This is a genomic window from Flavobacterium fragile (assembly GCF_023634865.1).
Classification (GTDB): domain Bacteria; phylum Bacteroidota; class Bacteroidia; order Flavobacteriales; family Flavobacteriaceae; genus Flavobacterium; species Flavobacterium fragile.
On sequence record NZ_JAMLJN010000004.1, the window covers coordinates 173014 to 230684 of the forward strand.

60 protein-coding genes (1 of these 60 running past the window's edge) are annotated in these 57671 nt (G+C 31.9%); 24 read left to right on the forward strand and 36 right to left on the reverse strand.

The features are described 5' to 3' along the window. Positions 1 to 234, forward strand: the end of a protein-coding gene (locus NAT47_RS06595; RefSeq protein ID WP_250581551.1) for a branched-chain amino acid aminotransferase. 834 nt of this gene lie to the left of the window's left edge; only the last 234 of its 1068 coding nucleotides appear in the window; its start codon lies off the left edge, out of view; its stop codon occupies positions 232 to 234. A 52-nt stretch (positions 235 to 286) separates the two neighbouring features. On the opposite strand, the gene NAT47_RS06600 is transcribed toward NAT47_RS06595, so the two are convergent. Continuing rightward, positions 287 to 670 (reverse strand): nucleoside triphosphate pyrophosphohydrolase family protein, encoded by a 384-nt coding sequence (locus NAT47_RS06600; RefSeq protein WP_250581552.1) that lies wholly within the window; start codon positions 668 to 670, stop codon positions 287 to 289. A 298-nt stretch (positions 671 to 968) separates the two neighbouring features. Here NAT47_RS06600 and NAT47_RS06610 point away from each other — a divergent pair, with 298 nt between their 5' ends. Next, positions 969 to 1985: a GyrI-like domain-containing protein gene (locus tag NAT47_RS06610; protein ID WP_250581554.1), complete on the forward strand. Its 1017-nt coding sequence runs from the start codon at positions 969 to 971 to the stop codon at positions 1983 to 1985. Between the two features lie 35 nt (positions 1986 to 2020). On the opposite strand, the gene NAT47_RS06615 is transcribed toward NAT47_RS06610, so the two are convergent. Genes NAT47_RS06615 through NAT47_RS06625 form a run of 3 tightly spaced genes read right to left on the reverse strand, consistent with a single transcriptional unit; the run spans position 2021 to position 3992 of the window. Beyond that, complete coding sequence (locus NAT47_RS06615) at positions 2021 to 2743, reverse strand: tRNA threonylcarbamoyladenosine dehydratase (RefSeq protein ID WP_250581555.1); 723 nt, start codon at positions 2741 to 2743, stop codon at positions 2021 to 2023. Positions 2744 to 2755: 12 nt separating this feature from the next. Next, positions 2756 to 3409: a TatD family hydrolase gene (locus NAT47_RS06620; protein ID WP_250581556.1), complete on the reverse strand. Its 654-nt coding sequence runs from the start codon at positions 3407 to 3409 to the stop codon at positions 2756 to 2758. Then, on the reverse strand, positions 3402 to 3992 hold the full coding sequence (locus NAT47_RS06625) for a DUF1684 domain-containing protein (RefSeq protein WP_250581557.1): 591 nt from the start codon (positions 3990 to 3992) through the stop codon (positions 3402 to 3404). Before NAT47_RS06625 ends, NAT47_RS06620 begins: the two co-directional genes overlap by 8 nt. An 84-nt stretch (positions 3993 to 4076) precedes the next feature. On the opposite strand from NAT47_RS06625, the gene NAT47_RS06630 reads away from it, so the two are divergent. The 4 genes from NAT47_RS06630 (at position 4077) to NAT47_RS06645 (ending at position 7976) form a co-directional block, all read left to right on the forward strand. Further along, the gene (locus NAT47_RS06630; protein WP_250581558.1) at positions 4077 to 5303 is read left to right on the forward strand and encodes an MDR family MFS transporter; all 1227 of its coding nucleotides are present in this window, start codon (positions 4077 to 4079) and stop codon (positions 5301 to 5303) included. A gap of 85 nt (positions 5304 to 5388) precedes the next feature. Further along, positions 5389 to 5748, forward strand: a complete 360-nt coding sequence (locus tag NAT47_RS06635; protein WP_250581559.1) for a BlaI/MecI/CopY family transcriptional regulator — start codon at positions 5389 to 5391, stop codon at positions 5746 to 5748. A gap of 1 nt (position 5749) precedes the next feature. Continuing rightward, entirely contained in the window at positions 5750 to 7774 is a 2025-nt protein-coding gene (locus NAT47_RS06640; RefSeq protein WP_250581560.1) for a M56 family metallopeptidase, read from the forward strand. Positions 7775 to 7835: 61 nt separating this feature from the next. Further along, positions 7836 to 7976, forward strand: a complete 141-nt coding sequence (locus NAT47_RS06645) for an SsrA-binding protein (protein WP_250581561.1) — start codon at positions 7836 to 7838, stop codon at positions 7974 to 7976. Positions 7977 to 8051: 75 nt separating this feature from the next. Here NAT47_RS06645 and NAT47_RS06650 read toward each other — a convergent pair whose 3' ends face one another. The 3 genes from NAT47_RS06650 to NAT47_RS06660 all read right to left on the reverse strand — a co-directional run bounded on the left by NAT47_RS06650 (position 8052) and on the right by NAT47_RS06660 (position 9590). Next, on the reverse strand, positions 8052 to 8462 hold the full coding sequence (locus NAT47_RS06650; RefSeq protein WP_250581562.1) for a hypothetical protein: 411 nt from the start codon (positions 8460 to 8462) through the stop codon (positions 8052 to 8054). Positions 8463 to 8480: 18 nt separating this feature from the next. After that, positions 8481 to 8756, reverse strand: coding sequence for a hypothetical protein (locus NAT47_RS06655; RefSeq protein WP_317236581.1), 276 nt, complete (start codon positions 8754 to 8756; stop codon positions 8481 to 8483). A 171-nt stretch (positions 8757 to 8927) separates the two neighbouring features. Then, a complete protein-coding gene (locus tag NAT47_RS06660) occupies positions 8928 to 9590 on the reverse strand; it encodes an OmpW/AlkL family protein (RefSeq protein ID WP_250581564.1) in 663 nt (220 codons plus the stop codon). Positions 9591 to 9728: 138 nt separating this feature from the next. On the opposite strand from NAT47_RS06660, the gene smpB reads away from it, so the two are divergent. Continuing rightward, positions 9729 to 10181 (forward strand): SsrA-binding protein SmpB, encoded by a 453-nt coding sequence (gene smpB, locus NAT47_RS06665; protein WP_250581565.1) that lies wholly within the window; start codon positions 9729 to 9731, stop codon positions 10179 to 10181. A gap of 10 nt (positions 10182 to 10191) precedes the next feature. Continuing rightward, positions 10192 to 10554, forward strand: coding sequence for a helix-turn-helix domain-containing protein (locus NAT47_RS06670; RefSeq protein ID WP_250581566.1), 363 nt, complete (start codon positions 10192 to 10194; stop codon positions 10552 to 10554). Here NAT47_RS06670 and NAT47_RS06675 read toward each other — a convergent pair whose 3' ends face one another. Beyond that, on the reverse strand, positions 10555 to 11196 hold the full coding sequence (locus NAT47_RS06675) for a protein-L-isoaspartate(D-aspartate) O-methyltransferase (RefSeq protein ID WP_250581567.1): 642 nt from the start codon (positions 11194 to 11196) through the stop codon (positions 10555 to 10557). It abuts the gene before it with no gap. Positions 11197 to 11339: 143 nt separating this feature from the next. Between NAT47_RS06675 and NAT47_RS06680 the strand changes: the two genes are divergently transcribed. The 11 genes from NAT47_RS06680 to NAT47_RS06730 all read left to right on the forward strand — a co-directional run bounded on the left by NAT47_RS06680 (position 11340) and on the right by NAT47_RS06730 (position 20946). Next, the gene (locus NAT47_RS06680; RefSeq protein WP_250581568.1) at positions 11340 to 12305 is read left to right on the forward strand and encodes a Gfo/Idh/MocA family protein; all 966 of its coding nucleotides are present in this window, start codon (positions 11340 to 11342) and stop codon (positions 12303 to 12305) included. A 48-nt stretch (positions 12306 to 12353) separates the two neighbouring features. Next, entirely contained in the window at positions 12354 to 13244 is an 891-nt protein-coding gene (locus tag NAT47_RS06685; RefSeq protein WP_250581569.1) for a 3-hydroxyacyl-CoA dehydrogenase family protein, read from the forward strand. Between the two features lie 63 nt (positions 13245 to 13307). Beyond that, entirely contained in the window at positions 13308 to 14528 is a 1221-nt protein-coding gene (locus NAT47_RS06690; protein WP_250581570.1) for a DUF1015 domain-containing protein, read from the forward strand. Between the two features lie 78 nt (positions 14529 to 14606). Beyond that, positions 14607 to 15071 (forward strand): hypothetical protein, encoded by a 465-nt coding sequence (locus NAT47_RS06695; RefSeq protein WP_250581571.1) that lies wholly within the window; start codon positions 14607 to 14609, stop codon positions 15069 to 15071. After that, the gene (locus tag NAT47_RS06700) at positions 15071 to 15757 is read left to right on the forward strand and encodes a YggS family pyridoxal phosphate-dependent enzyme (protein ID WP_250581572.1); all 687 of its coding nucleotides are present in this window, start codon (positions 15071 to 15073) and stop codon (positions 15755 to 15757) included. The genes NAT47_RS06695 and NAT47_RS06700 overlap by 1 nt, the downstream gene beginning before the upstream one ends. Before the next feature lie 54 nt (positions 15758 to 15811). After that, complete coding sequence (locus tag NAT47_RS06705; RefSeq protein ID WP_250581573.1) at positions 15812 to 17173, forward strand: exonuclease domain-containing protein; 1362 nt, start codon at positions 15812 to 15814, stop codon at positions 17171 to 17173. Between the two features lie 17 nt (positions 17174 to 17190). Beyond that, positions 17191 to 18018, forward strand: a complete 828-nt coding sequence (locus NAT47_RS06710) for an ion transporter (protein WP_250581574.1) — start codon at positions 17191 to 17193, stop codon at positions 18016 to 18018. Between the two features lies 1 nt (position 18019). Further along, entirely contained in the window at positions 18020 to 18943 is a 924-nt protein-coding gene (gene miaA, locus NAT47_RS06715) for a tRNA (adenosine(37)-N6)-dimethylallyltransferase MiaA (protein WP_250581575.1), read from the forward strand. 44 nt (positions 18944 to 18987) lie between these two features. Beyond that, on the forward strand, positions 18988 to 19623 hold the full coding sequence (locus NAT47_RS06720; protein ID WP_250581576.1) for a hypothetical protein: 636 nt from the start codon (positions 18988 to 18990) through the stop codon (positions 19621 to 19623). 1 nt (position 19624) lies between these two features. Then, a complete protein-coding gene (locus NAT47_RS06725; RefSeq protein ID WP_250581577.1) occupies positions 19625 to 20215 on the forward strand; it encodes a hypothetical protein in 591 nt (196 codons plus the stop codon). A 5-nt stretch (positions 20216 to 20220) separates the two neighbouring features. Then, positions 20221 to 20946, forward strand: a complete 726-nt coding sequence (locus tag NAT47_RS06730) for an acyl-[acyl-carrier-protein] thioesterase (protein ID WP_250581578.1) — start codon at positions 20221 to 20223, stop codon at positions 20944 to 20946. 88 nt (positions 20947 to 21034) lie between these two features. On the opposite strand, the gene NAT47_RS06735 is transcribed toward NAT47_RS06730, so the two are convergent. From NAT47_RS06735 to NAT47_RS06795, 13 genes are all read right to left on the reverse strand, one after another. Continuing rightward, positions 21035 to 21733, reverse strand: a complete 699-nt coding sequence (locus tag NAT47_RS06735) for a response regulator transcription factor (protein ID WP_250581579.1) — start codon at positions 21731 to 21733, stop codon at positions 21035 to 21037. 21 nt (positions 21734 to 21754) lie between these two features. Further along, positions 21755 to 23338 (reverse strand): sensor histidine kinase, encoded by a 1584-nt coding sequence (locus NAT47_RS06740; RefSeq protein ID WP_250581580.1) that lies wholly within the window; start codon positions 23336 to 23338, stop codon positions 21755 to 21757. A 71-nt stretch (positions 23339 to 23409) separates the two neighbouring features. Continuing rightward, positions 23410 to 23997 carry a dephospho-CoA kinase gene (coaE, locus tag NAT47_RS06745; protein ID WP_250581581.1) on the reverse strand — a complete coding sequence of 196 codons (588 nt, stop codon included), beginning with the start codon at positions 23995 to 23997 and terminating at the stop codon, positions 23410 to 23412. Between the two features lie 2 nt (positions 23998 to 23999). Continuing rightward, complete coding sequence (locus NAT47_RS06750; RefSeq protein WP_250581582.1) at positions 24000 to 24998, reverse strand: glycosyltransferase; 999 nt, start codon at positions 24996 to 24998, stop codon at positions 24000 to 24002. A gap of 163 nt (positions 24999 to 25161) precedes the next feature. Further along, entirely contained in the window at positions 25162 to 29274 is a 4113-nt protein-coding gene (locus tag NAT47_RS06755; protein WP_250581583.1) for a GEVED domain-containing protein, read from the reverse strand. Positions 29275 to 29415: 141 nt separating this feature from the next. Beyond that, complete coding sequence (fabV, locus tag NAT47_RS06760; RefSeq protein WP_250581584.1) at positions 29416 to 30606, reverse strand: enoyl-ACP reductase FabV; 1191 nt, start codon at positions 30604 to 30606, stop codon at positions 29416 to 29418. Positions 30607 to 30668: 62 nt separating this feature from the next. Further along, positions 30669 to 32321 (reverse strand): DNA repair protein RecN, encoded by a 1653-nt coding sequence (recN, locus tag NAT47_RS06765; protein ID WP_250581585.1) that lies wholly within the window; start codon positions 32319 to 32321, stop codon positions 30669 to 30671. Positions 32322 to 32342: 21 nt separating this feature from the next. After that, positions 32343 to 33233 (reverse strand): type IX secretion system protein PorD, encoded by an 891-nt coding sequence (gene porD / locus NAT47_RS06770; protein WP_250581586.1) that lies wholly within the window; start codon positions 33231 to 33233, stop codon positions 32343 to 32345. Then, positions 33226 to 34437, reverse strand: a complete 1212-nt coding sequence (gene coaBC, locus NAT47_RS06775; RefSeq protein ID WP_250581587.1) for a bifunctional phosphopantothenoylcysteine decarboxylase/phosphopantothenate--cysteine ligase CoaBC — start codon at positions 34435 to 34437, stop codon at positions 33226 to 33228. The genes porD and coaBC overlap by 8 nt, the downstream gene beginning before the upstream one ends. A 5-nt stretch (positions 34438 to 34442) precedes the next feature. After that, positions 34443 to 34757, reverse strand: coding sequence for a DNA-directed RNA polymerase subunit omega (locus NAT47_RS06780; RefSeq protein ID WP_111565628.1), 315 nt, complete (start codon positions 34755 to 34757; stop codon positions 34443 to 34445). 9 nt (positions 34758 to 34766) lie between these two features. Next, positions 34767 to 35561: an outer membrane protein assembly factor BamD gene (locus NAT47_RS06785; RefSeq protein WP_250581588.1), complete on the reverse strand. Its 795-nt coding sequence runs from the start codon at positions 35559 to 35561 to the stop codon at positions 34767 to 34769. 96 nt (positions 35562 to 35657) lie between these two features. Next, positions 35658 to 36536, reverse strand: a complete 879-nt coding sequence (dapA, locus tag NAT47_RS06790; protein WP_250581589.1) for a 4-hydroxy-tetrahydrodipicolinate synthase — start codon at positions 36534 to 36536, stop codon at positions 35658 to 35660. A 3-nt stretch (positions 36537 to 36539) separates the two neighbouring features. Beyond that, positions 36540 to 37058: a DUF6913 domain-containing protein gene (locus NAT47_RS06795; protein ID WP_250581590.1), complete on the reverse strand. Its 519-nt coding sequence runs from the start codon at positions 37056 to 37058 to the stop codon at positions 36540 to 36542. A 48-nt stretch (positions 37059 to 37106) separates the two neighbouring features. Here NAT47_RS06795 and NAT47_RS06800 point away from each other — a divergent pair, with 48 nt between their 5' ends. Both NAT47_RS06800 and NAT47_RS06805 read left to right on the forward strand, forming a co-directional pair. Continuing rightward, a complete protein-coding gene (locus tag NAT47_RS06800; RefSeq protein WP_250581591.1) occupies positions 37107 to 37892 on the forward strand; it encodes a 5'-nucleotidase C-terminal domain-containing protein in 786 nt (261 codons plus the stop codon). Positions 37893 to 37903: 11 nt separating this feature from the next. Then, a complete protein-coding gene (locus NAT47_RS06805; protein WP_250581592.1) occupies positions 37904 to 38818 on the forward strand; it encodes a metallophosphatase in 915 nt (304 codons plus the stop codon). Between the two features lie 53 nt (positions 38819 to 38871). On the opposite strand, the gene ligA is transcribed toward NAT47_RS06805, so the two are convergent. The 5 genes from ligA to rpsF all read right to left on the reverse strand — a co-directional run bounded on the left by ligA (position 38872) and on the right by rpsF (position 42549). Then, positions 38872 to 40863 (reverse strand): NAD-dependent DNA ligase LigA, encoded by a 1992-nt coding sequence (gene ligA, locus NAT47_RS06810; RefSeq protein ID WP_250581593.1) that lies wholly within the window; start codon positions 40861 to 40863, stop codon positions 38872 to 38874. A 3-nt stretch (positions 40864 to 40866) separates the two neighbouring features. Then, positions 40867 to 41340 carry a DUF6495 family protein gene (locus tag NAT47_RS06815; RefSeq protein WP_250581594.1) on the reverse strand — a complete coding sequence of 158 codons (474 nt, stop codon included), beginning with the start codon at positions 41338 to 41340 and terminating at the stop codon, positions 40867 to 40869. A gap of 60 nt (positions 41341 to 41400) precedes the next feature. After that, positions 41401 to 41844, reverse strand: a complete 444-nt coding sequence (gene rplI, locus NAT47_RS06820; protein WP_250581595.1) for a 50S ribosomal protein L9 — start codon at positions 41842 to 41844, stop codon at positions 41401 to 41403. A gap of 64 nt (positions 41845 to 41908) precedes the next feature. Next, positions 41909 to 42205 (reverse strand): 30S ribosomal protein S18, encoded by a 297-nt coding sequence (rpsR, locus tag NAT47_RS06825; RefSeq protein WP_250581596.1) that lies wholly within the window; start codon positions 42203 to 42205, stop codon positions 41909 to 41911. A gap of 2 nt (positions 42206 to 42207) precedes the next feature. Next, entirely contained in the window at positions 42208 to 42549 is a 342-nt protein-coding gene (rpsF, locus tag NAT47_RS06830) for a 30S ribosomal protein S6 (protein WP_250581597.1), read from the reverse strand. Positions 42550 to 42699: 150 nt separating this feature from the next. On the opposite strand from rpsF, the gene NAT47_RS06835 reads away from it, so the two are divergent. Further along, a complete protein-coding gene (locus NAT47_RS06835) occupies positions 42700 to 43395 on the forward strand; it encodes a LytR/AlgR family response regulator transcription factor (RefSeq protein ID WP_250581598.1) in 696 nt (231 codons plus the stop codon). Here the strand turns inward: NAT47_RS06835 and priA are convergent. From priA to sucC, 5 genes are all read right to left on the reverse strand, one after another. Further along, entirely contained in the window at positions 43392 to 45842 is a 2451-nt protein-coding gene (priA, locus tag NAT47_RS06840) for a replication restart helicase PriA (protein ID WP_250581599.1), read from the reverse strand. The genes NAT47_RS06835 and priA overlap by 4 nt on opposite strands. Before the next feature lie 117 nt (positions 45843 to 45959). Beyond that, positions 45960 to 46523 carry a chalcone isomerase family protein gene (locus tag NAT47_RS06845; protein ID WP_250581605.1) on the reverse strand — a complete coding sequence of 188 codons (564 nt, stop codon included), beginning with the start codon at positions 46521 to 46523 and terminating at the stop codon, positions 45960 to 45962. 21 nt (positions 46524 to 46544) lie between these two features. Then, positions 46545 to 47468, reverse strand: a complete 924-nt coding sequence (locus tag NAT47_RS06850; RefSeq protein ID WP_250581607.1) for a YihY/virulence factor BrkB family protein — start codon at positions 47466 to 47468, stop codon at positions 46545 to 46547. 3 nt (positions 47469 to 47471) lie between these two features. After that, the gene (gene nadC / locus NAT47_RS06855; protein WP_250581609.1) at positions 47472 to 48329 is read right to left on the reverse strand and encodes a carboxylating nicotinate-nucleotide diphosphorylase; all 858 of its coding nucleotides are present in this window, start codon (positions 48327 to 48329) and stop codon (positions 47472 to 47474) included. Positions 48330 to 48452: 123 nt separating this feature from the next. Next, positions 48453 to 49646 carry an ADP-forming succinate--CoA ligase subunit beta gene (gene sucC / locus NAT47_RS06860; protein ID WP_026726609.1) on the reverse strand — a complete coding sequence of 398 codons (1194 nt, stop codon included), beginning with the start codon at positions 49644 to 49646 and terminating at the stop codon, positions 48453 to 48455. A 234-nt stretch (positions 49647 to 49880) separates the two neighbouring features. Between sucC and lysA the strand changes: the two genes are divergently transcribed. After that, complete coding sequence (gene lysA, locus NAT47_RS06865; protein ID WP_250581612.1) at positions 49881 to 51086, forward strand: diaminopimelate decarboxylase; 1206 nt, start codon at positions 49881 to 49883, stop codon at positions 51084 to 51086. A gap of 58 nt (positions 51087 to 51144) precedes the next feature. Here the strand turns inward: lysA and pafA are convergent, their stop codons facing one another. The 5 genes from pafA to NAT47_RS06890 all read right to left on the reverse strand — a co-directional run bounded on the left by pafA (position 51145) and on the right by NAT47_RS06890 (position 56232). Further along, complete coding sequence (gene pafA, locus NAT47_RS06870) at positions 51145 to 52755, reverse strand: alkaline phosphatase PafA (RefSeq protein WP_250581614.1); 1611 nt, start codon at positions 52753 to 52755, stop codon at positions 51145 to 51147. A 100-nt stretch (positions 52756 to 52855) separates the two neighbouring features. Then, positions 52856 to 53281, reverse strand: coding sequence for a hypothetical protein (locus NAT47_RS06875; protein WP_250581616.1), 426 nt, complete (start codon positions 53279 to 53281; stop codon positions 52856 to 52858). Positions 53282 to 53291: 10 nt separating this feature from the next. Next, positions 53292 to 54236: an NAD(P)H-dependent flavin oxidoreductase gene (locus NAT47_RS06880; protein ID WP_250581619.1), complete on the reverse strand. Its 945-nt coding sequence runs from the start codon at positions 54234 to 54236 to the stop codon at positions 53292 to 53294. Between the two features lie 43 nt (positions 54237 to 54279). Continuing rightward, complete coding sequence (gene mnmA, locus NAT47_RS06885) at positions 54280 to 55467, reverse strand: tRNA 2-thiouridine(34) synthase MnmA (RefSeq protein ID WP_250581620.1); 1188 nt, start codon at positions 55465 to 55467, stop codon at positions 54280 to 54282. Continuing rightward, positions 55468 to 56232, reverse strand: coding sequence for a toxin-antitoxin system YwqK family antitoxin (locus NAT47_RS06890; RefSeq protein WP_250581622.1), 765 nt, complete (start codon positions 56230 to 56232; stop codon positions 55468 to 55470). It abuts the gene before it with no gap. Positions 56233 to 56419: 187 nt separating this feature from the next. Here NAT47_RS06890 and NAT47_RS06895 point away from each other — a divergent pair, with 187 nt between their 5' ends. Beyond that, complete coding sequence (locus NAT47_RS06895; RefSeq protein ID WP_250581624.1) at positions 56420 to 57367, forward strand: fasciclin domain-containing protein; 948 nt, start codon at positions 56420 to 56422, stop codon at positions 57365 to 57367. Positions 57368 to 57671: the final 304 nt, after the last annotated feature.

Below are 57671 nucleotides of genomic sequence, written 5' to 3' on the forward strand. Positions count from 1 at the left end.
AGACCAATTTTAGTGGATGAAATTGTAGAAGCTGCTAAAAACGGCACTCTAAAAGAAATTTTTGGAGCAGGAACTGCTGCTGTAATTAATCCAATTGTCGGATTTTCATTCCAAGACCACTATTACGAATTACCTAAATTAGAAAATTCAATGGCGCTTGAAATCAAAGAAAAATTAACTAATATTCAATATAAATTAGCAGAAGACACTTTCGGGTGGACTGTTAAAATATAAGAAGTTAGAAATATTTAAAAAAGGCGATTTCAAAATTGAAATCGCCTTTTTTTTATTTTAAAATATCCAAAAAATTAGGCTTGAAGTAATTGGGACCTTTCATAACTTTTCCGTCTTCACGGTAAATAGGTTTACCATCTTCGCCCAATTTACTCATATTAGAACGTTGAATTTCATCAAAAACTTCTTCAATTTTATGTTGTAAGCCGTGTTCTAAAATTGTTCCACATAAAATATACAACATATCACCTAAAGCATCGGCTACTTCAACAATATCATTATTTTGAACTGCTTCTAAATATTCCTCATTTTCCTCTTTCATTAAATTGAAACGAAGTTCGTTTTTTAAAGCTCCTAAATCGGCTATTATTTCTTCACTCACCCCTAAACCATAGGTTTCGTGAAATAACTTTACTGCTTTTAATTGTTTTTGCATAATTAGATGTGTAATTTTCAATAAAAATAGAAAAAATGATATTATATAATTCTTACTTTTGTGAAAATTTTCAATATGTTTTCAACAGGCCAAATGTACTTTGCTATTTTCTTTGTTATAACATTTATAACAACAATGATAATTGTATATCGAAAAGATTTAAAACAAATGAAACCGTTCTATAAAGGAACATATTGGGTATTTTTAGGTTTTTTAGGCTTCATTGGCTTACTATTTTTGATAAAAGTTTTGATGAAAGATTAAATTACTTACTTTTGAAAAAACACAACGCCCTAAAATGAGAATTTTAAAATACATATTACTTCTTTTACTTCTTTTTAGTGTAGCCTTTATGGTCTTTGTTGCTACTCAAAAAGGAGATTATAAAATCACACGTTCAAAAGAAATTAAAGTTTCCAAGGATATTGTTTTTTCCTTTGTTTCAGATTCTACCTCGTTCCAAGATTGGTCGCCATGGAAATCTAACGCAACTCTGAAAAATTTAACATTAACCTCTAATGACAGTTTATCGCAACTTATAAATATTTCAGGGATTGCAAATAAATCTTCAATGCGTTTTCAAAAAACTAAAGATGGAGTCTTGGTTACTTGGGAAATAAAAGGGAGTTTAAATTTTAAACTTAAATTCTTAAGCGTAGTACAAGGAGGGGTTGGAAGCGTTTTAGGTAAAGAATTAAATAATGGCCTTCAAAATATTGATAACTACTTGATTAAAGAGCTTACATCATATGAAATAAAAGTAAATGGTGCTGTAACAAAACACATGACCAATTATATCCAGCAAATAGATACTTGTAACACGGAAGACTTTCATAAAGTTTCTAAAAAAATGTTGCAAAACATGATGCAATTTGTAAAAAAGAATGAAATTGTCATTTTAGGATTACCATTTATAACATACGAAAACATAAATCTTAATAAAAAAGAAATTGTTTTTGCTATGTGTGTTCCTGTAGAAGAGGAAATTTTAACCACTCCTGGAAGTGAGATTTCTGGTGGACATTTTGATGAATTCTTAGCCGTTAAAACAACTTTAGTAGGTGATTATTCACATCGTAAAGAGGCTTGGAGTAAAGCACGTGCATTTGCTAAAAAAAATAAACTAAAAGAAGAACCTTCATTAGGAAAATTCATCGAAATCTATAAAGTTAGCTTACCGAATGAGCGTAAACCATCTAAGTGGGTCACAGAACTTTATCTTCCTGTAAGGAGAATAGAATACGCTCCCAAATCAAAAACAGACACATCAAATGAAGTTACATCAACTTCTACTGAAGTAACTTCAAAACAATAAAACAAAAAAATCCCGATTTTCATCGGGATTCTTTTTTATTTATTTTTTCCTATTAAATGCTTAACAACTGTTTCTGCAGCATGCAAACCAAATAAAGCGGGCATCCAACTATTCGTTCCATAAAACGACTTTTTAAAATTAGAACCATCTGTCATTTTTACACTATCATAATCGGGTCTTTCAAAAGAATAAACCACTTTAACCCCGCTAGAAATTCCTTCCATCTTTAAGCGCTTTCTTACTTGCTTTGCCAACGGACAATAATCGGTTTTGCTGATGTCTTTTACACGCACTTTTTCGGCTTCAAACTTACCTCCTGCTCCCATATTACTTATTACTTTGACTTTTTTGCGTTTACAAGCCACAATCAAATTGATTTTTGGTGTTAAGCTATCGATACAATCTAAAACATAATCAAAATCTGGTGTTACCAATTCAAAAGCGCGTTCTGGTGATAAAAACTCTTCAATACGAGTTAATCTTAAATCGGGATTAATATCCATCAATCGATCCCCTACAATTTTTACTTTTGGTTGCCCAACTGTACTATGCAAAGCAGGCAATTGACGATTAATATTGGTAATATCCACAACATCTCCATCTACAATTGTCATTTTCCCTACACCAGCACGAGCTAAAAATTCAGCAGCAAAACTCCCTACTCCACCTAATCCAACTACCAAAACATTGGCGTTTTCTAATCGTTGAATACCTTCTTCTTTAAATAATAACACTGCTCTTTCTTTCCACTTAGCCATTTTTTTTATTTATTATTTGTAGTTAAAAATTGTTGAGAAATTATTAAAAACAATTGATTTCATTTCTTCTAAAGAAATTTCTTTTATTGAAGCCGCTTTGTCATACACTTGATAAATGGATTCTTCAATCGTATCCGTTTCTAATAAAATTTGATTTTTGGGTGCAAAAGTAAACACTTTTTCTAAATCTGGATTACGAAGTAAGTATTTTCCAAACGAAAGATAAAATCCATTTTTCAGTAGTGTTTGCGCAACTTGTTCATTTTTTGAAAATCCGTGAATAATCATCGGGTTCTCAATTTTCATTTCTTTCTTGATAGCAATCACCTCGTCATAAGCCGCAACACAATGTAAAATAATTGGTTTATTAGTCTGCTTTACGATTTCCAATTGTTTCTTAAAAACTGAAATTTGTAAGTCTAATGGAATTTCAATTCGTTTATCTAATCCGCATTCTCCTAATGCTAAACATTCATCTAATTGAAGTTTTTGTTTAATAATTTTCAAATCAGCTTCCAAACGATTTTTATCGATATACCAAGGATGAATCCCAATAGAATAGTTTGGAATTGAAGTATCAAATTCCCACGGATATTGATTAACGATTTCCATCACGTCTGGAAGATTTGAAAATTTGTGCGTGTGTAGGTTAATGAATTTAGTCATGAAATTTCTTTACTCCTGCTAATATTTCGACATCCAAATCATTTTCTAAAGGCACAATCGGACACGAATATTCATAATTATAGGCACAATACGGATTGTAAGCTTTGTTGAAGTCAATAGTCCAAGTTTTCCCCTTTTGTACTTTCATATCTACGTATCTCCCACCAATGTAGCTTTCTTTTCCGCAAGTTAAATCGGAAAAAGGTAGAAACAAATAGTCTTCATAACCCAATTTTTTTGATAAATCTAGGTTCTTGTAAACATTTAATTTTAAGTTTTTACCTTCGATAGTAAAATGAAGTTCACCATATTTCACATACAATGGCGTTCTAGAAGTTGTGGTTTTCATTCTAAAAGCTTTCTCCTTTTTAGTTCGGATAAAAGTAGCTTCTACAATATATTTTTCATTCAAAGGAAAGAAATCTAAACCTTTAAAAGATTTGAAATCTTCTTTCATTAAAGGACTTTTCAATGAATCCGCAAAACTTTGATTCAGTTCCGCTTGAAATTTTTCAGCATAAGTCAAGTCTTTTTGTGCAAACGCAAAAGCCGAACAGAATAGGAAAATCAAAAGTTTTTTCATAGAATTCATTTTTTACAAAAATATATAATTTCTATAACATTTTATTGCGTATCGCTTTCGTAATTTTGCAACAGAAACAAAGTCATGTTAAAACGCGCTTTCCATAAATATATCGATAATTTCAGAGGCTTTTCTCGCGAAATTTGGATTCTTACCTTAATAACTTTCATCAATCGTGCCGGAACTATGGTGCTTCCTTTCTTGTCAAAATACTTGAAAGAAGATTTACATTTTTCGTACAGCCAAGTCGGATGGATTATGGTGAGTTTTGGTTGTGGTTCCATTTTAGGATCTTGGTTAGGCGGAAAATTATCAGATAAAATCGGGTTTTACAAAATCATGATTTTCAGTTTATTAACTAGTGGATTTGCTTTTTTTGGTTTACAATTTATAACGAGCTTCGAAGGTTTAATAATCGCCATGTTTTTAATCATGACCGTTGCCGACATGTTTCGTCCCGCCATGTTTGTATCTTTAGGAGCTTACGCCAAACCCGAAAATAGAACGCGCGCTTTAACGTTAGTGCGATTAGCCATTAATTTAGGTTTTGCAGCAGGTCCAGCACTTGGAGGCTTGTTAATTATGAGTGTTGGCTATAAAGGATTGTTCTGGGTAGATGGTGCCAGTTGTATTTTGGCGATATTAATTTTTTGGATTAAAGTCAAAGAAAAGAAAAAATCAAAATACACAGATAAGGAACATCCTGGCGAAGTGTTAACCCATTCGGTTTTTAAAGACACCCCTTTTTGGATTTTCTTAACGGGAACTTTAATTACAGGAATTTTATTTTTCCAATTGTTTACAACTATTCCTTTATATCACAAAGAACAATTCAACTTAAGTGAATTTCAAACTGGATTGTTATTGACATTAAATGGTGTTTTGGTCTTCTTACTAGAAATGCCAATCGTGAGTTATATCGAAAAACATAAAATCAACAAACTAAAAGTCATTACGTATGGTTGTTTGGCAATGGCGATAAGTATTTATTTGCTATTAGTAAACAATTGGGCTGGCATTTTAATTATCATGATGATTTTCATGACATTTGCTGAAATGTTCGCTTTTCCATTTTCGAATTCTTTTGCCATGAGTCGCGCTCCTAAAGGTCACGAAGGTCGTTACATGGCCATTTTTACGATGAGTTATAGTTTGGCTCATATTTTAAGTGCCAAAACAGGAATGGAAATTATTTCTTTATTCAGTTATCAAACCAACTGGTTTTTTATGGGAACTCTTGGTGTTATTGGTGTTTTACTTTTCATTTGGACCAAAAAAATAGTAGCAAAAGAACCTCCAAGAAATCTTTAAAACTAAAAATTTAGTTAAATAACTATAAAAACAGTTGTGAAACTAAAAATATAGTTATAGATTTGATTTATCAAAACGATAAGTCATGCAAAAACTAACCAACAAAGAAGAAGAAATCATGCATATTTTATGGAAGCTTAAAAAAGCTTTTGTAAAAGATATCATGGAAGAAATCACTGATGATAAACCTCATTACAACACGCTTTCTACTATTGTTCGTAATTTAGAGGAAAAAGGATATGTAAGTCATAATGCTTACGGAAAAACGCATCAGTACTTTCCTATCGTTAAATTGGAAGATTACCGAAAAACCTTCATGAATACCGCTATTGAAAATTATTTCAATAGTTCGTACAAAAATTTAGTTTCCTTTTTTGCTGAAGAAGAAAAGATTTCGGCAGATGAACTTCGTGAAATTTTAGCATTAATCGAAAAAAAGAAATAGCATGGAAAATCTACTGCTCTATTTTGTAAAAGCAAACGGACTCATCATTCTGTTTTATTTGATGTACGTTTTATTTCTCCGAAAAGAAACCTTTTTTACCACCAATCGTTGGTATTTGATTAGCGGTTTGGTATTGTCTTTGATTTTACCTTTGATTACGTTTACAAAAACGATTTGGATGGAACCAACACCAATTCCAGTGGTATATGAAGAGGTATTTTATGCTAATAACAATGCGTTTGAATCTCCTATTCAGGAAACAACTTTAGATTGGACTTTAATTTTAACTACAGTTTATACAGTAATTTCAATCTTACTATTGATGAAAATTACTTTTGAATTGGCATCCTTTTTTAATAGAATCCGTAAAAATGAAAAGCAAAAAGAAACCAATTATATCTTAATTCATTCTGATACAACGGAAAATCCATTTTCGTTTTTTCATTACATTGTGATTAATCCGAATCGATTCTCTAAAGAAGAATTCCAACATATTTTAACGCACGAAAGCATTCATGTGAAGCAAAAACATTCCATTGATGTATTGCTTTCAAAACTGTTTTGTGCTTTCTTTTGGGCAAACCCAATCGTTTGGTTGTATCGAAAAGCGATGTTACAAAACTTAGAATTTATTGCCGATAACGAAACTTTTCAGCAAATCGAAAACAAATACAAATATCAAAGAACCTTATTAAAAGTAGTGACTCATCAACACGACTTAAGTATTACAAATCAATTTTATCAATCATTAATCAAAAAACGAATCGTTATGTTACACACAAATCAATCCCACAAAAGAAATGCTTGGAAGTACGGAATTATTCTTCCGCTATTAGTAGGTTTCATCTTATTATTCCAAATTGAAACAGTGGCGCAAGTAAAAGAAAATTCAAAAGTAACAGCTTATGCTGTTGAAGTGGATTATTCTCATATTGTTACCTCTAAAACTTCAGATACTGAAATTAAAGAAATTGAAAATGCATTTAAAGGTGATGAGTTCACTTTAAAAATCAGCAATTTAAAACGTAATAAAGAAGGAGAAATCATCGAAATTAAATTAGAATTTTCCTCTAAAAAGAATTCTAAATCTAAAAATATAAAAATTGTAAAAGGTGACAAACCAATTCAACCAATTAAAATTTTCATAAAAGAGGACAAGAATGAAGAAAAAAGTGTTGGATTTGAAGAAGTTTCAAATTTAGTTACTGGAAAATATATTTCTTTAGATGAATCAATTGAAGCCGATTCAAATTCCGAAGGCTATACAATTGATAATATGGTTAAAAATGGAAAAAAAGTAAAAATGATTATCAACGGAAAACTACAATCAGAAAATGACAAAATTAAAATTCCATTAGATCAAGAATTAGATGTTTTAAAAGAACTAGATGAAAAAGAATTAAAATCAAAATACAACATTGATAAAAAAGAAGGCGAAATTTATTATGAATTATTGACTAAAAAAGAAGAAGACAAAATCGCTAATACTAGTTGGGGAATAAGTTATCAAGCAGGTCCACCAAGTACTGAAAAATTTATTGAAGATTTAGCTAAAGACCAAAATATAGATCTTTCAAAATCAAAAATAATATTTAATGGGGTTGAATATAAACAATCAGAATTAAACAATATTGATTATAAAGATTTAAAAAAAATAAACATAACCATTAATAAAAGTCAGAATAAAACTGAAAATGATATCATTATTTTAGAAACTAAGAATGAAAATTTAAAACCATTTGAATTCAAAAAGATTAGTAGCGATAAACCAAAACCAAGAGTTATAACCATAAAAAATGGTGATGATGTTGTTGTTTTTGATGGTGACAAAATTAAGTTCCCAGGCTATCCTACGCACTATTTAAAACAACTGAAATTAGAATTAAAAGGTAAAATTCTGGAAGACAATATTGATTTCTTTAAAAATTATGAGTTTGAAAAAATTAAAGACCTAATCATTATTGAAGATGAAATGTCACCAAAAGAAAAGAAAAGAATAAAAAAAATAATTATTGAAACCAAATAACAAAAAAATCCCAAGTCAATCGGGATTTTTTATTTTTATATCTTTGTCAAAAATTTAAAAGATGTTCAAACTATTAGCCAAGCTAAACAAAGCGCTTTTACCGAGTTTCACTAAACAAGGATTAGATCCTATTAAAGCAAAAAAATGGCAAAAGGCAATTATTGCTTATCGCTACTGGGTTACGGTTAATTCTTTGAACTAAATAAATTCAAATTATATTTTCTTAATTCATAATTCAATCTTTGGTTTTGAAAATTTTTTTGAACACCATTAATTTCTAATCTTCTTTATCCTCGTTATAAGCTTTCTTAACTTTCTTTTCTGAAGTTTTCACTTTAGCTTCAGCTTTGTTGCTTTCAGATTTTGCTTTTCCTTCAGCAGATTTTACTTGTCCTCTTTCAGAAGCACTATTAGATTTCACTTCTTTTTTTGTTTTAGCTACTTTTTCGTCTGACTCTTTTTTTGCTTTTAAAACATCTTCTTTAGCTTCTTTATTTTTTTTCTTGTTTTCTTTTTTTTCAGATTCAGATTTTGCTTTTATCTCTTTTTTTCTATCTTCAAACTTTTTCTTGTTTTTTTCAAGTTGTTCTTCCTTAGCTTTTTTTGCTTCTTTAGTTTCCTTTGGTTCTTGAGCTAATGCTCCTAAACTTAACATTAACGATAATCCAAAAAGTGCGATTTTTTTCATTTTAATCTATATAAATTATTAAACAATTTTGTGAATTCTTTTAACTGGTATAACTACTCCTTGTTTTAAAATTACTCGTTCATCTGTTACGCCCCATATGGTTGTTTCTACCATCTTTTTTGAAGCATCATCTTCAAAATAAATTTTAATTTTAACGTGCTCTAAATTCCCCAATGAAAGAGCTCTATCTAAATCATTCTTACGACTCAAAATAGCATCTTTATCTTCTAGTACTTCAACTTTAGGAAAATTTAAATTGGGTATTAATTCTTTGTCTATTAATTCAAAATCCATATACATATTTCAATTAGTTAGGTTAATTCCATAAAATTATAAAAAAAACATCATAAAGTGTATTTTAGTAAGTTTATTTTAAGTTAAAATTCTTATAATTTTGAATCAAAATATATGCCAAAAAAAAGAGGCTTAATAGCCTCTTTTCTCTTAAAACCAACCAATAAACTGTTAAAACTTCATTCCAACACCTACTCCAAGTAACCAAGGATTGATATCTACATCAGCGGGAACAATTAAACCAGGCGCTAAATTAGAAGCATCAACTGTAACATCTGTATTTAAAAATAATCTTTTTGCATCTACGTTAATGAAAAATTTATCATCCAACATTAAGTCAAAACCTAATTGAGCAGCAAATCCGAAAGCATTATCATATTTAACATCTGCAACTGCACCTGATTTTACATTGTAGAAAAATGTATAATTTACACCAGCTCCTACATAAGGTTTAAAAACTTTACTATCTGATGTGTAAAAATGATACTGACCAGTTAATGTTGGAGGTAATAACCAAACACTTCCTAAGTCAACATTTCCAGCTACTGTATTAACAGCTTCTACATTATGTTTTGTAGTCCCAAGGATTAATTCAGCTGCAAAATTTTTGGTAAAGAAATAAGTGAAGTCTAACTCTGGAACAATGGTATTAGAAATATTAACATCACCTCCAATTACACCAATTGTAGCGCTTTCATCAGGAGCTACACCAAGTGCTCTAACACGAACTTGCCATTTTTTAAAATCATTTGATTTTTCTTCTTTATCTTGTGCATTTACAAAATTTACTGTCATCAAAGACATAGCCATTAAAGCAAAAACTATTTTTTTCATTTTGTTTAGTTTAAAATTATAAGTCAAAGATATAGGGAGTAAAAAACATAAAAACTGATATAAATCATTGTTTAAAAATTATTAATCGCTAATTATCATTTTAAAATGCTATAATTTTGATTTACATTTGTAGTCGCTATGCAAAAAACAGTTAACATACTTAACAAAAGAGCTAAATTCGATTACGAAATTTTAGACAGATATACCGCTGGAATCGTTTTAACCGGAACCGAAATCAAATCGATTCGTCTCGGAAAAGCTTCTATTGCTGAAAGTTTTTGCGAATTTCATGACGGTGAATTATTCGTAATTAACTCCCATATTGAAGAATATTTATATGGAACGCATTACAATCACAAAGCTAAAAGTGAACGTAAATTGCTATTGAACAAACGCGAACTTAAAAAGTTAAATAAAGATTCGGATAACAAAGGTTTGACGATTGTACCGCTTCGTTTGTTTACCAATGAAAAAGGATTGGCTAAATTAGACATTGCCTTATGCAGAGGTAAGAAAAACTATGACAAACGCGAATCATTAAAAGAACAAGATACTAAGCGCGATTTAGATCGAATTAAGAAAAGTTTCTAATCATTATTTCATGAAGGAAATTTTAAAGCAAGCCCGAATAGATAAAGAACTTTCAACTCGAAAATTAGCCGAAATCGCGAAAATCGATCAAGCCTTAATCAGTAAGTTTGAAAACGGATTTCGTATTCCAACCAAAAAACAAATTCAAGCCCTTGCCCAAATTTTAGAAATTGATTTGAAACCATTACTAGTCGCTTGGTATAAAGTAAAACTAGACCATAACTTCGATTTGAATCCTTTTGCCATTCAAGCTATTACCGAAATTCTTCAAGAAAAAGGCATTGAAGTCGGCAATTCCTCGAAAGAAAAAGAAATTACTTCCATTTTAGACGAATTGGAAATTTTAAAACAAAAATTAACGAATCTTCGCTAATTAGTTTTTATTTTCTAAAAGTGGTACAAAACGGAAATCTCCAAATTCATGTTTTTCAAATTGCGTTTCGTTTTTACGAATCAACAATGTCATGATTTGCTCTTTTTCGCCGACAGGAATCACTAACCTACCTCCTATTTTTAATTGCGCCATCAAAGGTTGTGGAATAAACGGAGCTCCGGCAGTCACAATAATTCCATCAAAAGGAGCAAAATTTGGAAGTCCTTTATACCCATCTCCAAAGGTTAAATGCTTGGGTCTAATATTTAGTTTTGGTAATAAAACAGTTGTAGATTTAAAGAGTTCATTCTGACGTTCTACCGAATACACTTTAGCACCCATAGCACACAAAACTGCAGTTTGATACCCACTTCCGGTACCAATTTCTAATATTTTATGATCTTTTTGTACTTCTAACAATTGTGATTGAAATGCAACTGTATAAGGTTGGGAAATGGTTTGCCCAGCTCCAATAGGAAATGCTTTGTCTTGATAAGCAAAATCTTCAAAACTAGAATTCAAAAAGAGATGACGCGGAACTTTACTAATAGCCGCCAACACATTTTTGTCGGTAATTCCTTTTTCTTCCAATTGCTTTACCAACTGATTTCGAAGTCCTTGATGTTTATTAGTATCTTTCAATTTGGGTACCATTTTAGTTGGGTAAAAATAGCTTTAAAATCTCAAAAAACAAATCGAAATACGAAGTAACTTTTTAATAAACTTTCGGAATTTAAACTTTTGCACTTTCAACTAAAATCGTACTTTTGATAAAATTATTTTTTATGCTAAAAGTTGGAGTTTTAGGTGCCGGTCACTTAGGAAAAATACATTTGCGATTATTAAATCAATCTGAAAAATACGAATTAGTAGGCTTTTATGACGCTTTTGAAGAAAACGCCAACAAAGTAGCAGCTGAATTTGGCTATAAAAAATTCGATTCTATTGCCGACTTAATCGCTGCAGTTGATGTAGTAGATATCGTAACACCTACGATGCAACATTTTGAATGTGCCAAACAAGTTATCGAAGCTGGAAAGCACATTTTCATCGAGAAACCAATTTCAAATACTGTTGCCGAAGCAGAAGAAATCATCACTTTAGCAAAAAAACACAACGTAAAAGGTCAAGTTGGACACGTGGAAAGATTCAATCCAGCATTTACTGCCGTGAAAGATAAAATCAACAATCCAATGTTTATTGAAACCCATCGTTTGGCGGAATTCAATCCTCGTGGAACTGATGTTCCAGTGGTTTTGGATTTGATGATTCACGATATTGATGCCATTTTGAGCGTTGTAAAATCGAAAGTAAAATCAGTTAATGCAAGTGGTGTTGCTGTAATTTCAGATTCACCGGATATTTCAAATGCACGAATTGAGTTCGAAAACGGTTGTGTAGCCAACATTACTTCGAGCAGAATTTCAATGAAAAACATGCGTAAATCGCGTTTCTTCCAAAAAGACGCTTACATTTCAGTAGATTATTTAGATAAAGTGTGCGAAGTGGTTCGCATGAAAGACGCACCCGAAGTTCCAGGTGATTTCGATATGATTTTACAAAATGCTGAAGGTGTTAAAAAACAAATCTATTTTGATAATCCGCAAGTGGATGCTAACAACGCGATTTTGGACGAATTAGAAACCTTCGCGGATGCTATCAACAATAATACCACTCCAATCGTAACTTTAGAAGATGGTACTGAGGCTTTAAGAGTAGCCCATATGATTATTCAATCAATGGAGAAATAAGCAACAAAAACTAACTTGAAACTTTAAACTTGAAACCAAAATAATATAATGAACACAATCGCAGTAATCGGAGCAGGAACTATGGGTAACGGAATTGCTCATACGTTCGCGCAAAGCGGATTCACCGTAAAATTAATCGATATTTCAGAAAAATCATTAGAAAAAGGAATGGCAACTATCGCTGCTAACCTTGACCGTATGGTAGCAAAAGGAAGTATCACCGAAGAAGACAAACACAAAACAATCGGAAATATTATCACGTATACTGACGTTAAAGACGGCGTTGTAGGTTGTGATTTAGTAGTGGAAGCCGCTACAGAAAACGTACAATTGAAATTCAATATTTTTAAACAATTAAGCGAAGTTTGTGATCATAACGTAATTTTAGCTACGAATACTTCTTCGATTTCAATTACACAAATCGCAGCTAACGTAGTGCATCCAGAACGTGTAATCGGAATGCACTTTATGAATCCGGTGCCGATTATGAAATTGGTTGAAATTATCCGTGGTTATAATACTTCAGATGAAGTAACTAAAATCATCATGGATTTATCAGTGAAATTAGGAAAAGTTCCAACAGAAGTTAACGATTATCCAGGTTTCGTAGCTAACCGAATTTTAATGCCTATGATTAACGAAGCTATCGAAACGTTATACAACGGTGTTGGTGGTGTTTACGAAATTGATACGGTAATGAAATTAGGAATGGCACACCCAATGGGACCATTACAATTAGCTGACTTCATCGGATTAGACGTTTGTTTATCTATCTTAAACGTAATGTACGACGGATTCAAAAATCCAAAATATGCTCCATGTCCTTTATTAGTAAACATGGTAATGGCAGGGAAATTAGGAGTAAAATCAGGAGAAGGTTTCTACGATTACTCAGAAAGCAAAAAAGCAGAGAAAGTTTCGAAACAATTTACAAAGTAATCAGTCGCAGTTTCCAGTCGCAGTTAATCTGAATACTGCGACTGAGACTGTAAACTAAACAAAATGGCCAAAATAAAACCTTTCAAAGCAGTACGACCAGCGCAAGATAAAGTGGCATTGGTAACCTGTAGAACGTATGACGATTATAGTTCGGCTGAGCTTGCTGCTTGGTTGGATTTCAATCCCTATTCGTTTTTGCATGTGATTCATCCTGCTTATGCTAATGCACAAAAAGTGTCATTAGAAAAGCGTTTTAAAGCCGTTGCCAATAAATATCAAGATTTTAAACACGACCAAATTCTGATTGAAGAAGAACATCCTGTTTTTTATTTGTACGAAATCCAGTCAAAAGGACAAACTTTTACGGGAATTATTGCGGGAACTTCGGTGAAAGATTACCAAAATAACGTTATCAAAAAGCACGAAGACACCTTGCAATACCGAGTGGAATTGTTCAAAGATTATTTGCATCAAACCAATTTTAATACGGAACCAGTTTTGATTACGTATCCCGATAGTGTGGAAATCAATACGTTTATTGCGTTAAGAAAAAAGAGTAAACCTGTTTACGAATATTCGACAACCAATAAAGAAAAACACACGCTTTGGAAAATTGATACGCAATCAGAAATCGATTGGTTGCAAGAACATTTCGAAAACATTCCAAATTTATACATAGCCGATGGACACCATCGTTCGGCTTCGGCGGAATTGTTGTTCAAGCAAGACAAACATTTGGGCAACGAAAATATAAATTATTTCATGAGTTTCTTAATTGCCGAAAGCAACGTAAAAATCTACGAATTCAACCGATTAATTCGCGATTTGAATGGATTATCGAAAGATACTTTCATTAAAAAATTATCAGAACATTTCGTTATCATAGCAAAAGACCAAGAAATTTGGAAACCTCAAAATAAGTTTGAATTTGGGATGTACTTAGACGGAAGTTTTTATGCGTTGTTCTACAAAAAAGAAAATCACCAACAAGCTTCTATTTTAGACAATTTAGACGCCCAAATTTTATACGACAAAGTCCTTTTCCCATTATTAGGAATCGAAGATTTAAGAAACGACGAACGTATCGATTACATTCCGGGAAAGCAATCGATATCCGTTATAAAAGATTTAATCGACGAAGGTGAATTTGAAGTGGGCTTCATGCTCTACCCTTCCGATATTAACGAAATCAAAGCATTAGCTGATAACAACTTAATCATGCCTCCTAAATCAACGTATATCGAACCGAAGTTTAGAAGTGGTTTGGTGGTGTATGAGTTGTAGGTTTTTTAGAAAAAAGAAGCAAGAGAAAAGAAAAAAGACACAACTTTGTCATTTCGACAGAGGAGAAATCACATAAAAATGAAAAAAATAATATTCTTTTTATTGTTTGTTAACTTTTGTTTTTCGCAAGAGAAAGAATTAACTATTCATAAAATTGACAGTATTGCTAAAACTTCAAAAAACAAAATTCAATCGAGTGGAGTTATAAAAAAAAACAAAAAAACAATTGGAGGTTTCAATAGTACAGAGATTTTTTCTAATGATAAATTAGTTTATTCAACATATGAAGAAAATTCTAGTGATAAAGAGACGAAATTAAATTATTTCTTCGAATTCTATTTTTCTAATGATAACCCAATCTTAATAAATATTTACATTGTAAAAACGGATATAAAAACTAAAATTGAAGAAAGATTTGAAACTAATTTGAATGAAAATAAAATTCATTCTTTCAAAGAAATTGAAAATCCATTTTCAATAAAACTTAGAAACAAACTAAATTCTTTATTAATTGATTATCTAAACAATAAAAAGACTGAATAATGTCAATCTCAAAAAACCTGAATAACATAAAATCGGAACTTCCCAAAAACGTTACCTTAGTTGCGGTTTCAAAAACCAAACCTGTAGCAGATTTAATGGAAGCGTATGATGCTGGCCAACGTATTTTTGGAGAAAACAAAATTCAAGAAATGACCGATAAATGGGAAGTCATGCCAAAAGACATCGAATGGCACATGATTGGTCACGTGCAAACCAATAAAGTCAAATACATGGCGCCTTATGTAAGTTTGATTCACGGTGTAGATAGTTTGAAATTATTGCAAGAAATCAACAAACAAGCTGCCAAGAACAATCGTGTGATTGATTGTTTGCTTCAGGTTTATATTGCGGAAGAAGAAAGTAAATTTGGTTTAGACGAACAAGAATTAGACGAGATGCTGAAACAAGTTCAGCATGACAAGGATAATTTTAAAAATATAAGAATCGTAGGTTTAATGGGAATGGCTACGTTTACCGAAAACCAAAACCAAATCGAAAAAGAATTCAAACATTTGAAGACGATTTTTGATAATCTTATTACACGTACAGACGCGATTAATCGCGTCTCTACAGAAAACATCGATATGAAAATATTATCCATGGGAATGTCGGGCGATTATCAACTTGCAATTTCATGCGGAAGTACGATGGTTCGAATTGGAAGTAGTATCTTTGGCAGCAGATAAGAGAAATTTGAATAAAAAAAACTAATCACTATTCACTAATTACTAATCACTTTTTTGTACGCAATCATCGACATAGAAACCACTGGAGGGCAATACAATGAAGAAGGTATTACCGAAATAGCCATTTATAAATTTGATGGCCACGAAGTAATCGATCAATTCATTAGCCTTGTAAATCCTGAAAAACCGATACAACCCTTTGTTGTTAAGTTAACTGGGATTAATAACGCTATGCTTAGAAGTGCTCCTAAATTCTATGAAGTAGCCAAAAGAATTATCGAAATTACAGAAGGTTGTGTTATTGTGGCTCACAATGCTTCTTTCGATTACCGTATTTTGAAAACCGAGTTTCGACGTTTAGGTTACGATTTCAAAAAACAAACCCTTTGTACGGTAGAATTGGCTAAAAAGTTAATTCCGGGACAAGAATCGTATAGTTTAGGGAAATTGGTGCGTTCGCTTGGAATTCCAATGGCAGATAGACATCGTGCAAGTGGTGATGCTTTGGCTACGGTAAAGTTATTCAAAATGTTATTGGTGAAAGACATTGAAAAAGAGATTGTAAAAAGTTTCATTAAAACCGAAATCAAATCGGGAATGTCGCCGAAATTGTTAGATATTGTGGAGAATTTACCTTCCAAAACAGGAATTTATTACATTCACAATGAAAAAGGCGATTTGATTTACATCGGAAAAAGTAAAAACATCAAAAAACGTGTCAACCAACATTTCACAGGTACTTCAAGCAAGAGTAAAAAAATACAACGCGATGTTTATACCGTAACTTTTGAAGAAACTGGAAGTGAATTAATTGCTCTTTTAAAAGAAAGCGAAGAAATAAAAATCAACAAACCGATTTATAACAGAGCCCAACGCAAAAGTATTTTCCAATATGCCTTATATCAACATAAAAACGAACAAGGTTACATTTCTTTAACCGTTGAAAAAGCTGATGGAAGAAAGAAAGAAATCACCTCTTTTACATCACTTCAGGAAGGAAAAAATGCGCTTTTCAAGATAACCGAGAAATACAATTTGTGTCAGAAAATCAATGGCTTGTATGATACTCAAAACGGATGTTTTCAATACAAAATCAAAGAATGTAATGGTGCTTGTGTGGGCGAAGAACTTCCAGAAAGTTACAACGAACGTGTGTTGGAATTCATAGAAGAAAATTCGTTTGAAAACAACAACATGGTAATTCTCGACCGAGGAAGAACTTATGACGAAAGAACCGCTGTGTTAATTGAAAATGGCATTTACAAAGGCTACTGTTTTTATGATTTGAATTACCAAGTGAATAACATTGAAATTTTGAAAAACATCATCATTCCGATGCAACACAATCGCGATACCAAAACAATTATTCAATCCTATTTGCGCAAACATAAGGTTCATAAAATAATTCAATTTTAATTGTTTAACTTTGTTTTATGAGTGAAGTAAAATCGAAATACGAGATTTTTAAACAAAAAGCACACATTGTCATCTACGGAACTAATACAGTTGCGGGAAGACTTTTCGACTTAATACTTCTGGGTTTGATTTTACTGAGTGTGGTTTTAGTGATGTTGGAAACCGTAAAAGAATTCGATGGAAAATACCATACCTTCATACTAATTTCGGAATGGGTTATAACCATTTTCTTTACTATCGAATATTTATTGCGAATAATAACGATTAAAAAACCCATCAATTACATTTTAAGTTTCTACGGAATTATTGATTTAGTAGCGATTTTACCTATGTATTTATCGTTTTTCTTTGTAGGAACAAGCGTATTCACTGTGATTAGAGCCTTACGATTATTGCGGTTATTCAAAATATTGAACCATCCGCAATTCTCTAGTCAATCGGTACATTTACGAGAATCAATTATTGCGAGTCGTGGTCGTATTTTAGTTTTTATGTACTTTATTTTAATCAGTTGTATTATTGTGGGTTCAGTTATGTATGTTGTAGAAGGTCCTGAAGCTGGCTTTACAAGTATTCCTGTTTCAATTTATTGGTGTATAGTAACTTTAACGACTGTTGGTTTTGGTGATATTACGCCCATAACGCCATTGGGTCAATTTATAGCTTCCTTTGTAATGATCATGGGTTACGGCATCATTGCAGTTCCCACTGGAATTATTACGGCTGAAATTGCGAAAAACATGCCAAAAACCAAAGAAAGCGACAAAAAAGTATGCCAAAACTGTGGTAATTCAGAACATTTACTACACGCAAAATATTGTCAAGACTGCGGAAGCGAATTATAAAATGAATTACTTAATTACGATTATTGGTCCAACAGCCATTGGAAAAACAGCATTAAGCATTTACTTAGCACAACACTTTGGTTGTGACATTATTTCCTGCGATAGTCGCCAGTTTTTCAGAGAAATGAAAATTGGAACCGCTGTTCCTAGTGATGAAGAATTAGCTGCAGCACCCCATCATTTTATCCAAAATAAATCTATTTTTGAAAGTTATTCTGTTGGTGATTTTGAACAAGAAGCTTTGGCTAAATTGGACGAATTATTTCAGAAAAACAACATTCAAATTATGGTAGGTGGTTCTGGATTATATGTCGATGCCGTTTTGAAAGGATTTGATGATTTTCCAGATATTGATGATTCGGTTCGAACTGAAATTAATGCTAAATATGATGATTTAGGAATCGAATTTTTGCAAGAGCAACTCCAAAATCTAGATTCGGAATATTACCAAAAATTACAAATTGAAAACCCACAAACCTTGCTAAATCCTCAACGTATGAAACGTTTTGTTGAAGTTTGCATCGGAAGTGGAAAACCGTATTCCAGTTTCATTGGAAAACGAAAAAATGAGAGAAACTTCACTCCTATCATCATTGGTTTAGAAGCGAATCGAGAAATCATTTACGACAGAATTAACCAACGTGTTGATATTATGCTAAAAGAAGGACTTTTAGAAGAGGCTCAATCTTTATATCCGAACAAACAGCTGAATGCTTTACAAACCGTTGGTTACAGAGAATTATTTGATTATTTTGATGGAAAAACTACATTAGATTTCGTCATCGAACAAATTAAAATGAATACCAGACGCTTTGCAAAACGCCAAATTACTTGGTTTAAACGAACAGAAAACGTGAGTTGGTTTGATTTTTTAGCAGATAGAAAAGAGATAATTCAAGTTATTGAAAAAATAATGAACCCTTAACGCAACCGTATAAGATTTTTCTCATCTTAGCTAAAAATAAACAAATGAAAAAAATAGTGTTATTTTTATTATTAACTTTTGTGTCATGTGAAATTCCATATGATGGAGAGACTATAATAAAACTAAAAATAAAAGTAGTTAATTCAAATAACGAACCACTTGCTAACGAAAAGGCTTACATTGAAACAAGCTATGCTGATGGTAGTTATGATTTTTCAACTTATAAAAAAACTTCTAACGCAGAAGGATTAATACAATTTAATATGTTTAAACCCACAAACTCTGCAACTCTTGTTTTAGATACATCTACAGAATATTTACCTGTTTCAATTCACGGTCTTGATGATAATAATTTTGAAGGAATAAATTGGAATTTAGAAACTTTAACGCTTTTCAAATTTGAAGAACTAGTTTCTTTTACTGTTAATATTAACCAAGTGTCAACTAATAAAGTTCTTAAATCAATTTCTATAAACGGAATTGAATACCGTGAACATATTTTTTTAAACAGTAACTACATTGATTTTTACTACGAATATCCAACAAATTTTATGTTAAAGAAAAATCAGAATTTTGAATTGCTATATAAAACTATAAATACAGACACTAATGAAATTGAAGAATTTGTAATTCCTTTACGAATTAATGAGACTGAAACAAATTATACAATCATCATTTAAAATGAAAAAACTTTTTTTTACTATATTTTTAGTTTATAATCTTTCGTTCGGCCAAAATAAAAAAGATACCAAAAATGTAGATTTAGAACCAAGTATGCGTATAGGTTTCTCAATGCCAATTCACTTTGGAAATAATTTACTATCAAAGGAGTTTGATAACAATTTTGGTTTAAGTAGTAATTTTAGTTTTATAAAAATTTATGATGTAAGATTATCAATTGGATTAGAATATCAAAGATATAATGGAAGTAATTCAAGTATTGGAAATATAAGTCACATAAATAAATTTAATTATTCTTTTCAGAGTGATTATACTATTAGCTTAAAAAATAAACTCGACTTGGTCCCATTTATAAATTATTCTTTTGCCAGATTAAACTATAAAAACTCATACAACACTGTTGCTAATCAGAGAGCCAATGAAATAAAAATAGGTACCCACATAGATTATCAACTTAATAAAACGTATTCGATTTATTATAGGCTTAGTTATAACAAATTGATTAACGATATGAAAGGAAGTCCTCAAGATAAAAAATACTACGGCAATACTAATGCAATACAATTAACACTAGGATTTGAATTTAATTAAATTTTATGCAAATTTCACCCAACTTTACCTCTATTTTAGAACAAGAACACGAAATCAATTTTCTGCAATGCTATCCAAATGGATTGTTGAAATATACTGAGTTATGTAATATTTTTCAAATCACAGCCGGAATTCATGCCGATTTAGGAGGAATTAGTTTTAGCGATATGCAAGAACATCATCAAGCTTGGGTAATGAGTAAAATGCACTTGGAAATCAAAAGCTTGCCGAAATGGAAAGATAAAGTTACCGTTAAAACTTGGATAAAATCGTTAGAAAATTCGCGTTCGACACGTTGTTTGGAATTGTATCGTGGTCATGAAAAATTAGCTGGGTGCGAAACGTATTGGGCCGTTTTAAATACGCAAATTAGAAGACCTGAAAATTTAACTTTGCCCCACGAACATTTTATAAAATATCCAGAACATAGTGCAACTGAAAAATCGGTTCAACGCATTAATTTAGATGTTCCGTTTGAGAAAGTGTTGGATTATAAAGTACAATTATCAGATTTGGATATTGTAAACCACGCTAATAACGTAAAATACTTGGAATGGTGTCTAGATACAATGGATAGAAAATTCGTTTTAAAACAACACATAAAAGGTTTTGAAATGAATTTTTTAAGAGAATTGAATTGGAAAGACGAAGTGGTGATATCAAAAAACGAAAACACGTATATTATAACCAAAGATGAAAAGATTTGTTATGCTTTGGAAATTATTGAATAAAAAAACTCTGTCTTCAATTTAGGACAGAGTTTTTTTGACAACATAATATTGAGATTCTGTAACAAGTTCAGAATGACAAAAATCTTCTTTATTTTTTGACTACTAATCTAAAACCTTCTCCATGAATGTTTAAGATTTCTACATTTTCATCTTGTTTTAAGAACTTTCTCAATTTAGCGATGTATACGTCCATACTTCTTGATGTGAAGTAGTTATCGTCTCTCCAAATTTTAGTTAAAGCTAATTCTCTTGGCATCAAATCATTTTCATGAAGTGCCAACATTTTTAATAATTCGCATTCTTTTGGCGATAACTTAATTGGCTCTTGACCTGGATAGGTTAAGAAACGTAATTTTGAATTTAAGTGGAATTTACCGATTTCAAACTCAAATTTAGTAGTATCTGGTTTTACTTCAGAAGCTTTTCTTTGAATAATCGCTTTGATTTTCATTAAAAGTACTTCAGAATCGAAAGGTTTATTTAAATAATCATCTGCTCCTACTTTATATCCTTTTAAAACATCTTCTTTCAATGTTTTAGCCGTTAAAAATATAATTGGCACTTCTTGATTTTTCTCGCGAATTTCTCTTGCTAAAGTATAACCATCTTTGTAAGGCATCATGACGTCTAAAATACACAAATCAAAGGTGTCTTTTTTGAACTTTTCAAAACCTTCCATTCCGTTTTTAGCTAAGGTAACCTCAAAATCATTTATCATTAAATAATCTTTCAAAACTGCCCCAAAATTTGGATCGTCTTCTACTAATAATATTTTCTTTGCTTCCATATTGATTGTGTGTCTATTTTTTTAATTAATTAATGGCATTTTTATAATAAAGGTACTTCCTTTACCTTTTTCACTTTCTACAAATATTTGACCATTGTGATCTTCTACTATTTGTTTAACATAGGCTAATCCTAATCCATGTCCTTTTACATTATGTAAATCTCCCGTGTGTTCTCGGTAGAATTTTTCAAAAACTCTTTTTTGTGCTACTTTACTCATTCCTGAACCTTGATCTTGAATTTTAATTAGAATAAAATCTTTTATATTCTCTGTAAAGACATCAATAATAGGTGCATTGGGTGAATACTTAATAGCGTTATCTAACATGTTAACTAATACATTCGTAAAATGTACTTCATTGAGTAAAATAGTACTTCGTTGCGCATTAAAATGCGAATGAATAACCCCTTCTCTATCTTCTACTATTAAACTTACGTGTTCAATGGCATCTTCAATAATTTCTGTAACATCTTTTGGCTCTTTTGAGATGTCGAGTTCATTTTTTTCTAATTTAGAAATACGTAGTACATTTTCCACTTGAGCATGCATTCGTTTATTTTCATCTTTAATCATTTGGAGATAACGCTGTACTTTTTCTTTGTCGTCAATGATTTTAGGGTTCTTAATAGCATCTAAAGCTAAGTTTATAGTAGCTATAGGTGTTTTGAACTCATGCGTCATATTATTAATGAAATCAGTTTTGATTTCAGAAATTTGTTTTTGCTTGATTAATTGGTTTAAAGCACTCGAATACGTTAAAACAATTACCAATGTAAATAATAATGATAAACTTGTAATTCCTATTAGCGATGAAAAAACGAACTTACTTTTTTGTGGAAAACTAACTAACAATTGATATTTAGTCATTCCTTCATTATCTTGAAAAATCGGAATACCATAAGTGTTTTTTTTGTCGTACTTAAAATCTTCAGAACGAACTTTTGTGGCAAGACCATTACTATATATTCCGAATTCAAAAGGAGTTTTAACTCCATATTTATGAAGTTCCTCTTTTAGATACTTACCAAGTTCTTCAGTAGAAACTCTTTGTTGAATGGGTTTTAAAGCTACCACATCTTTAAACGCAACCTCAAAATTAGCTTTGTCTAAACTTGAAACACTTCCTACTTTGTTAATTGAAATATCTGGAAACGATTTCATGTGTGGACTACCATCATTTATAGAGTTACCATTAAAAATTTCAGTTTTTCTTTTAGAAACTACATTACCAAAATTGATTGAATTTGCATTTTTATCAAAGAACGAACCGTTTATACCATAATTTTCCGCTACGAGTGTATTGGTGTAAATAATTGTCTCGTTTGTTTTTTTATCTCTTTCATAGAAATAGATTTCTTTCAATTCCTCTTCTTCAGGAATTTTACCAGTACTATCAATAATTTTATTGTAATGATTAAAGAAAGTTACTAACTCATTTTCTTTGATAGAGTTGGATACGTTTCCTAAAACTTGTTTAACATGGTATTTAAATTCTTCCTCATTTTTGTCCAAAGAAGTTGAGATCCAATACAATTGAACCAGAATTATACCAATTAATGATAAACTCATTAAGAAAACCAATAATCTAAATCTTGACTTATTCATCAAAACAAATTTAACATTTTAACACTTCTTGTTAAAATATATTAACCAAAGATTAACATAAAAACCTTTTTTTAAAGTTTTGCTAATTTTTTAAGAATTACATCAACTTCTTTAAATGTAGTTTGTAAGTCAATATTATGAACAACATAATCACTAAGGAATTCTTTTTCAGCCTCTGGAAGTTGATTTTTCATTCTACTTACAATAGTTGCTCTATCAACATTATCGCGCTTTGTTGCTCTTTGTATTCGAAGTTCTTCGGGTGCTGTAATCAAAATAATTTTATCACATTGTTTATTCCCACCGGTTTCAAAAAGGATAGCTACTTCTTTAATTATAAAGGGAAAATTTTTATGTTCTTTAATCCAATTTTGAAAATGAAGATGAACTTCAGGATGTACAATAGCGTTTAATTCTTTTAATTTTTGGGGGTTATTAAAAACCTGTTCAGCGATTCGCTTTCGATTAAGAGAATTATCGTCATTAAGAATTGACTCAGAGAATAGTTCTTGAATTTTTTGTTTAACATCGTCTCGTTCCATAATTTTTTTGGCTTCTTCATCGGCAATGTATACGGGAATTCCCTTTGAAGCAATATAATTTGCTACAGTAGATTTTCCACTTCCAATACCACCTGTTAAACCAACTATTTTTGTCATATTTATTTCTTAAAAAACAACTCAGGAAATGCTTCTTGAGGTTTTTGTTTCAAAATTGAGATTCTGTAATAAGAAAGTAAAAATCCTTTCCCATAACCATAAAACTGAATTACGGTTGCCCACAATGAAAATAACGCAATTTTTAAATTTTTATTGAATAATAGCGAACTTAAAAATAATAGAGAAAAATAAAATCCGTAAAAGGCAATAAAAATTGGAACTTTAAAAATTGCTAACAACACTGAAAACAAAAATCCAATTAAGAATAGACTTGGAAACCAAAAAGTAATTTTAGCATGTTCAGGATACCAAGAATTTAAAATGGGACGCGCTTTGCCAAATTTATTGACTTGAATTTGGAATTTTTCCCAACTGATCCTTCTTTTATGATATACAAAAGCATTCTTAATCAACTTAGTTTTAAAACCTAAATTCCACAATCGAATTGATAAATCGGGATCTTCTCCTGGATGAATATTTCCAAAACCATTGGATGCTTCAAAGGCTTTTTTGGATAATCCCATGTTAAAACTTCGAGGTTGAAATTTATCAACTTTTTCACTTCCTCCTCTAATTCCACCTGTAGTAAGGAATGAAGTCATAGCAAAATTGATTGCTTTTTGTATATCTGAAAAAGAGTCCAAAGCTGCATCGGGACCTCCAAAACAATCAACATATTCCTCTTCTAAACTCTTTTGAACTTGAGTCAAATAATCTTCGGGAATAATACAATCGGAATCTAAGATGATAAAATAATCACCTTTAGCCACTTTCATTCCATAATTACGTGAATCTCCAGGACCAGAATTGGATTTAAAATAATAAGCTATAGTTAATCTACTATTATATTTTTCAATAACATCTTCACATGGAATAGTTGAACCGTCTTCAACAACTACAACTTCAAAAGGAATTGAGGAAGAAAACTTAGTCATGCTTTCCAACAATTCATCAATTTCATCAGGACGATTGTAAACGGGAACAATAAAAGAAAAATACATCTTAATTTTTTTTACAAACCTACATAAATTTTAAAGATTTTAGAGAATTGTCCTCCTAATTTATGTAAGTTCTTTATTCTATTAACAAAATAAAATATAGAAAAAAGATTATAAAAAAAGTCCCGAATAAATCGGGACTTTAATCATTAACTAAATTTAATATTTATTGCTTAACAACTTTTAATGTTTTAACGTTGTCTCCAACTGTTACATTTACAATGTAAGTACCAGAACTTAATTGAGACATATCAACTTGCGTTGAAGTAGCATTAATATTTTTAGAAATTACTTCTTGACCAATCATATTGATTACTCTGATTGAAGAAATTTCAGTTGAATATGATACATTTAATACATCTTTAACTGGGTTAGGATAAGCTGAGAAATTAGCATTATCAAATGAACCAGATGATAAAGCCACGTCTACTAGAATGTTATCAACAATTAAATAAAATTGATCTGCATCAGAATAAGCATTAAATCCAAAATAATAAACTCCTGATGTTGATGGTGTAAAATCAACGAAAGTATTAATAGGAGTATCATTAACAACATTTGGATAATCTGCTAATAAATTTGTCATTGCTGCTGCATTTGCAGAACTACCATAAGAAACTTTTAATTTTTCAGGAAAAGTAGTACCTGTACCACCATAACTATAAGAAATTCTATAAGTAGTACCTGCTACTAAGTTTACACCATTTGTGTAGAACCAAACATTAGCATTATTAGAACTGTTCCATCTATAACGCAATGCTTTATTTGTGAAACCATAGCCTGGATTATTTTCAACTGTCCAAAGATTACCAGAACCAACATTTTGTTGACTTGTACAAGAAGGTAAATTTGGTACTGTTGCAGTCTCAAAGTCTTGAGAATAAGGTACATTTTCAGCTACACAAGCAGTAGTAAAACTAAATGGTCCAGACCATGTACTGAAGCCACCAGCACCACAATTAGCTCTTACATAAAAACTATAAGTTGTATTAGAGTTTAAGCCTGAAATAGACTGAGGATTTGTTGCTCCTGAAATAGTTGGAGTTCCTGTAGGGGTAAATCCTAAAGTTCCCCATTCAATATCCCATGAAGATGCAGTACCAGCTTCTGTCCATCCTAAACTAGCTGAAGAAGAAGTTACCGCAGTTGCATTTAAAGCTGTTGGAGGTAAACAAGATGGAGCTGGCAATATATTAACCAAGTAATCTTCTGTTTGACCAAAAGTACTTGAAGAAGCACCACATGCTTGTGTATTCAGAATCGCAGAATCATCACCACCTCTTATTCTCATTCTAGTAACTCCTAATGTTGCACCAGCTGGTACATTAACAATAATATTAGACGTACCTCCACCACCTACACTTGTTCCTAAGGAGAATGATTCTGAAGGTTCAAAAGTTAAGTTCTGATTAAAATCAATCCAAACTCTACTAAATTGAGTTCCATCTGTTCCCATGGTAACAGAAACTGTAGAATTTAATCCAGCAGTCATAGTTGGAATCGCGATCGGAGTAGGTTGTTGAGAAGTAAAATCTTCATAATAAGGTAAAACATTTCCAGTTGAAGCGTTTGACCAAGAACCTATTACTACATTAGTAATATTATCTCCACCACCACCATTTGAATAAGTTGGAACACAGTAACATCCGTTAGTATTTGTTGTAAAAGTTCGTTCTATACATCCAACAGCTGGCCCATTAGCATTATATGGTGTAACTGTATAATAGTATGTAGTATTTACTGTTCCAGCAAAAACATATGAAATTGAAGAACCTAAGTTTTGATTATTCAAAACATCATTCCCTCCTGAAGTCGTACCAATAGTCAAATTATAACCATCAGCTCCAGAAACAGCATCCCAAGAAATAGTATTATTGAAATTTCCACAAGTTGGATGGGGAGTTGCAACAACATTTGAAGCACATGCAGGTGGAGTCACTGGAGTTTCTTCAACAGTAACATCATCAATAAGAATATCATGATAAAAAGTTGAACCTCCATTAGCAACACCGGTAACTGTGAAACGAATTTGAATAGGACCTGTAATAGTTAAACTTGATAAATTAGTTGTAAATACAACCCAGTTTGGACCTAAATTATCAGAAACAGTATTAACTAAATTCCAAGCAGCTCCATCCCATACTTCAACTTGTAAAAGATTTCGTGCAGCATCATTTACGTTATTTCCAAAAACAGCATATTTTAATCTTGGTGTAGTTAATGGCGTAACATCAATAAAAGGAGTTAACAAACTACTAACTTCACCATCTGTATTGTCTGAACCATCCATTCCAATAAAAGTACCTCCAGCTGCATTGAAATCAGGTGCAAGATCCGCACCATAATCTGCAAAACCAGCAGGTGTAGAAACATTACTACCAAATTCCCAAGCTGTAGGACCTGTTTGAGACCAACAAGAAGGGAAAGTATTAGTCGCAAAAGGTTGGTTGAAAGGCGCAACAAACACTGCACATAATGTTCTAAAAGGAACAGGACCTACCCATGCACTATTACCATCAACTCCACAATTAGCTCTTACCCAAAATTCATAGTTAGTATTTGGGTTTAATGTATTAACTGTTAAAGGTAAAGTTGTAATATCAACAATATCTCCAGCAACTGTAGGAACACCACCTCCTGCTAATTGCACTACAAGTTCGTAGTCAAATTGAGTTCCTGTAGGATCTACCCATGATAAATCAGCACCATTAGAAGTAATATTCGTAGCAGTTAATGTAGTTGGCTCAACACATGGCGGAGTAAGTCTTACTTGAATATTATCAATTGAAAAATCAATTGCTGCAGCACCATTAGCCGCTCCTTCCACTGCTCTAAAAGCAAATCTAATATTTTGACCAGCATAAGCATCCAAATCAATAACATTTGGTGTACCCGTATTTAATGGAATATTTGCATTCGCTGCATTATATGTATATAAAACTGTCCAATTTGTCATTCCAGTTGAAACTAATACTTCCACGAAATCATCAGATTCCCATGGTGTAGTTGGAGCACCTGTTCCACCTGATTGAGTTGCAGCAGCATCAAATTTTAATTCATAACCTGTGGCAGGTATAGCATAAAGCGGAGAAATAATCCAATCATTATCAACAGCACCATCAATTAAAATTCTAGCGGCACCTGTAGTTCCTTGATTTCCAAAACCATCAACAACCCACGCACCAGACAAGAAAGTTGTAGGCCCTGCTGTTAAATCACCATTGTCAGCTTCTTGCCAACAAGTTGGTAAGAAAACATCTAATGTTTCTAGTGATGGTACAGTTAATGCACCACATGGATTAAGAGTCGCTGTTGTAGATACAGCGGTTTCTGCTGAAACTGTACAAGTAACTCTCAATCTGTACATAATCATAGAACCCCCAAAAACAGGTGGCGTATAAGATAATGTAGTTGCACCTGTACCACCAACGGCATTTACCCAGTTTGTTCCATCTGTGGATTGCTCCCATTGATAAGACAAACTAGAAACACCGGAAGTTTGACCCGTTACTGTTAAAACAGCTGACGCTTGACCTGATAACAAAGTTTGAGTTGCAGGAGCAACTGTACCTGCAACAGGTGTTCCTGAACAAGGTAGAGGAGGTGTAAATCTATAAAAAGTTCCAGATGGGATTGATGAAAGATTATCTGTAATAAATGTTGATGTATTATTTGTATTTGTTGTTACATTAACATTATTAAAGATTGCAGTGGCAGTTGCTAAACCTATGGAATATCCATTTGTAGCCGTTACTACACCAGTACCGTAATTAAAGGTGATAATGTTTGTTGTTTCTTCTAATACGCACTGAAATCTGCCATTTGCAGCTCCTGTGGTATTTCTTGGAATTGTTACAAACCATTCAATTACTAGTTTTCTGTTAGGAGCTGAACCAGTAACAACATAACTTACATTTCCACCACCTGCAGCAGAGCCTGTAGCTACATCATCCCAATATGGAAATATAGCAGGAGTGTTTGTATTTGCATTTGCTGCAGAGTTAGTAAAAGCAGTTGTTACAGCCGCAGCACCTAACCTAACCAACCCATTTGTATTGACTGAAAATTGGGTATAATCGGTTCCAGCATAGTTAAAAGTAAATCCTATACCTGTTACTGCTGAAGCAGTATCATCAGAGCCAGAGCCAATTAACTGAATCGAACCTGACATAGGTTCCATTGTACCAGTAGTCCCTGTTGAAAAGGAATAAGAATTTACTTGAGCATTTATTTGCCAGCACGTAAAGAGCGCAAATAAAAATAAAGTAATTTTTTTCATGAAATAATTAATTAATTGTTAAGCATTTGCTAAATTAAAAATAAAATTCAATGTGCCAAACAATTATTAGTAATTAAATAACAAAAAACAAGAAATCCTGAATAAATCAGGATTTCTTAACATATTTTATTAAAAATGTAATTATTTAATACTTGGTATCATAACCATTTCGTTTGTATCAGCTTGATAATCTACACCTGCAAATCCAAAACCGAATAAATTTAGAAAATCTTGTTTGTATCCGGCTAAATCACCTAATTCTACTAAAGTTTCAGTAGTAGATTCTCCCCATAATTTAGCAATTTTTTCTTGTACATCGGTTCTCATTTCCCAATCATCAATACGGATCCTTCCTTTATCATCTGTTGGGACAACATGACCAGCATACAATCTTTCTGAAAATAAACGTTGAATTTGCTCGATACAGCCTTCGTGAATACCTTCCGCTTTCATGATTTTATATAATAATGAAATATACAATGGAATTACCGGAATTGCCGAACTTGCTTGGGTTACTAAAGCTTTATTCACAGAAACATAGGCTTTACCTTTTATATCAGCTAATTTATCTGTAATTTCAAAAGCAGTAGCTTCTAAATGATCTTTCGCTCTACCAATGGTACCTTTTCTGTAAACTGCTTCTGTAACTTCTGGTCCAATGTAAGAATAGGCAACGGTTGTTGCTCCTTCTGCTAACACTCCTGCTCCTTTTAATGCATCCATCCACATAGACCAATCTTCTCCGCCCATTACCACAACTGTATTGGCAATATCTTCTTCGTTGGCTGGCTCTATCGAAACACTTGTTACGTTACCCGTGTGAAAATCAACTGTTTTATTAGTAAAAGTTGATCCAATAGGTTTTAAAGTAGAACGATGTAAAACTCCAGTTACAGGATGTTGACGTACTGGAGAAGCCAAACTGTAAACAACTAAATCTACCTGACCTAAATCTGCTTTAATCATGTCGATAGTTTGTTGTTTCACTTCATTTGAAAAGGCATCCCCGTTGATGCTTTTTGCATATAAACCTGCTTTATTAGCTTCTACTTCAAAAGCAGCTGAATTGTACCAACCAGGAGACGCTGTTTTTCCTTCTGCGGGTGCTTTTTCAAAAAACACACCAATAGTAGCTGCATCAGAACCAAAAGCACTTGTAATTCTTGAAGCCAAACCAAAACCTGTTGAAGCACCAATAACTAAAACGCGCTTAGGTCCATTGATTTTTCCTTTTGATTTTACGTATTCAATTTGATTTTTTACATTTTGCTCGCAACCTTTTGGATGAGCTGTCAAACAAATAAATCCTCGCATTCTTGGTTCAATAATCATCTTAATTTTATTTTAATTGGTTTGTTGTTTTTTTATCTAAAAAACAAATGTACTTTAAATTATTAATTCAACAAAGCTTTTGCATGTTGTAAAGCTGATTCCGTAATGTCTTTACCTGAAAGCATTTCAGCTATTTGTTGGATTCTTTCTTCTGTAGTTAAAAGATTTAATTCTGAAATTGTAGTTTCGCCCAGATTACGTTTCGAAACCTTGTAATGAGAATTTCCTTTGGCTGCAATTTGAGGTAAATGTGTAATGGCAAATACTTGCATAGTCTTACTCATTTCTTTCATGATCTCCCCCATTTTTATTGCAATTTCTCCTGAAACCCCAGTATCAATCTCATCAAAAATTATAGTAGGAAGTTTTGAATAATTTGCCAAAATTGCTTTTATAGCCAACATAATTCGAGACATTTCTCCACCCGATGCTACTTTCTTTAGCAAGCCAAAACTAGTTCCTTTATTAGCTGAGAATAATAATACTACTTCGTCTTTACCTTTAACACCATAAGAATCAGAGTGATTAATTTCAATTTGAAAATTAGCTTCTAGCATTCCCAGCTGAGCCAAAATTGTTCTGATTTTTTCTATCAGAATTGGAGCCGCTTTCTTTCTATTTTCAAAAATCGAATAGGCAATTTCATCAACCTTTTTTTGTTTCACCTTCAAGTCAGATGCTAATTTATTGATTGCTCCATCCAAGTCATCAACACGAATTACTTTAGCATCTAATTCATTTTGAATAACTAATAATTCAGCTATAGTTTGTACTTGGTGTTTCTTTTGTAGTGTGTAGATCGTCTGTAGTTTGGTGTTGACCAATTCTAAACGTTCTGGATCGGCTACAATTTTATCATTACTTTGCTCACATTCTGAAATTATATCTTCAATTTCGAGTAAACTGCTTGACATGCGCTCTAATAACTGTGCATTAGAAATCGAAAAATTAGCCACTTTTTGTAATGCTAATTTAATTTCTTTCAAGTTTACAATTGCTCCTACTTGTTCTTCATTGGCAATGGCTAAAACTCGTTCAAAATTTTCTTTTATGAATTCTACATTACTCAATTGTTCCAATTCTTGTTCTAAAGTTTCTTGCTCGCCTTCTACTAAATTAGCTGCTAAAAGTTCGTTCAATAAAAAAGAATTGTATTCATGCTCTTTAACCAAAGTCTCTTTTTCTTCAATTAATTGCTTCAATTCTTTTTGAATTGATTTGAAGTCAGATAGCGCAATTTTATAAGAAGTAAGGAGTTCAACATTATTAGCAACCGCATCTAAAATTTCAATTTGATAATTTTCTTCGGTAAGTTCTCTAGTTTGATGCTGGGAATGAATATCAAGTAACATTGCCCCTAATTCCTGTAATTCTTGAAGATTTACAGGACTATCATTTACAAAAGCGCGCGATTTCCCTGAAGGTAAAATTTCCCTCCTGATAATGGTTTTATCTTCATAATCCATATCGTTATCTTCAAAAAAAGATTGAAGATTGTAATTAGAAATCGCAAATTGTGCTTCAATAATGCATTTTTGTTCTTTGTCTTTTAAAGAAGTTAAATCAGCTCTATTACCTAAAACCAATCCCAAAGCACCTAGAAGAATCGATTTTCCGGCACCCGTTTCCCCTGTAATAACAGAAAACTGATTGGAAAAATCAGTTTCAAGCGATTCTATTAACGCATAATTTTTTATGGATAGTGAAAGTAACATCAATAATGGATTAAAATGTAATTATTTAATTCTACTCCACTTTTGAGAGTTTAATGGAGATATTCTATTTAATGTTTCTACTAATTCTACAGTTTCAACTCTTGGACCCCCACTAAAAATCGCTACAATTTCATCTGCTTTGGCATCAAAAAAAGTTCTAGTAAGCAATGCATTAGGTCGAGAACGTTGAATTTCTGAAAGTGTTTTTATCGCAGTAATAATTCCTTCTTTACCTTTTTTAACATCATCAGCCATCACATCTAAACCAAGTCGGTGGTACTGATAAAGAGCTTGTCTAAAAGGATTAAAAGTACTTGAAAGTAAATCGGAAATCAAAAAGTTACGATTATTATTATTCCCTTCCGATTGGCTCCATCCTTTATAACCACTTGTTTGAGCTACATTCACTATAGTTGAAGCAATTTGAAGATGTTCAGTTCCACCTAATTCTGAAAAAGAATCCTGATCTAAACCAATAATTAAGTTAGCATAAAAAGCCAAGACGGAAACTAAATTTGAATTAAACGTATTTTGATCATAAATTAAATTTTCAAATTCTATAAACCTAAAGGTAAAATTTTTATCATTTATGTTTACAATTGGACTCATTAAAGTTGAATTGAAAACAGGTCGCGATGATTGAATTTGTAAAGTTGCTTCAAAATTATTGGAAGCATAAGATGTAACATTAATAAAAAAATTACACTCTATTTTCTCTGTTGGTAAATACTCTTTAGTAGTCCATTTCGTTGCATTTAAAAATTCTTTAACTTGAGTTTCTAAATTTTTAAATAATTGCGGATTCCCGTTCGTAACTTGTTGAAAATTAACAGACACAGTAGCATTTAATTCTTGAGATATCAAATTTACTGTTGAAAAGAAGAAAACCACTAATAGAAATATTTTACGCATTATAAAATTGAATTATTTTATTAATAATATCTTGAGCTACCTCTTCCTTCGATTTTAACTCTTTAGGTTCAATTGTAAAATCCTTTGAAATGAAAGTTACTTTATTGGTAGGTTGTCCAAAACCAGCTCCTTTATCATTTAGCGAATTTAAAACAATCAAATCTAAGTTTTTTTTCTGAATTTTTTGCTTTGCATGTTCAATTTCGTTTTCTGTCTCTAATGCAAAACCTATCAAAAACTGTTTCTTTTTAATGGCTCCCAAAGAAGCTAAGATATCTTTTGTTTTCTCTAATTCAATTGTAAACGTAACTTCGTTCTTTTTTATTTTCTGATTAGCTACATTTTTAGGACGATAATCGGCTACTGCTGCTGCTGCAATCGCAACATCTACATTATCATAATATTTATGACAAGCATTATACATTTCTTCAGCCGAAGTTACACGAACCAATTGAATCGAACTATTTTTTACATTTAAATGTGTTGGACCAGAAACCAAAATAACTTCTGCTCCTTTATTTGCAGCTTCGTTAGCAATATCAAATCCCATTTTTCCGGAAGAATGATTTCCGATAAATCGAACAGGATCAATAGCTTCGTAAGTAGGACCTGCAGTAATTAAAACTTTTTTACCTCTTAATGGTAATTTAGAGGCCAAATCATCTTCTAAAAAAGCAACTATATTTTCAGGTTCTGCCATTCTCCCTTCTCCTACCAAACCACTTGCTAACTCACCGCTTTCAGCTGGAATCATTATGTTTCCAAACATTTTTAGCTTGTGAAAACTATCCAAAGTAGATTGGTGTTTATACATATCCAAATCCATTGCTGGAGCAAAGTATACGGGACATTTAGCAGAAAGATAAGTAGCTATTAATAAGTTATCACAGTTTCCGTTAGCCATTTTAGCAAGTGTATTGGCTGTAGCGGGAGCTATCAACATAAAATCAGCCCACAAACCTAACTCTACGTGATTGTTCCATTCTCCATTACCTTCTTCCTCGTCATAAAACGTGGAATAAACAGGATTTTTAGAAAGTGTGGCTAAAGTTAGTGGCGTAACAAAATGCAAAGAAGCAGGCGACATTACAACTTGTACTTGTGCACCTGCTTTTATAAGTAATCTAACCAAGTTGGCTGTTTTATAAGCAGCTATACCACCAGATATACCTAGCAAGATTTTTTTACCGCTTAAAACAGACATATTGATTATTTTGCGTCTCTGTAATAAATTTTACCTTCTTCCCACTCCTGAACTGCTAACGCATGTGGTTTTGGTAATTTTTCATAGAATTTTGAAACTTCTATTTGCTCTTTGTTTTCAAAAATTTCTTCTAAACTATCATTATAGGTAGCAAACTCTTCTAATTTTTCAATCAATTCTTTTTTAATCTCAGTATTGATTTGATTAGCGCGTTTTGCCATAATAGTAATCGCTTCATAAATGTTTCCGGTAGGCTCTTCTAATTTACTTTTGTTATAAGTAATAGTGTTTACAGGAGCATTTGTTTTCTTTAAATCCATGATTTACTTTTATTTAGTATATTTTTGTAATTCTAACTCTAATTCTGCTAACATGTCGTCAGCTTTCTCTTTAAACTCAGTTTGACTATTATGCTTAATCAAGTTTTGATAAGTTGACTTAGCATAAATTAAGCGTTCAAGCTTTTTAGATTCAACACTATTAACCGCCAATTTATAGGCTGAATCAAAACGATAATAGAGTGCTTGCTCTTTAAAAGGTGTACCAGGATAATCTGCTATAAAATTTTCAAGCGCTTTTAAGGCACCTTTGTAATCGGAAATTGTATTATATTGTTTCGCTATTTCAAATGCTTTTTTCTCTAATTTTTCCCTTAATTCTTTCACATAGGCATTAGCTTGTGGTAAAAATTGCGAATCAGGATACATATCAATAAAACGTTGCATTTTATCTAACGCTTTCTCAGTGTCGGTTTGATCTAAACTGTAAGAAGGAGATAGCTTATAAAAACTTTCAGCAGCATAAAAGGCAACTTCTTCTCTCTTCTCACTTTTTGGATATGTAGCCACAAAATTTTCTAACTGATAACCCGCCAAATAATATTGTTTAGTCTTGTACAAAGACATAGAATAAAAGTAAAACATACGTTCAGCACTAGGTTTTCCTTTATATGCCGGTACAATTTGCTCGTACAATCTTATTGCTTTCATGTACTTCCCAGCTTCATACATTTTATTTGCTGCCTCGTTTTTTACCGCAACATCCTCTGATTTTAATGCTTTTTGATATTCACTACAAGACATCAAAAAAAGGGCAATAAAAAGAAAACTAACTACTTTGTTCATTTATTTAAATTTATTCTTTTTTAAAACTCAATAAATTGTACTTCTAAAAAAGCAAATGCAAATTTAGACATAATTTATTTACTACAAAAATCTTTTTTAGCTCAGTTTTCTTGTGAAATTATGCAATCTACTTGCTAAATCTTCATTTACATTAACTAATGGTAGTCTTACCGTATTTTCTGATAAACCTAGCGCTTTAAAAACCTCCTTAATTCCGGCAGGATTTCCTTGCTCGAAAATCATATCAATACTATCTGCCAACAAATAATGCAATTTGTAAGCTTCGTCCACTTTTCTTTGCAAACCTAAACGTACCATTTGCGAGAATTCTTTTGGAAAACCTTCTCCAATTACAGAAATTACTCCTGCTCCACCTGCTAAAACCATAGGTAATGTAATCATATCATCACCAGAAATTACCAAAAATCCTTCAGGTTTGTTTTGAATTAACTTCATTGCTTGTACAATATCTCCTGCAGCTTCTTTAATTCCTATTACATTTTTAAAATCTTTTGCAATACGCATCACAGTTGACGGCAACATATTACTTGCAGTTCTTCCAGGAACATTGTAGAGAATAACCGGAATTGATGATGCTTCGGCTACCGCCTTAAAGTGCTGGTAAATCCCTTCTTGTGTAGGTTTGTTGTAATATGGCGACACCGATAAAATAGCTGAAAAATGTGAAAAATCTCTCGACTTCAACTCCTCAACTACTTCACTTGTATTATTTCCTCCTACCCCTAAAACCAATGGGAGTCTTCCTCCATTTGCCTTGATGATTGTACTGATTACTAATTCTTTTTCTGTTTTGTTTAGAGTTGCAGTTTCAGCTGTAGTTCCTAAAACTACTAAATACTCAACACCACCTTCAATTACATAATTAACAATTCGAGTTAAAGCTTCAACATCAACCGAAAAATCTTTTTTAAATGGAGTTACTAAAGCAACACCCGTACCAATAAATGATTGCATTTTTTATATTTTATTTAAAATTTTCAAATATTTAAACATCTCTAATACAAACTCATTGAAATTTTCAATTGTTGATTTTATAATTAGATGATTTAGTCTCTTATCTACTGTATCAAATCCTACTTTAAACTTTGCTTTAGAGACGGTCGTCAATAACATAGGACCACTTTTATTTACATCGTAATAATTAATCAATAAATCAAATGAAGTTGATAAAAAATTATTCACTTCTTTATTTTTTATTTCGCCTGAATAAGAAATGTCTTTTAAGGTTAAAAAAGGTTCTTGAACAACCTCTTTTTTACTAATTTTATCTTTGTAAACCAATACAAAAATATTATGATTATCAATACCTTGAGAAACAATTCGTTCAACTAATTGGCCAGTTTCAGAAAAATATGACTCGTCTACAATTATCCCAACTATAATAATTTGACCATTTGAACCATTAGAATCACAAAATGATAATCTTTTATTAACATTTTTTTTAAGAAAAAAATTCTTTAGGATATTATAAAACATAGTATTTTTACTTGCTAAACAAAATTAAAAAAATAAATTACTCTTGTGATGGTAAATTTAAAAAAGAAAATCTTATCATTTGGTTTTTTTGTTATATTATTAACATTAAACTTAACAATATCTTGCAAATCAAAACCTTACTATCAAACTATTAAAATAGAAGGTAAAAAAATTGCAATCACTAATGAAAAAGGAGAAAATGAGGCCGTTTCGAATTATGTTAAGCCTTATAACGAAAAAATCAATAACGATCTAAATAGCGTTTTAGCTTATTGTGAAGTTACTCAGGACAAAAGTAATGGAAAATGGCAAACTAACATTGGTAATTTATTAGCTCAAGTTACTTTCGAGATGGGAAATCCAATTTTTAATAAAAGGGAAAATAAAAATATAGATGTTTGCTTACTGAATCATGGAGGCATAAGAGCTATAATTCCTAAAGGAAACGTAACTACTAGAACAGCTTTTGAAGTGATGCCATTTGAAAATAGTTTAATTGTTGTAGGGTTAACTGGTAAAGAAATAAAAGATTTAGCAGAATTTGTTATCAAAGAAAAAAGACCTCATCCACTGTATGGCATTACAATTTTCATTAACAAAGAGAATAATGAAATTAAGAAAATAGCAATCAACAACTCACCTGTAGTTGAAGACAAAATTTATTATGTAGCAACTTCTGATTATCTGGCTAATGGCGGAGACAACATGTCTTTTTTCAAAGACAGTAAAATTAAATATGACTTAGACTATAAATTAAGAAATATCCTTATCGATTACTTTAAAAAAGTAGACACCATCCCTAATATCGAAACAGAAAGAATAATTCCTGAATAATACTTAAACTTATGAAAAGAAGAGATTTTATACAAAAAACAGCTGCAAGTTCGGCTTTATTAGGTTTAACAGGAGTAAGTCTAAGTAGTTTTTCAACCGTTACAACCAAAAAAATCACCATTTTACATACTAACGACGTTCATAGTCATATCGATCCATTTCCAGTAGATCATCCAAGAAATCCAAATATGGGTGGCGCTGCAAGAAGAGCTGCTATTATTGAAAATATTAGAAAAGAAGAAAAAAATGTGATTTTACTAGATGCAGGGGATATTTTTCAAGGCACTCCTTATTTTAATTATTATGGAGGTGAATTGGAGTTCAAATTAATGAGTATGATGCAATATGATGTTGCGACTATGGGAAATCATGACTTTGACAATGGAATTGATGGATTTTACGCCCAATTACCGCATGCAAAATTTGATTTCGTATCCGCTAATTATGACTTCAAGAATACAATCTTAAATGATATCGTGAAACCTTATAAAATCATTATTAAAGATGGAATAAAAATTGGGATATTTGGATTGGGAGTTGAACTTGAAGGATTAGTTGATAAAAGACTTTACAAAGAAACGGTATACAATAATCCTGTCGAAGTAGCGCAAGACATGTCTAGAATTTTGAAAGAAAACAAAAAATGTGATGTAGTTATTTGTTTGTCTCACTTGGGTTTTAAATATAAAAATGAACCAGACAAGCCAAGTGATATAGTAATAGCACAAAAAACTAAAAATATCGATTTAATCATTGGTGGTCACACTCATACTTTTTTAGATAAACCTGTCATTGAAAAAAACATCGAGGGAAAAGATGTTTTGATTAACCAAGTAGGTTGTTTTGGAATTAATTTAGGCCGAATCGACTTATATTTATCAGATGATAAAGTGTATCAGAATACCAGTCGAAATATAATTGTTTAAAACAGATATCATCTGTAGCTAATTCTAAATTTACTACAGATGACATATTTCTTTTATTCAGCAATCATTTCTTTAAAAATCAATTCTGTTAAAATAGGAATTTTTAATTGATTTGCTTTTTCTAGTTTTGATGGTCCCATATTATCACCAGCAATTACATAATCTGTTTTTGAAGAGATAGAACTTCCTACTTTTCCACCATTATCTTCAATAGCTTTTTTTAGTTCATCCCTCGAAAAAAGTTCAAAAACTCCTGATACTACAAAGGTTTTACCTTTTAACTTTTCAGAAACTAAAGCAGCTTCTTCTCCTGATTCTAATTGAACACCATATTGTTTAAGACGTTCGATAATTTTAATATTTTCTTGATTTTCAAAGAATTGAACGACGCTTTGTGCAATTTTATCTCCAATTTCATCTACCAAAATTAAATCCATGATACTTGCCTGAGCAATTGCATCTATTGATTTATAATGTTTGGCTAACTTCTTAGCGACAGTTTCCCCTACATATCGTATTCCTAAAGCATATAAAACTCGTTCAAAAGGGACAGATTTCGATTTTTCAATGCCTTTGATTAAATTCTCTGCTGATTTTTCCGCCATTCGCTCTAAAGGAATGATTTGTTCTTTTTTTAATTCATACAAATCCGCATAATTGGAAACTAAACCTGCATTGTACAATAATGTAACCGTTTCACCACCCAGACCATCAATATCCATAGCTTTTCTGGTAATAAAATGCTGAATTCTTCCAATAATCTGTGGTGGACAACCATAGAAGTTTGGACAAAAATGATTTGCTTCGCCTTCATTTCTTACTAATTCTGTTTCACATTCTGGACAATGCGTGATGTATTTTGTTGGTTCAGGTTGATTTCCTCTTTTAGCAACAGCAATAATCTTTGGAATAATTTCCCCTCCTTTTTCTACAAAAACTTCATCACCAATTCGGATATCTAATTTTTCAATTTGGTCAGCATTGTGTAACGAAGCTCGTTTTACTATCGTTCCAGCTAATTGAACCGGTTCTAAATTTGCAACAGGCGTAATCGCACCTGTTCGCCCTACTTGATACGAAATCGAATTTAATTTCGTAGTGACTTGTTCGGCTTTAAACTTATACGCCATTGCCCAACGTGGAGATTTTGCCGTAAACCCTAATTCCTCTTGATGTTGTAAATTATTGACTTTAATAACAACTCCATCGGTTTCATAAGGCAAATCGTGACGGTGTTTGTCCCAATAGTTAATGTACTCTAAAACTTCGTTTAGATTTTTTGCCAATTTAGATTGTGATGGCACTTTAAAACCCCAATCTCTTGCTTTTTGTAAGCCTTCAAATTGGGTTTTAAATGGTAAATTATTTCCAATTACAAAGTACAACAAACAATCTAAGGGACGTTTGGCAACTTCGGCACTGTCTTGTAATTTTAAACTTCCTGAGGCAGTATTTCTTGGATTAGAATAAGGCGTTTCACCAATTTCAATTAATTCTTGATTCATTTTTTCAAATCCAGCAAACGGTAGAATGATTTCTCCACGAATGTCAAATTTTTCAGGAAAATCGCCTTTTAAATGAATAGGAACTGCTTTAATCGTTTTGATATTATTGGTTACATCATCACCTTGAAATCCATCACCACGCGTTACTGCACGCACTAAACGACCCTTTTCATAGCTAATACTGATTGATGCACCATCGTATTTTAATTCACAAGTATATTCTAAAGAAACATCACCTAAAACCTTTTGAATTCGGGTTTCCCAATCTTGTAAATCTTCGGTAGAATAGGAATTATCCAGCGAATACATGCGATATTCGTGCTTCACCGTTTCAAAATTCTTTGTAATCATTCCACCTACTCTTTGAGTTGGCGAATTTTCATCGAAATATTCAGGATGTAGCGCTTCTAAATCTTGTAATTGTTTTAGCTTTTGATCAAATTCAAAATCAGAAATAGTAGGATTATCTAAAACATAATAGTTGTAATTATGTTGATTTAATTCTTCTCTTAAACTTTTAATAGTATCTAAAACGCTCATAAATTAAGGATTGATTAAGCTTTCTAATTTGGTAAATAATTCTCCTTTACTGATAATTCCGCCTTGTTTAATAATATCAAACAAAGATTCATTTCGATTGGATGAAATATCTTTTCTTCCGCGAGTAATTTCTACATCATCAGAAAACAAATTTTCAGACAACCAGTGAATTCCTTCAGCAGAAACGAAGTCAATTTCTGGATTATTAGTTTTAATCACAAATGAATACACAACATCATTTAAACATTTGAAAAGAAAAATATAGTTTTTTGAAAAATGATCTATATGAGTTACGTTTGTTAATGCTTTTTCCCAAATCAAATCTGAAAAAACATCAATTTCTTGCTCAGCCACATGAGGACGATTTTTTTTAATATCATCCCACTCGATTTTATCTATAGATTGTGTAGCTAAAAAATTTATAAATTCGGGATGTAATTCTTCTAATTGTTCTTTAGTTAATCTTGCGTATTTCATAAAGTAAAGATAAAAAAAAAGCTCCGAAATAATCGGAGCTAATTTGTATTTTTAGAAAAATTAAGCTTTCTCACCAACAATTTCGTATGGTAATTCTACAATAACTTCTCTGTGTAATCTTACAGTTGCAGTGTATTTTCCAACACGCTTAACCACACCACTAGTGATGAATTTTTTGTCAATTGAATGTCCATTAGCTTCTAAAGCTTCCACGATGTTAGCGCTAGTTACTGAACCAAACAATTTATCACCACCTGCTTTAGCAGTAATTTTAATATCTAAAGCTTTTAAAGCTTCAGCTAAAGCTTTTGCATCAGCTACAAGTTTAGCTTCTTTGTGTGCTTTTTGCTTTAAATTTTCAGCTAAAACTTTTTTAGCAGAAGGAGTAGCTAAAATCGCTAAACCTTGTGGGATTAAATAATTACGACCGTATCCGTTTTTCACAGTTACCACATCGTCTTTAAAACCTAAATTTTGAACGTCTTGTTTTAAGATAAGTTCCATGTTGTTGTCCTTTTTAGTAGAAGTTAGCCCGCTTGATGCGAGGCAACAACTATTGTGTTAATTATTATTTTAATAAATCGGCCACGTATGGCATTAAAGCTAAGTGACGAGCTCTTTTAACAGCTACAGAAACTTTTCTTTGGTATTTTAATGAAGTACCTGTTAAACGTCTTGGTAAAATTTTACCTTGCTCATTAACAAATTTCAATAAAAAATCTGCGTCTTTATAATCGATATATTTAATACCTGATTTTTTGAAACGACAATATTTTTTTGTTTTATTAGTATCAATATTTAAAGGAGTAAGATATCTGATATCTCCTTCTTTTTTACCTTTTGCAGATTGCTCTAAAGTAGACATAATTAGTTAGTTTTAGATTTTAATTTAGCTCTTCTTCTTTCAGCCCATGCCACAGCGTGTTTATCTAAAGACACAGTTAAGAAACGCATAACGCGCTCATCACGACGGAATTCAGTTTCAAACGCAATGATAATTTCAGCTGGTGCTTTGAACTCGAATAAATGGTAAAATCCACTTTTCTTGTGTTGAATTTCGTAAGCTAATTTTTTTAAGCCCCAATCTTCTTTCGATACCATCTCAGCCCCTTTAGAAGTAAGAAAATCTTCAAACTTGCTTACTGTTTCCTTTACCTGTTGTTCAGATAAAACGGGATTCAAGATGAAAACAGTTTCATAATGATTCATAATAAATGTATTTATTGTTATAAAATTGGGTGCAAAAATAATACTTTTATTTAATATAACAACTACAATACTATTTAATTTTTACTCAAAAAACTTGTATAGTTGTAATAATTGTACTATTTTTATGGTACTACAAAAAAATATAAGCCCATGAAATTGAATTGTATAGTTGTCGATGATAGTTCCATTCAAAGAATAACGATCACAAAATTAGTTAACGAATCAACTTTTTTAAATTTAGTAGGAGATTTTGCTAATGCTCTTGAAGCGAAGAATTTCATCAACAACAACACTATTAATCTTATCTTTCTTGATATCGAAATGCCATTAATTAATGGCTTTGACTTGCTTGATGGATTAAAAACTAAACCTCAAATAATTTTCATCACTTCAAAAGCTGACTATGCTGTTAAAGCTTTTGATTATGAAGCAACTGATTTTCTTCACAAACCTATCTCTAGAGAGCGATTTAACAAAGCGGTCAAAAAAGCGTGCGAACTTCATGCTTTACGTTATGAAAACATAGAAGATCAAGGGGAAAGCATAGTAATTAAAAGCAATTTAAAAAAACTTAAAATTTATATTTCTAAAATTAAATGGATAGAAGCTTTTGGAGATTACATTAAGGTTATAACTGATGATGATAGCCATCTAGTGCTCTCAACAATGAAAGCATTTCAAAACGAATTACCAGAGAAGAAATTCATTCGAGTTCATAAATCTTTCATTGTAAATCTGAATAGAATTGAAAAATTCAACAGTAAATTTGCTGAAATAGGAAATACTAAAATTCCATTAAGTAGAAATAAAAAAGACGAAATTGCTAAAGCTATTAAAGAAATTTAATACACATCAACATCTACTTTTACCTTAATAGAACGATATTGCGAAATAGCTTCAAAACTCATAAGCGCTCTCGCAATATTTTTTTTGGTATTTCCCAAATGCTTATTGATTGGAATTTTAACCATAATAGTTCGAATGTATTCATTTCGAATTCTATTAATTGCTGGCTCTTCTGGACCCAAAACAGGCATGTCTAAATTTTGAGATAACACATTATATAACCACATCGAACCTTCTTTCAATTTATCAAAATCGCGATGCTTCATTGTAAGTTTTATTAACCTAAAGAAAGGCGGATATTTAAAGTTCTGACGTTCATAAATTTGCTCTTTATACATTCCTGCATAATCATTTCCCAAAACTTGTTGGATAGTATTGTGATAGGGATTATATGTTTGAATAACTACCTTTCCTTTTTTCTCTGAACGTCCTGCCCTACCCGAAACTTGCATCATCATTTGATACGCTCTTTCATAAGCACGGAAATTTGGTTGATTCAATAAATTATCGGCATTTAAAATCCCAACTAAAGTTACATTATCAAAATCTAAACCTTTGGCTAACATTTGCGTTCCAACCAAAACATCAATTTCTCTATTTTTAAAAGAATCAATAATTTTCTCAAAACCAAATTTTCCTCGAGTCGTATCTTGATCCATTCTTCCGATATTTTTTTCTGGAAAAAGGGTTTTCAATTCCATTTCAATTTGTTCGGTTCCGAAACCTTTAGTAGTTAAATCGACCGATTGACAACTATGACAATGAGTAGGATTCGCAATCGAATGTCCACAATAATGACAACGCAATTGATTTTTGAATTTGTAATACGTCAAACTTACATCACAACTTGGGCAATGAGGCACATGACCACACGTCATACATTCCACATAAGGCGAAAATCCTCTACGGTTTTGAAATAAAATAACTTGTTCGCCTTTCGATAACGTTTCCGTAATTTCCTCCAATAATTCATCAGAAAAATGTCCCGACATTTTCTTTCTGAAATATTTGTCTTTTAAATCGACGAGCTGAATTTCGGGTAACACTACATTTCCGTAGCGCACTTTCAATTCTGTTAAACCGTACTTTTTTGACTGCACATTATAATACGTTTCCAAAGATGGAGTCGCACTTCCCAAAACTACTTTTGCTCCGTGTTGCTTTGCTAAAACGATTGCCGCGTCACGTGCATGGTATCTTGGCGCTGGATCGTGCTGTTTGAAAGTTTGTTCGTGTTCTTCATCTACAATAATACATCCTAAATTGGAAAACGGAAGAAACAAAGCACTTCGAACTCCAATAACTACTTTAGCTTTTGGCGAATTTTCTAAAACTTGATTCCAAACTTCTATTCGTTCGTTATTAGTATATTTTGAATGGAAAACAGCAACTTCATTTCCGAAATAAGCTGTTAATCGTTGTACTAATTGAGTGGTTAAAGCGATTTCTGGCAATAGAAACAAAACTTGCTTTCCTTCTTTAATATATTGTTCTAAAAGTTTGATGTAAATTTCGGTTTTACCAGAAGCGGTAACTCCGTGTAATAAATTTACATCAAACGATTTGAAATTTTCTTGAATGCTCTCAAAAGCTACTTGTTGGGCTTCACTTAATGTAAATTGACTATCATCTTCTTTGTCGAAAGCAACTCTATCTTGGACGATGTAATATTCTTCGAAAATTGTTTTATCAACTAAAGATTTTACAATTGCTGCAGAACTTCCCGAAGTTTCAATTAGTTTTTTTACTGAAATAGGTGCTTTTTCACGAGCTTGTAATTGGAAATAATGTAGAACCAATTCGCGTTGCTTTTTGGCTTTGGATAACATTTCTAATAATTCGGCTAATCTTTCTTGTTGTAGAAATTCTTCTTGCAATCTGATATAACGAACTAACTTCGGTTTGTATTGTTCCGAAATTTCTTCTTGCAAGACCAAAGCGCCTTTCGCCAATAATCGATTAATGATTGGGAAAACTGTTTTCTTTCCTAAAATCTTAATCACCTCTTGAACTGTAATCGAAGATTGACTTTTTAAAGCTTCTAAAATTAGATATTCATCATCTTTAAGTTCATCAGTATCGATTTCAGTATTTTCTTTAGCTGAAATAATGGTTTCACTTTCCAATATATAACCAGAAGGCAATGCACTTCGAAAAACCTCGCCTAACGAACACATATAATAAGACGCAATCCATTTCCAATGTTCGATTTGATGTAAATTTACCACTGGCTTTTCATCTAAAATTTGATGAATTTCTTTGGCTTCGTATAGTTGGGGTGGTGTATTAGTTTTACCGAGAACTAAAGCTGTATAAATCTTTGTTTTACCAAACGGTACCGCCACTCGCATTCCAATTTGAATGTAGTGATATTCTGCTTCTGAAACCTGATATGTAAAAGTTTTAGAAACCGCTAATGGTAAAACAACTTCGATAAAATACAGCATAGAACAAATATAGTTTTAAAAAAGAAAATAGAAAAAAGAGAATAGAAAAAAGATAAATTCTTCAACAAAAAAAAGCGTCCTCAATTGAGAACGCTTAATTTTTATATTTAATTGGAATTACTTTCCTAACATATCGTCTTTTAAACCTTTATCAGCTGGTTTGTCGCATAACCAAATACCGAACATCGCTTTTTTGAAATCATGCCCTTCAATGCTTCCTTTTTTAGTTCCGTTTTTGTAAACTACAACTCCTTCGTTTGGAACATTCATAATGATGAAAACATCGCCTTTTTTAATTTCCTCTTTGAAGAAACTTTTAAATTTATCAATTTTAGCTTTTAATGGAGCGGTTTTCTTTCCTGTAGAATTCTCAAAACCTTCGTTAATAGCTGAAATCATTTTATCAGAAGTAATCAAACCTGAAACGATATTCAATTTAATGGCAGCTCCTTCTTTGCTATTCATGATTTCGTTAGCATTAGCACTCTTTTTTTCCAAATACAAAGCACCAACATACATATCCATAAACATTTTAACACGAGTACCAGCTCCATTTAAAACTAAAGATTGACCTTCTAAATTTAACTTCGCATCAACTTTAACTCCCGAAACTGTTTTTTGTGCATTTACTGTAAACACAGTTGCAATCAACATTAAAAATGTAATCACTTGTTTTCTCATAATCTAATTTTTTAAGTTTGGTTAAATATATAAATTTTTTCTTTTCAATTTTGAAATTGTTGCATTTAATTCGAAACCTAGTAACAAAACCATGCAGTTTATCCAAATATAGAACATCAATACAAGAAGTGTACCAATTGATCCATAAAGTTCATTGTACTTTGCAAATTTAGTTACGTATATTCCGAAAACATACGATGACAGGATTATTAAAATGGTTGTAAAAACCGCTCCATAACTAATAAATGCCATACTTGACGTTTCTTTTGTAGCAAACTTATAAAGGATAGAAGTTGTAATTAGAATCATCAAAAGAATGAATCCGTATCGACTCCATTCAATTAATGCGATATCCGTTACTTCTCCAAAAAGATTAATTTTTTGAATCATTACTTCAGCAACTACAATCGCAGCAACTGTTATCAATAAAATCATCGACAACACTAAAGAAATAGCTAATGAAATAAAATATTGTCTAAAAAAACCTCTCGTTATTGTAATGTGTGCCGACATTTCAAATCCGCCTAAAATGGCATTAATTCCGTTCGCCATTAACAATATAGACAAAATAAAACCCGAGGAAAGTAACCCTTGATGACTGGTTTCCATAATATCGCGCAAGATAGCTTCAATTGCTTCGTAAGTATTAGGTGGAACTCCTTCTTCTACAAACTCTAAAAAATCAGCTTGAAAATTTTCTAATGGAATAAAAGGAATTAAATTTAGGATAAACAGCGCAAATGGGAACAAAGCCATAAAGAAACTAAACGCAATAGCACTCGCTCTATAAGAGAAAGCACCTTTGAAAATTCCTAAAACATAAAGTTCTAAAATATCATATAAGGATAATCCTTGCAATCTTTTTAGCTTTATTGCCTTGGTTATAGCAACTAATTGTTTTACAATCGGAATTTTATTGAGTTTATTTTCTATTTCTTCAGACATAAATTACATTGCTTTTAAACTTAGATCCATATTATAAACGGAATGTGTTAATGCTCCTGATGAGATATAATTCACGCCACATTCTGCATAATGACGAATGGTCGTTTCATTAATATTTCCAGATGATTCTGTTAAACTTTGGTTTCCAATCATAGCTACCGCTTTTTTCGTGGTTTCGTAATCAAAATTATCTAATAAAATTCGGTAAACACCTCCAGCATCTAATATCTGTTGCACTTCCACTAAATTTCTGGCTTCAACAATAATTTTTAAATCTTTATTGTTGTCAATTAAATATTGTTTTGTTTTAACAATCGCTTGTGGAATTCCTCCTGCAAAATCAATATGATTATCTTTCAACATAATCATATCATACAAAGCAAAACGGTGATTTTCACCTCCACCAATTTTTACAGCCCATTTTTCTATAGCACGAATTCCAGGAGTGGTTTTTCTGGTGTCTAAAATTTTAGTTTGTGTTCCTTCCAGTAAATCAACAAACATTTTGGTTTTTGTTGCGATGGCGCTCATGCGTTGCATTGAATTCAAAACCAAACGTTCCGCTTTCAAAATCGATTGCGAACTTCCCGAAACGTGAAAAACAACATCACCATGTTTCACTCTTTCACCATCATGGATAAAGGTTTCCACTTTCATGTTTTGATCTACATAATGAAAAATCATTTTGGCAAATTCAACACCCGCTATAATCCCTTCATCTTTAACTAACAACTTCGCTCTTCCTTGTGCAGAAGCTGGAATACAAGCTAACGAACTATGGTCGCCGTCTCCAACATCTTCACGGATAGCATTACTAATGATTAATTCTAATTCTTTTTGAAATTGCGCTTCTGAAATCATGATTTATTAATTGAATTGCTAATGTATGAAATGATTTGAAGTTTAAAAAATATTGAACCTGTAAAAAACAAAAAACTCCCAGATAAATCTGAGAGTTTCTTTATGATTGAATTTTGAATTCGATTAAGACAAAGCTGCTTTTACTTGGTCAGCTGCTTCCTGGAATTGTACTGCAGATAAAATTGGCATACCAGAATTATCGATCAATTCTTTAGCAATTTCTGCATTTGTTCCTTGTAAACGAACGATGATTGGCACTTTAATAGCGTCACCCATGTTTTTGTAAGCATCTACAACACCTTGAGCAACACGATCACAACGAACGATACCACCAAAAATGTTAATTAAAATAGCTTTTACGTTAGGATCTTTTAAGATAATACGGAAAGCTGTTTCAACACGTTTCGCATCAGCAGTTCCTCCTACGTCTAAGAAGTTTGCTGGTTCAAAACCTGCATATTTAATTAAGTCCATAGTAGCCATTGCTAAACCAGCTCCGTTTACCATACAACCTACAGTTCCATCTAAATCAACGTAGTTTAATCCTACTTCTTTAGCTTCTACTTCGATTGGATTTTCTTCTCTAACGTCTCTCATTTCAGCATATTTTGCTTGTCTGAATAAAGCGTTATCGTCGATATTTACTTTAGCATCAACTGCTAAGATTTTATTGTCAGATGTTTTTAATACTGGGTTGATTTCAAACATAGATGAATCAGAACCGATATAGGCTTTGTATAAAGCGTCGATAAATTTTACCATTTCTTTGAAAGCCTCACCCGATAAACCTAAATTGAAAGCAATTTTTCTAGCTTGAAAACCTTGTAAGCCGTAAGCAGGATCAATTTCTTCAGTAAAAATTAAGTGTGGTGTGTGCTCAGCAACCTCTTCGATATCCATTCCACCTTCAGTAGAATACATGATCATGTTGCGTCCTGTTGCTCTGTTTAATAAAACAGAAACATAGAATTCAGAAGTTTCGCTTTCACCAGGATAATAAACATCTTCAGCAATTAAAACTTTGTGAACTGTTTTTCCTTCTGGTGGAGTTTGTGGTGTAATTAACTGCATTCCGATGATTTGCTCAGAAATTTCAGTTACTTGATCTAAGTTTTTAGCTAACTTAACTCCTCCACCTTTTCCTCTACCTCCAGCATGGATTTGTGCTTTAACTACGTACCAACTTGTACCTGTTTCAGCAGTTAATTGTTTTGCTGCAGCTACCGCTTCAACTGGATTATTTGCTACAATTCCACGTTGAACGCGTACTCCATAACTAGCTAGGATTTCTTTACCCTGATATTCGTGTATGTTCATAATTGTTATGCGTTTATCTTATTTTAAAAAGTGATACAAAAATAGCAAAGTAATTTTTAATGGACTAACTTTTTTTCGTTTAATTTGGGAATTTGATATACATAATAGTTACTTATACTATTGCTAAAATTGCTTCAAATGTTATTTTTATAACATTTTGTTATTAATTGTTAATAATTGTTTGAAAATTATTTTTAATACGTAATTCCAATACATTTGCATAAAATATTTAAAATGAAACCTGAAGTTTTACATCAATTAGCTACAGAATTTGGAAGTCCGTTATATGTATATGATGCGGAAAAAATTGCCTTTCAATACAACCGATTACAAAATGCATTTAGCAAAGTAGAGCGTTTTAAGGTGCATTATGCTGTTAAAGCCTTGTCGAATGTTTCTATTTTGATATACTTAAAAAGTTTAGGTTCTGGCTTAGACACGGTTTCTTTACAAGAAGTACAATTGGGATTACATGCTGGTTTTGACCCAAAAGACATTATTTACACTCCAAATGGTGTTTCGATGGAAGAAATTGAAGAAGTGGCAGCTTTAGGTGTTCAAATCAATATTGATAATTTATCGATTTTGGAGCAATTTGGAACAAAACATCCGAATGTTCCGGTTTGTATTCGAATTAATCCACACGTAATGGCAGGAGGAAATGCGAACATTTCGGTGGGACATATTGATAGTAAATTTGGGATTTCAATTCATCAATTACCTCATATTTTGAGAATTATTGAAAACACTAAAATGCACATTAACGGAATTCATATGCATACAGGTTCGGATATTTTAGATGTGGAAGTATTTTTATATGCTGCCGAAATTTTATTCGAAACAGCTAAAAATTTCCCAGCATTAGATTTTATAGATTTTGGAAGCGGATTCAAAGTACCTTACAAAAAAGGCGATATCGAAACAAATGTAGAAGAATTTGGAAGAAAACTAACGAAACGCTTTTTAGCTTTCGAAAAAGAATACGGTCGTCCATTAACTTTAGCTTTTGAACCTGGAAAATTCTTGGTAAGTGAAGCTGGTTATTTCTTGGCAAAAGTAAACGTAGTAAAACAAACTACCTCAACTGTTTTTGCGGGAATTGATTCAGGATTCAATCATTTGATTCGTCCGATGCTATATGGAGCACAACATCATATTGAAAACATTTCCAATCCTAAAGGAAAAGAACGTTACTACTCGGTTGTAGGTTACATCTGTGAAACTGACACTTTTGCTAGCAACCGAAGAATTACTGAAATTCACGAAGGTGATATTTTATGCTTTAGAAACTCAGGTGCTTATTGCTTTTCAATGGCATCTAACTACAACTCACGACTAAAACCAGCCGAAGTGTTATGGAAAGACGGAAAAGGTCATTTAATTCGAGAGCGAGAAACGCTTGATGATATTTTGAGAAATCAAGTGATGATTGAAGTTTAGTTTTTAGTTAATAAGAAAATCCCGGATTAGTTTATTTAATTCGGGATTTTTGATTTATTTAATTTTTTAATACTTCTTGCAAAACTTCACCATTAGAACTATTAGGCATAGTTATTTTCAGCATTTGAGTAACTGTTGGTGCTATTTGTGTGATTTCTTTTCTATCGTGGGTTTGTCCTTTTTTAATATTCCAACCGAAGAAAATTAAGGGAACATGCGTATCATAAGAATAAGGCGAACCATGCGTTGTTCCGGTTGAAGAATATTCTACATAACCTGGTTTGAAAATCATAATGAGTTCTCCGTTTTGTATTGGGTCGTAGCCTTTTGTGATGAAATCTAAATAATAATCACTTGGATTTCCGTTGGTGATTTCTTCTTCGGTGTAAACACGCTTGATGTAATCTTGTTTTTGTAAATAATCTTTAAAGGTTTGTTTTACTTCTTGCAAGTTCAATCCTTTAGATTTTACTTTTGTTTTATCGAAGAACACATTGTAATTGGAATAATCTAATACTAGATTTTCACCATACGTAGCTTGAGAAAATTCCTTTAATTGATTTTCAATATTCTTGAAATTAATATTATCAACTTTGTATTTATTATCTTTCAAATAGGTAACATTTTCCGCTCCAGCGTGATCTGCCGTTAAGAAAACCAAATAATTTCCTTTTCCTACATTTTTATCCAAATAAGTCAAGAAATCGGCAATTGTTTCATCTAATCGCAAATAAGTGTCTTGTAATTCAATAGAGCGAGGACCTAAAACGTGCCCTATATAATCTGTTGAAGAAAAACTAACTGCTAAGAAATCAGTAATATTATCTTTTCCTAAGTTTTCACTTTCTATTGCTTTTTTAGCAAAGTCTACTAATAAATTATTTCCGAACGGAGTTGATCGAAGAATTCCGGCATCATTTGCATCATACATATCTTGTAAATTGTAAGGCATGAATGGAGCTTTTTTAAACAATTTCCCTTCGTATGGATTATTATCGGTTAAGCTTTCGTTGTAGATTTCTTTTGGTTTTAATAAATCCCAACCTTTGGTTACATATTTCAAATAATTTTTCTCAGCATTGAATTGCGTTGCCCAATCTGGAAGTTTTTCTCCGTAATAAGTACTCGAAATAAACGCACCTGTTTTACTATACCAAAAGGCCCAATCCGCAAAATGCCCTGCTGGAAGAATCGCGCCTCTATCTTTGATACTGATTCCGATAACTTTTCCTTTAAAATTGGTTGATAACTTCAATTCATCAGTAATTGTAGAACTCTGAAGATTTCTAGGCGACATTTTACCTTCTTTTTCTGAATCATCCCCCAAAGTTGATACGGTTGCATCATCAGTACAATACATCTCTTTACCTGCAGCTTTGTTGAACCATTCGTTTCCTACAATTCCGTGGACTGCAGGTGTAGTTCCTGTATAAATGGAAGCGTGTCCGGGAGCCGTATATGTTGGCATGTAATTGTAATGTGTATTATGAAAAGTATAACCTTCTTTCATTAATCGTTTAAAACCATTTTGCGAAAAATCATTTGAAAAACGGTATAAGTATTCCATTTTCATTTGGTCTACAACGATTCCTACTACTAATTTAGGTTTGTCTTGTGCCGTAAGTAACATGGAAACAAGAAACACCAATGAGAATAAAGCTTTTTTCATTTTTAATTATTTTATACAAAAATACATTTTAGATGTAAATTCAGTGTTAATAAATAAAAATGACTTTTCATTAAACTAATAAAAAGCCATTTTAAAAAAATTATTTTTTAGTTAATGGATCTTCTTCAAGAACCATATTATAAGCTATTATCATATCTTGATATGTAATGTATAGCTGATTCCTATTACCTTGTTTTTTTCGTGTATAAATAGACAAGACACACTCTAATCCGTTATTATCAACACAATTAAACGTTACCACATCGTCATCACCTTTTGTTTCTTGTTCTCCGTATTTCACAATTGAAAATAATTGAATTACTTCTGAATATACCACGATTCTATGATTTTCCATATCCAGAGTTACAATCATTTCGCTTTTCTGATCTTTAGACCAATCGCTCCAATTTCCTTTTTTATCTTTATTACTCACCATAAAACTCGATGTTTTAAAACGGTATTTTTGAGCATAACTGCTTGTAGAAGCAAAAAATAATAACAATAATAAATATTTAAAAATTTTCATCTTAGTAAAATTAAAATTCAAAGGTAGCTACCTCTTTTCTAGCAACGTTAAATTCGGTAATAATAGTTTCAATAATAGTTTGAACAGGTAATATATCGTGAATTAACCCGGCAATTTGACCAATCTCTAATTCACCTTCCACTAAATCGCCTTCAAACATACCGCGTTTTGCTCTACGTTTTCCTAACAAATTTTCTAAATCTTCTTTTGTCGGACATTTGGCATACAATTCCTGAAGATCGTGGTAGAACTTATTTTTTATCAAACGAACTGGGGCTAACTCTTTCAACGTTAATTGCGTATCGCCTTCGCCAGTTTCTACTATAGTTTTCTTGAATTCATCGTGAGCCGAACTTTCCGTTGAAGCAGCAAAACGGCTCCCCATTTGAACACCATCTGCACCTAATGCCATGGCGGCCAACATACCTCTTCCTGTTGCGATTCCTCCAGCAGCAATCAAAGGAATTGAAATTTTTTCACGCACCATTGGAATTAAAGTTAAAGTTGTGGTTTCTTCTCTACCATTGTGACCTCCTGCTTCAAAACCTTCTGCTACAATGGCATCAACACCTGCTTCTTGTGCTTTTAATGCAAATTTTGAACTGCTTACCACATGCACCACAGTTATACCATTTTCTTTGAGAAATGGAGTCCATGTTTTTGGATTTCCTGCCGATGTAAAAACGATTTTCACGCCTTCTTCTTTCAGAATTTGCATAATTTCTTCAATGTTAGGATACAACATTGGAACATTTACACCAAAAGGTTTATCCGTAGCTTTTTTACATTTTTGAATGTGTTCTCTTAAAACTTCAGGATACATGGAACCTGCACCAATTAATCCAAGACCACCAGCGTTACTCACGGCACTTGCCAATTTATAGCCGCTGTTCCAAATCATACCTCCTTGAATAATAGGATATTGTATATTGAAAAGTTGCGTTATTTTATTCATTTTAATAGTTTAGTGTTGTGTTAATTTTTTTTTTTTTGGGAATTTAAGCGATAACGCCACTTCCTAGGATTTCATCATTTAAATGCCAAGCAACAAATTGTCCTTCAGTAATGGCTGATTGTGGATTTTCAAAAACAACATACATTCCATCTTTAAATTGATGTAAAGTAGCTTTTTGTAAAGGTTGACGATAACGAATTCTCGCCATTACTTCCATTTTTTCTCCTTCTTTCAAGGCTAAATCTTCTCTTATCCAATGAATTTCATCGCTTGCAACAAACAATGCGCTTTTGAATAAACCAGGATGCTGGTTACCTTGACCCGTATAAACGATATTCTTTTCAACATCTGTTTCAATGATGAATAAAGGTTCTTTAGTTCCTCCAACGTTTAACCCTTTTCGTTGTCCTTTGGTAAAATAATGAGCTCCTTGATGCTTACCCACCACTTTTCCAGGTACTTTCAAATAATTAATTTTACGAGCTTCGTATGCAAACACTTCTTCTTCAGAATCAAATTGTGGTTGTTCTTGATTGTAAACTTCGGCATCCGCTGGAATTTCGACAATTATCCCTTCTTTGGGTTGCAATTTTTGCTGTAAAAATTCAGGTAAACGAACTTTACCGATAAAACAAAGCCCTTGTGAATCTTTCTTCTCAGCAGTAATTAAATCTAATTTTGCAGCAATTTCACGAACTTCAGGCTTAGTTAATTCCCCAATTGGAAACAACGCTTTAGAAAGTTGGTCTTGCGATAACTGACATAAAAAATAGGATTGGTCTTTATTTCCATCTTTACCCGCTAATAATTGATAAATTTCTTTACCGTCTTTTTCAATCGCTCCTTTTCTACAATAGTGTCCCGTTGCCACATAATCAGCTCCTAATGACATAGCGATTTTCATGAAAACATCAAATTTTATTTCTCTGTTACACAATACATCAGGATTAGGCGTTCTACCCTTTTCGTATTCGCTGAACATATAATCTACTATTTTCTCTTTATATTGCTCAGACAAATCAACTGTTTGAAAAGGAATACCTAATTTCTCAGCCACTAGTAAAGCATCATTACTATCTTCTAACCAAGGACATTCATTGGAAATAGTTACAGAATCATCATGCCAATTCTTCATGAATAAGCCGATGACTTCATAACCTTGTTCTTTTAATAAATAAGCGGCAACACTCGAATCAACTCCACCTGAAAGTCCTACTACTACTCTTTTCATTTATTCTTGATCTCCTTTTTCTTGTTTTAATTGTTCAAACGTTTTTGAAACTTCTTTAGTATTTCTTTGCTCATACTTAATCAATTCTTGACTAAATTTTTCAGCTTTAACCTGTTTAACGACTTTATTTTTTTCAAAAAATTTCCAAGTTCCAACACGTTTACCATTTGCATAATTCCCTTCGTACATTTTATTACCTAAACCATCATAGTAAGTTGCCACTCCATCAAACTGACCTTTTGTATAGATATGAGCATCTATTAATTCCCCTTTTTCAGAATAGGTTTTTGAAATTCCTTCTTTAACTCCCTGAATATAATTAGTTTCTTCTGCAAGTGTGCCGTCTTTATAAAACACCTTTCTTGCACCACTTAGTTTTCCGTTTTTATAAAACTCATGCGACATTAATTGTGGAGATTCATAATGATAATATTTCCATTCTCCTTCTGGAAGTTTACTTATCAGTTTACCTTCACTTACCTTATTCCCTTTTTGATCATAAAAAATCGCATAACAAGATCCATCTCCTTTTGAAAAATCTCTAGTTGCTATAACAGAAGCGGCTTTAGTATCATCAAAATACTTAAAAACACCTATTTCTTTTCCATGTTCAAATGTACCTTCATAACGAATTCTGTTGGATTCTTTATGGGTACCTCTCCATAAACCGTGACGATTTCCTTTATCATCAAACTGGTTAATTTTATCTTGGGCTTGAACAAAATATACACTTAAAAGTAAAACTACAAAAATTAGCTTTTTCATCATTTTTTTAAATATTGTTTATTTTTTTTAAATTATCAACACATAAAACTCCTTTAAAATCAACTATTATAATAAACAAACCATTGAACAAGAAATAAATATGAGTTAAATCTATAATATAACGTCTTAAATAACTTTTTTATTTGTTTAATCTTCCATAGTTTTGATTAAACAAAAATTAAACACTATGAAAAACTATGCAAAATTAATCAAATTAACATTATTAGTAGTTAGTTCTACGTTAATGTTTTCATGTTCGGATGATGATAGTTCATCAAACAACAATTCAATTACTGACATCGCGTCAGCAAATGCAAACTTTTCAATCTTAGTTGATGCTTTAGGCAGAGCTAATTTATCGTCAACCTTAGATGAAAGTGGATCGTACACCGTTTTTGCCCCAACAAACGATGCTTTTCAAAATTTCTTAAGAGACAAAGGATTTAGCTCTTTAAATGATGTACCGGTTGAAACATTAACGCAAATTCTTTTAAATCATGTAGTAGCAGGAACAAACTTATCTACTAGTCTTCAAACTGGTTACGTTAAAACTTTAGCAAAAGGAAGTGCTTCATCTACTAATACTTTAAGTATGTATATCAATACTGCTTCTGGTGTTCGTTTAAATGGTGTTGCTTCAGTAACAACTGCTGATATTACAGCTTCTAACGGAGTTATTCACGTGGTTGATGCGGTAATTGATTTACCTACAATAGTAACACACGCTACAGCAAACCCAAATTTCAGTACTTTAGTAGGAGCATTAACAAGTTCAGGACAACCAGATTTCGTTGGTATCCTTTCAGGAAATACCAATGCACCTTTTACTGTATTTGCGCCTTCAAACGATGCTTTTGTAAGATTTGAAACACAAAATCCAGGTACTTTAGCTAGCTTAACAGCTGGTCAATTAACCTCTGTTTTAACTTACCATGTTGTAGCTGGAGCTAATGTATTGTCTACAGGAATTCCATCAGGGCCAATTACAACATTTGAAACTGGTACTTTTACCGTAAATGGTACTACTATTACTGACGAAACAGGTAGACAAACAAATATTGTTGCGGTAGATGTACAAGCAGCAAATGGAGTAATACACGTTTTAGATAACGTAATCTTACCAAACTTAAATTAATTCGTTTCTTTAAATAAAATTGCTATGAATAAAACGCTTTCCAATGGAAGGCGTTTTTTTTGTCTATAATCATATTGATTTTATTATTTTAAATGCAAGTATTTTTATGTTTAACGAGCAAAACGAGTAATATACTATCGACTTAGCAATTAAAAACTAATATATAATGATTCAAAGTCAGATAAAAATTGCATAAGTTAAAATAATGAAATGGTTTACATATTCTTATATAACTGAGTTTAATTCCAATTAAAAAGAAACCCTGCCAATCAATGACAGGGTTTGTATTTGTATGAAAATAAAA

Coding starts and splice junctions, on each gene's coding strand:
- NAT47_RS06725 (WP_250581577.1), top strand. CDS start 19,625: ATGAAAAAACTTTTTTTTACTATATTTTTAGTTTATAATCTTTCGTTC.
- coaBC (WP_250581587.1), bottom strand. CDS start 34,437: ATGTCTGTTTTAAGCGGTAAAAAAATCTTGCTAGGTATATCTGGTGGT.
- NAT47_RS06800 (WP_250581591.1), top strand. CDS start 37,107: ATGGTAAATTTAAAAAAGAAAATCTTATCATTTGGTTTTTTTGTTATA.
- NAT47_RS06815 (WP_250581594.1), bottom strand. CDS start 41,340: ATGAAATACGCAAGATTAACTAAAGAACAATTAGAAGAATTACATCCC.
- ligA (WP_250581593.1), bottom strand. CDS start 40,863: ATGAGCGTTTTAGATACTATTAAAAGTTTAAGAGAAGAATTAAATCAA.
- NAT47_RS06875 (WP_250581616.1), bottom strand. CDS start 53,281: ATGAAAATTTTTAAATATTTATTATTGTTATTATTTTTTGCTTCTACA.
- lysA (WP_250581612.1), top strand. CDS start 49,881: ATGAAACCTGAAGTTTTACATCAATTAGCTACAGAATTTGGAAGTCCG.
- NAT47_RS06755 (WP_250581583.1), bottom strand. CDS start 29,274: ATGAAAAAAATTACTTTATTTTTATTTGCGCTCTTTACGTGCTGGCAA.
- NAT47_RS06640 (WP_250581560.1), top strand. CDS start 5,750: ATGGAAAATCTACTGCTCTATTTTGTAAAAGCAAACGGACTCATCATT.
- NAT47_RS06740 (WP_250581580.1), bottom strand. CDS start 23,338: ATGAATAAGTCAAGATTTAGATTATTGGTTTTCTTAATGAGTTTATCA.
- mnmA (WP_250581620.1), bottom strand. CDS start 55,467: ATGAAAAGAGTAGTAGTAGGACTTTCAGGTGGAGTTGATTCGAGTGTT.
- NAT47_RS06600 (WP_250581552.1), bottom strand. CDS start 670: ATGCAAAAACAATTAAAAGCAGTAAAGTTATTTCACGAAACCTATGGT.
- fabV (WP_250581584.1), bottom strand. CDS start 30,606: ATGATTATTGAACCAAGAATGCGAGGATTTATTTGTTTGACAGCTCAT.
- NAT47_RS06670 (WP_250581566.1), top strand. CDS start 10,192: ATGAAGGAAATTTTAAAGCAAGCCCGAATAGATAAAGAACTTTCAACT.
- NAT47_RS06880 (WP_250581619.1), bottom strand. CDS start 54,236: ATGAATAAAATAACGCAACTTTTCAATATACAATATCCTATTATTCAA.
- NAT47_RS06690 (WP_250581570.1), top strand. CDS start 13,308: ATGGCCAAAATAAAACCTTTCAAAGCAGTACGACCAGCGCAAGATAAA.
- miaA (WP_250581575.1), top strand. CDS start 18,020: ATGAATTACTTAATTACGATTATTGGTCCAACAGCCATTGGAAAAACA.
- NAT47_RS06695 (WP_250581571.1), top strand. CDS start 14,607: ATGAAAAAAATAATATTCTTTTTATTGTTTGTTAACTTTTGTTTTTCG.
- NAT47_RS06785 (WP_250581588.1), bottom strand. CDS start 35,561: ATGAACAAAGTAGTTAGTTTTCTTTTTATTGCCCTTTTTTTGATGTCT.
- NAT47_RS06625 (WP_250581557.1), bottom strand. CDS start 3,992: ATGAAAAAACTTTTGATTTTCCTATTCTGTTCGGCTTTTGCGTTTGCA.
- NAT47_RS06685 (WP_250581569.1), top strand. CDS start 12,354: ATGAACACAATCGCAGTAATCGGAGCAGGAACTATGGGTAACGGAATT.
- rpsF (WP_250581597.1), bottom strand. CDS start 42,549: ATGAATCATTATGAAACTGTTTTCATCTTGAATCCCGTTTTATCTGAA.
- NAT47_RS06700 (WP_250581572.1), top strand. CDS start 15,071: ATGTCAATCTCAAAAAACCTGAATAACATAAAATCGGAACTTCCCAAA.
- NAT47_RS06720 (WP_250581576.1), top strand. CDS start 18,988: ATGAAAAAAATAGTGTTATTTTTATTATTAACTTTTGTGTCATGTGAA.
- NAT47_RS06805 (WP_250581592.1), top strand. CDS start 37,904: ATGAAAAGAAGAGATTTTATACAAAAAACAGCTGCAAGTTCGGCTTTA.
- NAT47_RS06660 (WP_250581564.1), bottom strand. CDS start 9,590: ATGAAAAAAATAGTTTTTGCTTTAATGGCTATGTCTTTGATGACAGTA.
- pafA (WP_250581614.1), bottom strand. CDS start 52,755: ATGAAAAAAGCTTTATTCTCATTGGTGTTTCTTGTTTCCATGTTACTT.
- NAT47_RS06615 (WP_250581555.1), bottom strand. CDS start 2,743: ATGGCTAAGTGGAAAGAAAGAGCAGTGTTATTATTTAAAGAAGAAGGT.
- NAT47_RS06730 (WP_250581578.1), top strand. CDS start 20,221: ATGCAAATTTCACCCAACTTTACCTCTATTTTAGAACAAGAACACGAA.
- smpB (WP_250581565.1), top strand. CDS start 9,729: ATGCAAAAAACAGTTAACATACTTAACAAAAGAGCTAAATTCGATTAC.
- NAT47_RS06650 (WP_250581562.1), bottom strand. CDS start 8,462: ATGAAAAAAATCGCACTTTTTGGATTATCGTTAATGTTAAGTTTAGGA.
- NAT47_RS06895 (WP_250581624.1), top strand. CDS start 56,420: ATGAAAAACTATGCAAAATTAATCAAATTAACATTATTAGTAGTTAGT.
- nadC (WP_250581609.1), bottom strand. CDS start 48,329: ATGATTTCAGAAGCGCAATTTCAAAAAGAATTAGAATTAATCATTAGT.
- porD (WP_250581586.1), bottom strand. CDS start 33,233: ATGCGTAAAATATTTCTATTAGTGGTTTTCTTCTTTTCAACAGTAAAT.
- NAT47_RS06635 (WP_250581559.1), top strand. CDS start 5,389: ATGCAAAAACTAACCAACAAAGAAGAAGAAATCATGCATATTTTATGG.
- NAT47_RS06750 (WP_250581582.1), bottom strand. CDS start 24,998: ATGTATTTTTCTTTTATTGTTCCCGTTTACAATCGTCCTGATGAAATT.
- rplI (WP_250581595.1), bottom strand. CDS start 41,844: ATGGAACTTATCTTAAAACAAGACGTTCAAAATTTAGGTTTTAAAGAC.
- NAT47_RS06680 (WP_250581568.1), top strand. CDS start 11,340: ATGCTAAAAGTTGGAGTTTTAGGTGCCGGTCACTTAGGAAAAATACAT.
- NAT47_RS06780 (WP_111565628.1), bottom strand. CDS start 34,757: ATGGATTTAAAGAAAACAAATGCTCCTGTAAACACTATTACTTATAAC.
- rpsR (WP_250581596.1), bottom strand. CDS start 42,205: ATGTCTACTTTAGAGCAATCTGCAAAAGGTAAAAAAGAAGGAGATATC.
- NAT47_RS06795 (WP_250581590.1), bottom strand. CDS start 37,058: ATGTTTTATAATATCCTAAAGAATTTTTTTCTTAAAAAAAATGTTAAT.
- dapA (WP_250581589.1), bottom strand. CDS start 36,536: ATGCAATCATTTATTGGTACGGGTGTTGCTTTAGTAACTCCATTTAAA.
- NAT47_RS06835 (WP_250581598.1), top strand. CDS start 42,700: ATGAAATTGAATTGTATAGTTGTCGATGATAGTTCCATTCAAAGAATA.
- sucC (WP_026726609.1), bottom strand. CDS start 49,646: ATGAACATACACGAATATCAGGGTAAAGAAATCCTAGCTAGTTATGGA.
- NAT47_RS06620 (WP_250581556.1), bottom strand. CDS start 3,409: ATGACTAAATTCATTAACCTACACACGCACAAATTTTCAAATCTTCCA.
- NAT47_RS06645 (WP_250581561.1), top strand. CDS start 7,836: ATGTTCAAACTATTAGCCAAGCTAAACAAAGCGCTTTTACCGAGTTTC.
- NAT47_RS06610 (WP_250581554.1), top strand. CDS start 969: ATGAGAATTTTAAAATACATATTACTTCTTTTACTTCTTTTTAGTGTA.
- recN (WP_250581585.1), bottom strand. CDS start 32,321: ATGTTACTTTCACTATCCATAAAAAATTATGCGTTAATAGAATCGCTT.
- NAT47_RS06735 (WP_250581579.1), bottom strand. CDS start 21,733: ATGGAAGCAAAGAAAATATTATTAGTAGAAGACGATCCAAATTTTGGG.
- NAT47_RS06890 (WP_250581622.1), bottom strand. CDS start 56,232: ATGAAAAAGCTAATTTTTGTAGTTTTACTTTTAAGTGTATATTTTGTT.
- NAT47_RS06850 (WP_250581607.1), bottom strand. CDS start 47,468: ATGTCTGAAGAAATAGAAAATAAACTCAATAAAATTCCGATTGTAAAA.
- NAT47_RS06630 (WP_250581558.1), top strand. CDS start 4,077: ATGTTAAAACGCGCTTTCCATAAATATATCGATAATTTCAGAGGCTTT.
- NAT47_RS06655 (WP_317236581.1), bottom strand. CDS start 8,756: ATGGATTTTGAATTAATAGACAAAGAATTAATACCCAATTTAAATTTT.
- NAT47_RS06710 (WP_250581574.1), top strand. CDS start 17,191: ATGAGTGAAGTAAAATCGAAATACGAGATTTTTAAACAAAAAGCACAC.
- priA (WP_250581599.1), bottom strand. CDS start 45,842: ATGCTGTATTTTATCGAAGTTGTTTTACCATTAGCGGTTTCTAAAACT.
- NAT47_RS06845 (WP_250581605.1), bottom strand. CDS start 46,523: ATGAGAAAACAAGTGATTACATTTTTAATGTTGATTGCAACTGTGTTT.
- coaE (WP_250581581.1), bottom strand. CDS start 23,997: ATGACAAAAATAGTTGGTTTAACAGGTGGTATTGGAAGTGGAAAATCT.